The following is a 57,671-nucleotide window of genomic DNA, read 5'->3' as shown; positions in this document are numbered from 1 at the left end:
AAAAGATAAAGGGAACGATTATACAGAAATCGAAGAATTAGTCAAGAAAAAAGTAAAAGCAATTGTTTGCTTAGGAGTTGATAATCATAAGATTATTGACTTTTTTAAAGATAAAAAAACAGAGATTTATGACACTTCCAGTATGCAAAAAGCAGTAGAAGTTTCTAAATCGATTGCAGAAAAAGGAGACGTTGTTTTGTTGTCACCTTGTTGTGCAAGTTTTGATTTATTCAATGGTTATGAAGACCGTGGTAATCAATTCAAAAAAGAAGTTTTAGAAGAATTGACAATTAAGAATTAAGAAAATTAATTCATTTAAAAATAAATGGAAAACCAAACTACAGAAAACAAATTCGAATTGCTGAAAGGAGACAAGGTTCTTTGGTCGGTTATCATTTTGATATCCTTCCTTTCAGTGTTTCCGGTTTATTCTGCAAGCTCGAATCTGGAATATATCGTGAATAATGGGACTACAACCGGTCACGTTATCAAGCATATTTTCTTCGTTTTTTTAGGGTTGGGAATTATGCGTTTTGTAGGAACTATTAAATACGAATACATCGGGAAACTGAGTTCCATTTTGCTTTTGTTCACCATTGGATTATTGTTGATTACAACATTCACAGGTCAAAAAATTGAAGGCGCAAGTGCTTCGCGTTGGTTGAAAATTCCAGGAACACCGATTTCTTTTCAGCCGTCGTCATTCGCTTATTTGATGTTGATTATTTATCTGTGCAGATATTTAACTAAGAAAATCAAAAGAGAAAGACTTCCTCTGGAGAATATCATTTACATATTCGGACCAATTCTGATTGTTTTCGGATTGGTTGCAAAAGACAATGGTTCAACTGCTTTGATGATTATGATGGTTTCAATTATCATCTTGATTATTGGTCAATTGGCTTGGCAATATGTAGCGGGATTTATCTCGCTTTCAGTGGTTTTCATTGTAATGTTTTTAGTGATTGCACTCAATACAAATCTACTTGGTGGAAACCGTGTTCACACCTGGATGAGCCGTATAGAAACCTTCTCAAACTCGAAAAAAACGGCAGATGTTGAAGACGAAAGTTTGAAGGCGAAAAACTATCAGGTAATGCAAGCGAAAGCCGCTATTGTTCACGGCGGATTCAACGGAATTGGACCTGGAAAAAGTGCTTTGAAACAGACATTACCACAATCGGTTTCGGATTTTATTTTCGCAATTATTGTAGAAGAATATGGCTGGATTGGAGCGTTTGTTTTGATTAGCCTTTATATGATAATGATTATCAGGATTGTGATGATTGCTAGTAAAATGCCCGCATTTTTTGGGTCTCTGCTCGTGCTTGCAATTGGATTAATGATATTTATTCAATTATCGGTAAATATTGCCGTTGCCGTGAATCTGATTCCGGTTACAGGACAGCCTTTACCACTGATAAGTTATGGAGGAACATCGATGTTGGTAACTTATATTCAGTTAGGAATTATTTTAAATGTAAGCTCCAGAATTCAGGTTTTTGATGAAGAAGGTTTAGGCAAAAGACAAAGTATCGAAGAAATAAATGATATCGCATAGATGAGCAAAAAACTGAAAATATTAATGAGTGGCGGAGGAACTGGTGGACACATCTTTCCTGCGGTTGCGATTGCTCAGGAAATCAAAAAAAGATTTCCCGATGCAGAGTTTTTGTTCATTGGTGCAAATGGAAAAATGGAAATGGAAAAGGTTCCTCAATCCGGATTCAAAATCGAGGGATTGAATATCGCCGGATTCGACAGAGGTAGTCTTCTGAAGAATATTGGGCTTCCTTTCAAAATCATTTCCAGTTTAATGAAAGCTAAGAAAATCATCAAAAATTTCAAACCAGATTTTGCGGTTGGAACTGGTGGTTTTGCGAGCGGCCCGGCTTTATATATTGCTGCGAAAATGGGAATTCCGACTTTTATTCAGGAGCAGAATTCTTTGCCCGGAAAAACGAATGTTTTCAATGCGAAAAAAGCGAAAGCAGTTTTCACAGCTTATCCGGATATGGAAAAATTTTTTCACGGAACGAAAACTTATTTCTTAGGAAATCCAATTCGTCAGAATATCATTACGGATTTGATTGATAAAGATTTAGCTAAAGAAAAATTAGGCTTAGATAAAAATAAATTAACGATTCTTTCAGTTGGTGGTTCTCTTGGTTCCAGAACTCTGAACAACGGCTGGAAAGATAATTTTGATAAACTGAAAGAAAAAGATTATCAGTTAATCTGGCAGACTGGGAAAACGGATTTTAAAGAGATTTCTGACAACAAGCAACTGACAACCAACAACCAAATCCAGATTAGAGAATTCATTTCTGATATGGCTTTGGCTTATTCAGCGGCGGATTTGATTGTTTCCAGAGCTGGTGCGATTGCGATTTCAGAATTGGCTGTTGCGAAAAAACCGGTTTTATTGGTTCCGTTTCCATTTGCAGCGGAAGATCATCAAACCAAAAATGCTTTGACTCTGGTTGAGAAAAATGCAGCTAGAATGGTAAAAGATTCTGAAATGAAAGATAAATTCTGGAACACACTTTCAGAAATCTGTGAGAACGAAAATCTTAGAAAAGAAATGTCAAATAATTTGGAATTTTTTGCAAAACCAAAAGCAGCAGAAGGGATTGTGGATGAGATAATTAAAACTGTACAAAGTAAATTGTAGAAAGTACATTGTACATCATACTTTTTACATTAATACAATAAAGAAAATGAGCATCTTAAATAAATATCAAAACTTCTATTTCATCGGAATCGGTGGAATTGGGATGAGTGCACTGGCGAGATATTTTCACGCTAACGGCAAAAATGTTTTGGGTTATGATAAAACGCCAACAAAACTGACTGCTCAAATCGGTTTTGAAGGTATTGATATTACGTTTGAAGATGTGATTGATGAGAAAATTGTGGCGTTGGATAAAGAATCAACATTAGTTATTTATACGCCAGCAATTAAGAAACTCGGAATTCTAGATTATTTCGCAAGTGAAAGCTTCGAGATTCTGAAACGTGCGAAAGTGTTGGGATTGATTACCGAGAATACAGATTGTATCGCCGTTGCAGGAACTCACGGAAAGACAACAACTTCTACTTTAATTGCGCATTTGTGCAAAGAAGCTAATCTTCCGTCATCTGCATTTTTAGGTGGAATTTCTGAGAATTTCAAATCGAATTTTGATTACAACGGCAATCAGTTTTCTGTGGTTGAAGCGGATGAATACGACAGAAGTTTCCTAAACCTTTCTCCGGATTGGGCGGTTGTAACATCGATTGATGCAGACCATTTGGATATTTATGGAGACAGAGTTCAGATTGAAGATGGTTTCCGTCAGTTTGCAGGTTTGGTTCCGAATGACAATCAACTGTTTGTCAGAAAAGGAATTGCGATTGGAAGAGAACATCAGACTTATGCTGTTAATGAAGAAGCAGATTTTTATTCTGATAATCTGAGAATGGACCACGATAAAATCTATTTCGATTTTCATACTCCAACGCAGGAGATTGAAGATTTTGTTTGGGAAATTCCGGGGATTCATAATGTTGAAAATGCGACGGTTGCGTTGGCAATTTTAAGCAATTTGGGTGTTGATTTCGATACTTTGAAAAAAGCAATCGCCAATTTTAAAGGCATCAAGAGAAGATATACTAAACATATTTTCGATAACGGAAAAATCTATATCGACGATTATGCACATCATCCAACAGAACTGAATGCAGTTATTGGTTCAATAAAAACCTTTTATCCAACTAAGAAATTGCTGGTGGTTTTTCAACCTCATCTTTTCAGCAGAACGAGAGATTTTGCTGAGGATTTCGCTAAAAGTCTGGAAAAAGGAGATGACTTGTTATTGTTAGATATTTATCCAGCGAGAGAACTTCAGGAGAATTTTGAAGGAATTACTTCGAGCTGGTTAGCAGAAAAAATTGAAACAGAAAACAAAGAAGTCTGCACATTGCAGGAGACTTTTGAAAAAATAAAAGAAAAAGACTTTGATATTTTATTGACAGTCGGAGCGGGAAACATTGATACACTTTACGACGCGATTATGGAATGGCTTCCAACATTAGAATTAAAAATTAATAATTAAAAATTAAGAAAATACTTTGTACATCATACATTGTACTTTATACAAGATAGAATGAAAAATAAGTGGAGAATATTGAAGATACTCGTGACAGTTATCCTTTTTGGATTTCTGCTCAGTTTCTCGTTGAAGCGTTTCAACAACGCCAAGATGGAGAATGTATCTATCAATATGAACCAAAGCAAAACGCCGGTCTATTTCATTGATGAGAAGGACATCAAAGATTTGGTAAAGCAATACAATCCGACAAGAAAAATCGGAGATATGAAGATTCCGGAACTGGAGAAAAAAATTAATGAAAACCCATTTGTTGATAGTGCGAATGTTTATATGAATCTGAACGGGAATCTGAATGTTGATATCAAACAACGTGTTCCGGTTTTCAGATTAAGTAAAAATGGAAAAGATTTTTATGTGGACGAAAAAGGTGTTGAATTCCCGATTTCGAGAAACTTTTCTTATCCGTGTATGCTGGTAATGGGCGATGTTGATGCTTCGGAATATAAGGAATTGGGACAATTGGTGGAAAAGATTGATAAAGATGATTTCAGTAAAAAATATTTCATCGGAATCAAAAAAGAAAAAGGCGGTTACAATCTTTTGACAAGCGACGGAAATTACAAAGTTGAGATTGGAGATTTAGATAATATTGATTTTAAGGTTAAAGGATTTAAAACTTTTGTAGAAAAATATCTGGTTTATCAGAATCCGAATAAGTACAAAAAGATTTCGGTTAAATACAATAATCAGATTGTAACCACACTGAATCCTTATTTCAAAGAAAACGATAGTATTCTGAGAAATGCACCAAAAATTGAAATAAAGTCAGAAGTAGAAAGTCATAAGACGGAAGAGAAAAAATCGGAACCCAAGAAAGAAACTTCGAAACCGATAAAAGTAGAGAAGAAATCTGAACCGAAAAAAACTTCGGAAAAGAAAAAGGAAACATCTTCCAAATCGTCTTCTGACAAAAAGAAAAAAGCAAAAGTAGTAGTAGAATAAAAAAATCAAATCGAGCATATAATGGAAAATCAAGAGTATTCAGTAGGTCTGGACATTGGGACAACTAAGATTGTCGCCATTGTCGGAAGACGTAACGCTCACGGGAAAATCGAAATCCTGGGCGTTGGGAAGGCTAAAAGTCTTGGCGTTCACAAAGGAATTGTGAACAACATTTCCCAAACCATCAATTCCATCAAAACTGCAGTTGCAGAAGCGCAATCCAGCGCCGGTGTTCCTATCCATAAGGTAACTGTAGGAATTGCAGGAAAACATATCCGTTCTCTCCAACATTCGGATTATATAATGAGAGAGCACCCGGATAGATACATCACAGAAGATGATATCGAAAAACTAAAAGACCAGGTAAAGAAATTGGTAATGTTACCAGGCGAAGAAATCATCCACGTTTTGCCTCAGGAATACAAAGTAGATTCTGAAGGCGAAATCCAAGAACCAATCGGGATGCACGGCAAAAGATTAGAAGCTAACTTCCACGTTGTTGTGGGACAGATGGGTTCTATCAGAAACATTGCAAGATGCGTTCGTGAAGCTGGTTTGGAGATGGAAGCATTGACATTGGAACCTTTGGCATCGTCTGAAGCGGTTCTTACAAAAGAAGAAAAAGAAGCAGGCGTTGCGATTGTTGATATTGGTGGTGGAACTACGGATATCGCTATTTTTAAGGACAACATCATTCGTCATACTTGCGTGATTCCTTACGGAGGTGGAATTATCACTGATGATATTAAGGAAGGATGTTCAATCATCGAAAAACACGCAGAACAACTGAAAGTAAAGTTCGGTTCGTCTGTTCCGGAATTGGAAAAAGACAGCACATATGTAACAATCCCAGGATTGCACGGTCGTCCGGACAAAGAGATTTCGTTGAAGGTTTTGGCTCAGATTATCAATGCAAGAGTTGAAGAAATTCTTGAAATGGTAAATACAGAATTGAAAGCTTACGGCGCATTCGAACAAAAGAAAAAACTGATTGCAGGAATCGTTTTGACAGGCGGTGGTTCCAACTTGAGAAACCTTCGTCAATTAGCGAATTACACAACCGGATTCGACAGCAGAATTGGTTTCGCTAACGAATATGTGGCGAACGATAAAAACCAATATTTGAAAGGACCAGAATTTGCTACGTCAATTGGTTTATTGATGGAAAGCCTCAAAATCCGAGATAAAAGAATTCTTCCAACAGAGGAAAAAATTATTGAAGAAGTTGTGGCAAAAGCAGAGCCCGTTTCTCAGCCAACTCCAACTGCGGAAGTTGAAAGACCTCAACCGGTTCAGCATATCGAAGAAGTGTCGAAACCAAAAGAAGAAGTCAGAAGAAGCAAACCAACTTTCGGACAGTCTCTAATGGATAAAGTGAAAAAATTCTTTGAAGAAGTAGAAGAGTAAAAAACGAATGATTAATGATAAATGATGAACGGTTTTCATCGATTATCATCCATCAAATATCAATTATAAAAAATATAAAATGGACAATATAACTAATACACAGGGATTTTCATTTGACCTTCCAAAAGGGAATTCTGCCATCATCAAAGTAATTGGTGTTGGGGGCGGTGGAAACAACGCTTTGAAACATATGTACGAGAAGGGGATTTACGGCGTAGATTTCGTGATTTGTAATACAGATGCACAGACTTTGGATAACAATCCGGTTTCTAATAAAGTTCAGTTAGGAGTAACGATGACGGAAGGTCTAGGTGCAGGAGCAGACCCAGAAGTTGGAGAAAAAGCGGCGATTGAAAGTATCGACGATATCAAAGCAGCAATGGGACAAAATACCAAGATGGTTTTCATCACTGCCGGAATGGGCGGTGGAACTGGAACCGGTGCGGCGCCTGTGATTGCAAAAGTGGCAAAGGAAATGGGTATTCTGACAGTAGGAATCGTAACCGTACCTTTTAGTTTTGAAGGAAAAAGAAGATTGGACCAAGCTAATTTAGGTTTGGAAAAATTGAGAAATAATGTTGATTCTTTGATTGTCATTAATAATGATAAATTGAGACAACAATTCGGAAATCTAGGTTTCAAACAAGGATTCTCCAAAGCCGATGAAGTTTTGACTAATGCTGCAAAAGGAATGGCAGAAGTTATTACAGGTTATTTCGATGTGAATATTGACTTCCGTGATGCTAAATCTGTTTTGGCTAATTCCGGAACAGCATTGATGTCAACTGGTGTTGCGACTGGTGAGAAAAAAGCGGAAGAAGCTGTTAAAAAAGCATTGGATTCTCCTTTATTGAATGACAACAAAATCACTGGAGCGAAAAACGTTCTACTATTGATTAGAAGTGGTGTTTCCGAAGTGACGATGGACGAAATCGGTGTGATTATGGATTATATCCAGAAAGAAGCTGGAAATACGGCAGACATCATTTTCGGAGTTGGAACAGACGAAGAATTAGGAGATGCAGTTAGCGTTTTGGTGATTGCTACAGGTTTTTCTAATGAAGATAAAAAACATTCTGGAGTTACAGAAACCATCAAATATACTTTGGAAGATAGACCAAGTCCGTCATCTCACAGAGAATCACCTTTCAAAAGCAGAGCTCAACAAGAGGCAAAACCAGAAGTACAATCGGGAAAGAATTTTTTTCGATTAGAAGATGAGGACGATTTTGGAACTTCAAACTTTCCAACTAATTCAGTTGTAGAAAGTCTTGTAGAAGAAGTTAAAACCGAAACTCAAATCATCGAAAACGAGGAAATCCAAGATTTCTCAAACGATTATAATTCTAACTACGATAAACGAGAATACAACCTTTTCACTTTCGAAGAAGATGCTTATGAAGAAGTAGATTTGGAAGCGCAATCTTTTTCTTTCGAAGTGGAGGATAAGCCAAAAGCATCTTTCAAAGAAGAGAAAATAGAAAAGCCGGTTGAAGTAACTTTCACAATCAACGAGCCAGCTGTTGAAGAAGATTTTCCTGTAATCGAAAAGCAGATTATTTCTGAAGTTAAAGAAGAAATCGTTAACGAAATTATCGAAGAAAAAGTTGAAGAACCAACTCAATTTTCTTTCGCTGTGGAAACTAAGGAAGAAATTGTAGAAGAGAAAAAGGCTGAGCCTGTTCAGGAAACTGAAAGCGGATTCACTTTCTTCAATAAAACACCTGATGCTTCAAAAGCTTTGGAAAGAAGAAACAAGTTGAAAGAATTCAATTCAAGATATCAACAATTTGATAATGATAATGTTTTTGAAACAGTTCCGGCTTTCAAGAGAAAGAACATCAACATTGATGGTTCTAATGCATCTGACCAGAATATCAACACGTATTTGTCTGATAACAACGGAAGTATGCAACTGAGAGAAAACCGTTTCCTTAACAAAGATGTAGATTAGTTTAATGTAGTAATGTAGAAATTTAACAGTGTAACAATTAATACAACAATGATAAATTTTGAAAATAATCCGTTAATTCAAAAAACAGTCAACTTCTCTTTAGATATTATTAAGTTCTGCGAATTATTGGAAGAAAAAAAGAAATTTGTTATTGCAAAACAGTTATTACGTTCTGGAACAAGCATTGGTTCAAATTCTTTTGAAGCGCAAAATCCACAAAGTAAAAGTGATTTTATTCATAAAATAAAAATTGCCTCAAAGGAACTTGAAGAAACAAAATATTGGCTGTACTTGTGTAAACATTCCAAAAGCTATCCTTTTGATGAGAAGCTCGCACAGCAAATAATTGAAATCGGAAAAATAATTTACAAAATATTAAGTACAAGTCTAAATAAGAATTAATATAACAATGTAGCAGTTTATATAATTGTTACACTGTTAAATTTTTAGATTGTTAAATTGAAATATTATGAGTTTAGAACAAACAATAAGCGACGCGATAAAAACCGCAATGCGCGAGAAAGACAGAGTAGCTTTGGATTCTCTTCGTGCAGTGAAAGCGCAGATTCTGTTGTTGCAAACCGAAGCAAGAGGCGCTGAAGTTACAGCAGAACAAGAGATTGCTATTTTGCAAAGAATGATAAAGCAGAGAAAGGATTCCTATGACCAATTTACAGCTCAGGGAAGAACTGACCTTGCTGAAGTAGAAGAAGCACAATCCAAAGTGATTGAGAAATTTCTTCCGAAACAATTGTCTGCTGAGGAACTGGAATCAGAAATCAAAAAAATTATTTCTGAAACCGGAGCAGAATCTCTAAAAGATTTAGGAAAAGTAATGGGCGTTGCTTCCAAAGCATTAGCCGGAAAATCAGACGGAAAGAGTATTTCCGAAATGGTTAAGAAGTTACTCTCCTAATTATAAATGATAGTTGATAAAGGATAATTGATAATCATTTATATTTTATCAATTATAAAAACTGGATATACTTAAATTTGCATATCGATTTGATTAAACCCAAAGTCTTCGGATTTTGGGTTTTTGTTTTTGAAAATCTGGACAAATTGGCTCAATAGATTTTTGGTATAATTTTAATAGAATCATTAATGTAATAATCAAAATAATAATTGATTAAATTTGCAATTCAAGAATTAACCTAAAATATATTTTAATATGTATCCAGCAGATTTAGTATTGCCAATGAAGGCAGAACTTACAGATAAAGGTTTTGAAGACCTTACAACACCAGCACAAGTTGATGCAGCTCTTAAGCAGTCAGGAACAACATTATTGGTAATCAATTCAGTTTGCGGATGTGCGGCTGGAGCGGCAAGACCAGGTGTTGTTTACTCTTTGACAGGTGAAAAGAAACCAGATCATTTGGTAACAGCATTCGCAGGATTTGATACAGAGGCGGTTGCAGAAGCTAGAAAATTACTAGCGCCATTCCCACCAAGTTCGCCAGCTGTTGCACTTTTCAAAGACGGAGAGTTGGTGCATATGTTAGAAAGACACCACATCGAAGGTAACCCTGCAGGCGCTATTGCTGCGAATCTTCAGGCCGCTTTCGAAGAATATTGCTAAGAACAAAAAAGACCAAAATAGAAATGTTTTGGTCTTTTTTTTATTAATTCTTTAAAATCGATTTTCAGATTTTTCATTATTTTTTAAATTTGCAAAAAAGTAAAAATGTCAGATCAAGCAAGTTATTTGTTTTCTACCAGAACCAGCCACGTGTTGGCAGAAAAAATTGCTCAGAGCTATGGGCAACCATTAGGAGTTATTAATTTTCAATATTTTAGCGACGGAGAATTTGAGCCAGTTTTGGAACAATCTGTAAGAGGCGCAAGGGTTTTCCTGATTGCTTCAACATTTCCACCAGCAGACAATCTTTTGGAGCTATTATTAATGATTGATGCTGCGAAAAGAGCTTCAGCAAAAAATATCACGGTTGTAATTCCTTATTATGGATTAGCAAGACAAGACAGAAAAGACAAACCGAGAGCACCAATCGGAGCAAAATTGGTAGCCAATCTTTTAACTGCAGCCGGAGCTACAAGAATTATGACAATGGATCTTCACGCAGATCAAATCCAAGGTTTCTTCGAGATTCCTGTGGATCATCTTTATGCTTCTACAATTTTCATAGATTATATCAGATCTCTTAATTTGGAAAATTTGACCATTGCTTCTCCGGATATGGGAGGTGCAAAAAGAGCAAAGAATTATGCTGGTCATCTTGGAGCAGATGTTGTTATCGCTTACAAAGAAAGAAAAAAAGCTAATGTTGTTGAAGAAATGTTCCTAATTGGAGATGTTACAGACAAAAATGTGATATTGATTGATGATATGATTGATACCGCAGGAACACTTTGCAAAGCAGCAGATATCCTAATGGAAAAAGGAGCAAGATCTGTAAGAGCAATGGCGACACACGGTGTACTTTCTGGAAAAGCTTATGAAAATATAGAAAACTCAAAGTTATTGGAAGTTATTGTAACAGATTCTATCCCAGTAAAAGAAGGTCAATCGTCAAAAATAAAAGTTTTGTCTTGTGCTGACCTCTTCTCTGACGTGATGAAAATGGTACACGAACATAAATCTATAAGTGGGAAGTTTATTATTTAAAAAAAAATAATATCTTTGCACCCTTAAAATAATTTTATACAAAATGAAATCTATTACAATTCAAGGTACAAAAAGAGAAAGCGTGGGCAAAAAGTCTACTAAAGCTTTACGTGATGCTGAATTAGTTCCTTGTGTTGTTTACGGAGGTGAAACTCCTTTGAACTTCTCTGCAGAAGAGAAAGCTTTCAAAGGTTTGGTTTATACTCCTGAAGCACACACGGTATCTATTGAGGTTGACGGACAAACAATCCCAGCTGTTCTTCAGGACATCCAGTTCCACCCGATTACAGACAAGATCATTCACGCTGATTTTTATCAGTTGAGCGAGGACAAACCAGTTATTATGGAAGTTCCTGTAAGAATTACAGGTCGTTCTAAAGGTGTTGTTGCAGGTGGTGTTCTTAGACAAACTTACAGAAAACTAAAAGTAAAAGCTATCCCAGCTAACTTGCCAGACGAAATCGTTGTAGATATTACAGCGCTTAAGATTGGAAACAAGTTCTATGTAGAAAGTCTTAAAAATGATAAATATTCTTTCATGCACCCAGACAATGCAGTAGTAGTTGCTGTTAAGATGTCTAGAAATGCTAGCAAAAATGCTGCTGCAGGACAAGATGATGACGATGAAGAAGAAGTAACAGAAGGAGCTGCTGAGGCTACAACTGAAGCAACTTCAGCAGAATAATAATTAGATAATTATTATAAATTATATAAGCCGTAGAAAATCTCTACGGCTTTTTTATTACCATTCCCAAAATTTATTATATTTGTGAAGAATGGCAACGAAAGCACTTTTTAACTCGGTCGTCAATTGGTTTATTCTTCAGAGGATAGATCAGATAGAACATTTTAAAAAATATCCTACAGAAACTCAGGAGGGGCTTTTGTTCTCGCAGCTCTTCCATGCAGAAGAGACTGAGTATGGACAGAAGTATGGTTTCAGTACGATTGCCAATTATAAGGATTTTCAGAAAAAAGTGCCTATTGTCTGCTACGAAGACTTTGAACCTTATATAGAAAAAGCAAGACAAGGCCAGAAAGATGTTTTTTGGCCAGGAGTTATTAGACAATTTGCAAAATCTTCTGGAACTACGAATGCTAAGAGCAAATATATTCCTATTACGGATGAAAGCTTAGAAGACTGCCATTACAAAGCAGGTAAAGATATGGTTGCCATCTATGTCAACAACCATCCAGAAAGCGAGTTATTTCAACATAAGAATCTAAGACTTGGTGGAAGTGCAGAGATGTATCAGGATTTCAATACCAAGTTTGGAGATTTGTCAGCAATCTTGATTGATAATTTGCCTTTTTGGGTAGAGATTATCAATACCCCAAGCAAAAAGACCTCCCTAATGTCCGAATGGGAAAGTAAGATGAAGGCTATCATTGGTGAAGTTAAGTACGAAGATGTCGGTAGCCTCACTGGTGTTCCTAGCTGGATGATGGTTTTGCTTCAAAGAACATTACACGAAACGGGAAAAGAAAGTATTGGAGAACTTTGGCCAAATTTGGAAGTGTTTTTTCATGGTGGAATTAGCTTCAAACCGTATAAAAATCAGTACAAAGATATCATAGGAAAAAAAATTCGCTATTACGAGATTTATAATGCATCCGAAGGTTTTTTTGCAATTCAGGATCAAAAAGACAGTGATGAGATGCTGCTGATGTTGGACTACGGAATTTTCTATGAGTTCATCCCAATGGATCAATATTATGCTGGAGTTCGTGAGGCAATTCCTATTTCGGAAGTGGAATTGAACAAGAATTATGCTGTTGTCATTACTACCAATGGCGGTCTTTGGCGTTATCTGATAGGTGATACTGTTAAGTTTACTTCCATCGCTCCTTATAGAATCAAAATATCGGGTAGAACAAAACATTATATCAATGCTTTTGGAGAAGAACTGATGATTGATAATGTAGAAACGGCACTCAAAATGGTTTGCGAACAGTTGGATGTCAGTATATCAGATTATACTGGCGCTCCGGTTTTTATGACTAATAATAACAAAGGATGTCACGAGTGGATTTTCGAATTTACCAAGAAACCTAATTGTATCGATGAATTTACAGAGATCTTCGACAAAACCCTGAAATCCTTGAACTCTGATTACGAAGCAAAAAGATATAACGATATTACATTAAGAAAGCCAATCGTTCATTCTGCAAAATCAAATCTATTCTATGAGTGGATGGCAAGTCGTGGCAAGCTAGGTGGACAAAACAAAGTTCCAAGACTAAGCAACGATCGCGAATATATCGAACCATTACTAAAACTAAATAATAACTAAAAACTGACTATTAAAACAATGAAAAAACTCTTCCTTCTTTTAACATTCATATCATCATTATTATATTTTTCTCAAGGAATCGTTTTTGAAAACTCTGATTTCAAATCTATAGTAGCTAAGGCTAAAAAAGAAAATAAGATCATCTTCTTAGATTCTTACACAACTTGGTGTGGACCATGTAAACTGATGGCTAAAAACATTTTTACGCTACAATCTGTGGGAGATTATTATAATAGCAATTTTATAAATGCCAAAATAGATATGGAAAAAGGCGAAGGTATAGAGTTGGCGAAGAAATTCAAAGTGACGGCATATCCTACTTATCTTTTTATAGATGGTAATGGAGAAGTGGTGCATAGGACTTTGGGATATGTGGAAGAAAAAGATTTCCTTCAATTTGCTAAAGATGCTCAAGATCCTAAAAGAAGAATCGGAGCTTTGAAAAAACAATTTGAAGATGGTGAAAAAGAGCCTGGTTTTCTTAAAAACCTTGCAGAACTTACAATTTATACAGAACCAGATTTTACGGCTAAAGTGTTAGATCGTTATTTCTCAACCAAAAATAACCTGGACAAAGAAGATGTTCAACTTTTACTAAATGCTATAAGTAATACAGAATCTCCATTGTATCAACTTTTTGAGTCTAAAAAAGCGGACATCGTGGCTGTAGTTTCTGAGGCTACTTATAATAAAATTAATAATAATCTGAAACTTAAATCAATCTCGACGAAGGCTTATAACAAGGAAACAAAATCTTATAATGATGAATTGTTCTTGAAAGAAGCAGAAAAAGTAGTGGGAAAAGAAGAGGCAACCAAATATATTTTATCTCAAAAAGCAGGTACAGCATTTAGAAATAAAGATATTCCTACTTACGAAAAACTGATGTTAGAACTCTATAAAGATTACACAACAGCTTCTTCTATGGCTCTCAATAGTGCTGCTTGGAATTTCTTCGAAAATGTCTCTACACAGTCATCTTTACAGACCGCTTTACTTTGGGCGCAAGAGTCTGTTAAAAAAGATGAAAACTATGCAAACACCGATACGTTAGCGAATCTGTATAACAAAACAGGAAATAAAAAAGATGCTAAAGTCTGGGCGCAAAAATCAATAGAGCTTGCCAAAAAATCGGGTGAGAATTATGAAGACACAGAAAAACTACTGAATAGTATTAAATAGTATCAATAAAAAACCAAAACAGTCTGTTTTGGTTTTTTATTTTATAAGTTCTTTAGCTTGAGAAATAGCAGCATCTGTAATCTTAGAACCGGAAATCAACTGAGCAATTTCGTTCAGTTTTTCATTTTCTGATAATTTTACAATAGTGGTTTTTGTAATAGCATTTTCATCAAATTTCACCACTTTGTAATTCTGGTTTCCTTTGGCAGCAACTTGCGCCAAGTGCGTGATAACAATCAATTGAAGATCCTGAGCCATTTCCTGCATTAGTTTTCCCATTTCTTCAGCAATTCTTCCGGAAACTCCGGTGTCAATTTCATCAAGAATCAATGTAGGAAGGGCATTATTCTGTGCCATTATTTTTTTGATGGCGAGCATTACCCTAGAACGTTCTCCACCCGAAACTGCACCTTGGATAGGTTTCAAAGGGAATCCTGAATTGGCCTGAAACAAAATTTGAATATTATTTTTTCCGTGAAGATTATAAGCAGAAGAATCTGTTAATTCTATTTTCAGGATAGCTTTTTCTAGACCTAGTTTTGCGAAAATTTCTTTCGCTTGATTTTCAAGATCCGAAGAAAATTTCTTTCTGTTTTCTGATAATTTTTGACTTAGAGATTGGAGCTCTTTTTCAATCAGTTTAAGGTTTTTCTCTTTTTCTTCGATTTGACTTTCAATCGTTTCAAGAGAGTTTTGGCTAGAGGATAGCTCTTCTCTTATTTCCAAAAGCCCAGTGATGTCATTCACTTGATGTTTTAGAAAAAGTGAATTCAGCCGGTTGACTGTCATTAGCAAAGCTTGCAAAAGATTCGGGTCGATCTCCAGATTTTCAGCTTTGTTTTCGATTTCCGTATTAATGTCTTTCAGTTCCAGATAAGCGGTTTCCAACCTTTGGCTGAGGTCTTGATATTCAGAAGATAATTCGGAAAGCTTATTCAACTTGTTTTTAGCTTCAAAAATATTAGATAAAACGCCAAAATCATCCTGATTCAGTTTTGATAATATTTCAGAAAGATTTTCACTGATTTGTCCTGCATTTTCTTGAATATTGAGTTGATTCTGAATCTCTTCAAAATCAAGATCAACCAATTGCATTTCTTCCAATTCGGAAAGGAGGAAGTTTTTGTAATCAGATTCTTTATTATTTTCGGCAAGAGCAGATTTCAGCTGCTCAATTTCTCTTTTGGTATTCTGATAACTAGAGTAATAATTTTGGTAATCGGACAACAATGATTTGTTTTTTGCCAATCCGTCCAGAATTCCAAACTGAAATTCTTCTGTAAAAAGATTAGAGGTTTCAAACTGAGAATGGATGTCAATCAATCTAGAAGACAATTCCTTCAAAATATCCAGTGTTACAGGAACATCATTGATGAAAGCTCTAGATTTTCCGCTGGGTAAAATTTCTCTTCTAATGATGCTTTGCTCTTCAAAATCGAGATCATGATCATCGAAGAATTCTTTGAAATTCTTATTGATTTGGAATTCGGTTTCTACGATACTTTTGGCGTCAGATTTAGCAAAGGATTTAACATCGGCTCTTTCGCCCATTATCAAACGGAGAGCGCCAAGAATGATAGATTTTCCCGCGCCAGTTTCTCCGGTAATAACTTGTAGTCCGTTTTTTAAATCGATGTCTAATTGATCGATTAACGCAAAATTTTGAATGAAAATTCTAGAAAGCATAATAAAATTAACAATTAGCAATTAAAAATTGTTATTTCCACTTATTCCATTTGCTATCAATATCTTTTGGAGCTAATGTAGACATCAAAGTTTTGAGTTCGCTGATGTTGACAGATGCATTGTTCCCCGTATCAAAAATGTTGAATATCTCTGTACTTTTACTTTCCATGAAAACACCGAAAGCATAATTCATCTGAAAATTATTCTCATAGAACTTAAGCTGCATCAGAGATTCTGCAATCGTTTTCTTAGCTGGCCCCTGATCTGGTTTTGCCAAATTATCTAGACCCGAACGATGATAGCTGTAATAAACAGTTCGCAAGGTAGATGTGTTTTCGTTTTGTAAGCCAGAGATCAAAGAACCTCTATTTCTTTGACTTTCTATCTGGTTCCAACCTTCATAGTTTTGATTCTGAGAGTTTTGAGCAATTTTGAAAGCTTTGTCAAACCAAGGTTGTCCTCCTTTTAACTGAAAGCTGTCGCCATCATAACCTAATATGGTGTAGATATAAAAACTGATGACATCGATGAGGTTTTTGCCAGAGAACTGTCTCTCGTTGAAGATCAAATTCTCGTTTTCGTTGTATTCAAAAGAAAAACTAGTGTCGTTGATATTCATCAAAGGCGTTTCGTATTGAGAATTGAAAACCGGCCTGGTTGCTTGGACTACAAGCGAACCTTTGAAGCTGTTATTGGACGGACGATCCGAAATGACAATGGCAAAATTGCATTTGATCTTTTCAAAATTCTGAAGTTTTTTGCCGGTCCAACTGGTATTGTTGATGAAATCTCGCAGTCCTTTTTCCAATGTTCGGAAAACCTGTGTATTACTTCCTGCTATCTGTTGATTATTAATCTGCACATTCGCCAAAAGCTCTTGCGAAAAAGCTGTTTGTGAGAAAAGTAAAGCGCAAATTATATAAAGTAGTTTTTTCATTCAAATAAAAATGTTTGTAAAAATAAGGATTCTTAGTCAAAAAAATAATCCCAACTAGGACAAAATAATAACGGAAAACTATTGTTTTTGTTACAATTTTTCTTCAATAAAATTCAAGATGTCTTTTGCAACTTCTTCTTTTGATTTCAAAGAAAAAGATTGTTCCTCGGTTGGTGTGAAAAATTTGACTTTGTTTGTCGGATTTGCAAAACCTGCGCCTTCATCTCGAAGAGAATTAAGAACGATTAAATCCAGATTCTTCTTCACCAATTTTACTTTAGCATTTTCTTCTTCATTCTGAGTTTCTAAAGCAAAACCAACCAAAAATTGATTTTTTTTTTGTTCACCCATTGTTCTGAGAATGTCTTTGTTTTTAACCAATTCTATCGTTAATTCGTTCTCGTTTTTCTTGATTTTTTCTGTTGCTTTTACTTTCGGAGTATAATCTGCAACGGCGGCACTCATAATAGCAACATCTATATTTTCATAATATTTGAAAACTTCATCAAACATTTCTTGCGCTGAGGTTACTTTGTGAAGTGTAATATTTTTACTATCTATTTTTTGAGAAGAAGGTCCAGAAATTAGAATCACTTTTGCGCCTCTCTTTGCCGCTTCTTTTGCTAAATCAAATCCCATTTTACCGGAAGAATGATTTCCGATGAATCTTACTGGATCTATATTTTCATAAGTTGGGCCAGCCGTAATCAAGAATTTTTTACCGACAAATGTTTCTTTAGCTTCATCAAACTGGTTTTTAATAAAAGAAAAAATCGTTTCCGGCTCTGCTAATCTACCTTGTCCAACTAATCCGCTTGCTAGTTCTCCAAATTCTGCAGGAATGATTAGATGTCCGAAACTTTCAGCCGTTTGCAAATTTTTGGTGACTGTTGGGTGAGCGTACATATCCAAATCCATTGCTGGTGCTATAACCACGGGGCATTTTGCTGACATATAAACAGCCATTAATAGATTGTCACAAACTCCAGTCGTAATCTTTGATAAAGAGTTAGCGGTACAAGGGGCTATGAGTAGTAAGTCCGCCCAAAGTGCCAATTCTACATGGTTATTCCAGGTTTTGTTTTCGTCATAAAAATCGGTGTAAACTTTATTTTTACTTAGTGTAGAAAGTGTGAGCGCAGAGACAAACTGTTCTGCTGATTTTGTCAAAATAATTTTCACTTCGGCTCCAGATTTTATAAGATCCCGAACCAGATAATTCATTTTGTATGCAGCAATTCCACCTGTAATTCCAAGGATGATTTTTTTACCTTGTAAACTCATTTTGTTTTGATTTTTATTAACGAAAGTATTAATAATTTTAATAACAAAAAAACCGTCTTATTGAACATTAATTCAATAAGACGGTTTTATATTTTTTAATGGAAAAAAATTAGTTTTTTTCTTCCGTTTTTCTGTAATAGATCTCATCATCTAGCCATTCTCTGATAGCGATAGATGTGGGTTTGGGCATTTTTTCATAATGCTTAGAGATTTCGATTTGCTCTCTGTTTTCAAAAACTTCTTCCAAAGTAGAGTTGTGAACAGCAAACTCATCCAATTTTCCATGAAGTTCAGAACGGATCTCAGCATTGATTTGCTCTGCTCTTTTACCCATGATTACGATAGCCTCATAGATGCTACCTACTTTTTCTTCGATTTTATCTTTGTCGTAAGTTATTGTACTTACTTCTGCTTTTGTATCTTTAAGGCTCATTGGACGAATTGTTTAGGGTTGCAAATATACTAATTATCTTTTAAACTTGAAAGTAGCTTGTGGTTCTGGCGAATTCACCTTTGCACTGTCTCTTCTTGCTTGATCTGCAGAGTTTTCCATCTTAGCTTGATGTTTTTCCTGAGCTAATTCTTTTTTCTCGTTTTCCTTAGCTTCAGCATTTTTAACTTTCTCTTCGTATTCTGCTTTTCTTTTTTCTACTTCTACTTGCAAAGCTGCGAATTTAACTTTTTCAGCTTCTAGTTTTGCAGATAAATCATCCGCTGTTTTAGAATATTCAGTATTTGGAAGTTCTGTAGAAACTCTTTTTGCGTAGGCAATTGCGTTATCTAATCTTTCTTTTTTAAGATCATAAATAGAATTGATTGCCAGTTCGTATTTCGATTTCAAAATGATATCGTAGATTTTCGGTCTTAGCTTGGTTGCTGGAAAGTCTTCCAAAACATTTTCGAAAGTTACAGCTGCAGCTTTGTACTCTGCCATTTTGAAGTATTGCTTAGCATTTTCAAAAGCTTTGAACTCCAATTTGTAAGTTAGCTCATCTACAAGCTGAGTGATGTTTTTGGAACGTTCAGAATCTGGATAATCATTCAAAAAGTTTTGTAGTTCTGTGATTGCTGATTCGGTATTACTTTGATCCAGATTATATTGCAAAGATCCTTCGTAATAACAAAGAGCTGACAAATAAGCTGCTTCTTCTTTTCTAGAATCCTGAGGGAAACTGATAACAAAGTTCTTGAATTGGTTGGCTGCCAATCTATAGTTTTTATCATAGTAATTAGCATAAGCTGAATTGAAGACAACGTTAGGTGCATCGTCTGTTCCAGCTACAAGGTTTGGCAATCTGTCGTATAATGCCAAGGCATCTGACCATTTTTTCTTTGCAAATTTTTCGTTAGCAACTTTCAAGATAAAATCTTTGTCCGCACTCTTCATCGCTCTGTCCATTTCTGTCTTACAAGACAATAGAATGACAGACATCAACATCAAACTAATATATTTCTTCATGTGTAATCGTCAGAATATTCTGATATATTGAATATTATTAAGTTGCAAAAATAAAACTTTTTTCATCAATCTATTTATTTTATGAAATATTAACGTTTTTCTCCCAACATCTACCTTCTATCATCTAACATCTCAATAAAAAATGTATTTTTGCAAATTACAAGGATTTTAAATGAAAAATATCAGGAATTTCTGCATCATTGCACATATCGATCACGGTAAGAGTACATTGGCAGATCGTCTTTTAGAATATACCAACACTGTTACCCAAAGAGAATTGCAGTCGCAGACTCTGGATGACATGGATTTGGAAAAAGAACGTGGAATTACGATCAAGTCTCACGCGATTCAAATGGATTATGAATATAAAGGAGAAAAATTTGTCCTTAATCTTATCGATACACCGGGGCACGTAGATTTTTCTTACGAAGTTTCTCGTTCCATTGCGGCTTGCGAAGGAGCTCTTTTGATAGTAGATGCGGCACAAAGTATCCAGGCACAGACTATTTCCAATCTATATTTAGCTTTAGAGAATGATTTAACGATTATTCCTATTCTTAATAAAATCGATTTACCTTCTGCAAACCCAGAAGAAGTGACAGATGAGATTATGAATCTTATCGGATGCGAATATGAAGATGTTTTGAGAGTGTCTGGAAAAACGGGAGAAGGTGTTCATAATTTGTTAGAACAAATTGTGGAAAGAATTCCTGCACCAGTTGGAGATCCAGAAGCTCCACTTCAAGCTTTGATTTTTGATTCGGTTTACAATCCTTTCAGAGGAATTGAAGCTTATTTCAAAGTGGTCAACGGAAGTATTTCTAAAAACGAAAAAATTAAATTCTTTGCAACAGGCAAAGAATATGGCGCTGATGAAGTTGGGACTTTGAAACTGAAACAAGTTCCGAAGAAAACCATAGAATGTGGTGATGTAGGTTATATTATTTCTGGAATCAAAGATGCTCGTGAAGTAAAAGTTGGTGACACAATTACTTCTTTTGATAAGCCAGCGGCAGCTCCTATAGAAGGTTTTGAAGAAGTAAAGCCAATGGTTTTTGCAGGGATTTATCCTATCGAGTCTGAGGATTTTGAAGAGTTGAGATTCTCTTTAGAAAAATTAAGATTGAATGATGCTTCTCTAGTTTTCGAACCGGAAAGTTCTGCGGCGCTTGGTTTTGGTTTCCGTTGTGGATTCTTAGGAATGTTGCATATGGAAATCGTCCAGGAGCGTTTGGATAGAGAGTTCAATATGAACGTTATTACAACAGTTCCCAACGTTTCTTATCACGGATATTCCAAAAAAGAACCAGAAACGGCAATCTTGATTAATAATCCGTCTGAAATGATGGATCCTACAACAATGGATCGTGTAGAAGAACCTTTCATCAAAGCATCTATCATTACAAAATCCGATTTTGTTGGTCCAGTTATGACACTTTGTATCGAGAAGCGTGGCGAAATAGTAAACCAAAGTTATTTAACTTCTGAAAGAGTAGAGTTAGTTTTCAATATGCCTTTGGCAGAAGTTGTTTTCGATTTCTATGATAGATTGAAATCAATTTCCAAAGGTTATGCGTCTTTTGATTATCATCCGATTGGTTTCCGAGCTTCTAAGTTGGTGAAAATGGACATCTTGATCAACGGAGACATGGTAGATGCATTATCTTCATTGATTCACGATTCCAACGCTTATCACATTGGTAAAAAAATGTGTGAAAAACTTCGTGAATTGATTCCGAGACAACAGTTTGATATTGCTGTTCAAGCAGCTCTTGGGACGAAAGTTATCGCTAGAGAAACTATTAAAGCTTTAAGAAAAGATGTGACTGCAAAATGTTACGGAGGTGATATTTCCAGAAAGCGTAAACTTCTCGAAAAGCAGAAAGAAGGTAAGAAAAAGATGAAACAAATTGGTCGTGTAGAAGTTCCTCAATCAGCATTTATGGCTGTTTTGAAACTTAACGATTAGAACTAATTCAATCTTTAATAGATATAATCCACAGGAATTTTTCTGTGGATTTTTTTATTCATAACGTTTATCTCTTTGATTTTTTATAATGTTCTCATCAATAGAAATTTCAAATTCTTTAGAAGAGGCATTGTAAAATTTCATTTTTGCTTTTCGTTTTGTTCCTGATTTAAAATAAGGATAAGCGTAAATTAAAATCTCATTTGGTTTTAATTCAAAATAAGAATAAGAATCGCTTCCAATCCCACAAATCATATAATTGCTGTTTCTTGTAAAATAAAACTTTTCTAAATTATCATCATAAATATATAAAGCTGTACTTTTCGATTCGGTCGGAATTCTTAAGATTTTATCACAAATATTTTTAATAAAAACAGGAAAAGCATAATATTTCTTAATGACTTTTGTATCGTAATCTTCCTTGTAAAGTGGAATAGTATCATTTTCTTTAACAATGAATTGAAGATTTTTATTTGATAATGAGTCCAAAGAATTATCATTTTTAGAATATAAAAATGGAAATTTCTCGTTTCTAAAGAAAGGATTTTTATCTTTTTGAATGGAATCTTCCAATTTTTGCATTCTAAGAAGATAGTCTTTCTCAGACTCACTAAAATATGGAGGCGGAGGCGGAGGTTCTAAAAGATTCCGGTAATATTTAACATCAATATTAGATTTGATTTTCCCGATATAAATCAAATTTTCTCCTTCTTCATTACTGTCTTCATTGAATTCCTGAGTTTTCATTTTGGTTTCTTTCGGAAAAGTCAACACAATATCATCTGCAAAAGTTTTTTCTTTTGAGCAACTCATTAATAAAAATGAAATCAATAAAAAATAAAAAGTCTTTGCCATAATAGCTTTTCTCAAATTTATAAAAATTTATCATCCGATTCTTTACATTTGTACTATGAAAAATCTCTCCATCCTATTCATCCTAATTTCGGTTTTCGGCTATTCTCAAATCCAAACACCTTACGAAAAAGGCAACGGTAATCAAACTACGACTTTTGATGAAATGCGAAAGTTCTATCAGGAATTATCAAAACAATATCCGTCAATCAGTTACGAAACTAAAGGCGAAGATGACAACGGCGCACCAATCGATGTTGTGATTTTCAATCCAACCAAACAAAGTTTCGAAGAAGCCAGAAAAGGAAAATCGGTTTTGTTTGTCAATAACGGGATTCATCCAGGAGAACCAGACGGAATTGATGCAACAATGATGTTAATGAGAGATTTAGCAACTGGAAGAATCAAAGCGCCGAAGAACGTTATTTTCACAGCAATTGCAAGTTATAACATCAGCGGAATGATGAACCGAGGAAGTTTTTCCAGAGCTAATCAAAATGGTCCTGAAGAATATGGTTTCCGTGGAAATGCTCGAAATTATGATTTAAACCGAGATTTCATCAAAACGGATTCTAAAAATTCCAGAAGTTTTCAGCAGATTTTTCAATGGCTGAAACCTGATGTTTTTATTGATAATCACGTTAGTAATGGTGCAGATTATCAATATACCTTCACATATATTTCGACCAACAAAGAACGATTGGGAAATGTTTTGGGCAATTATTTCAATGACGAAATGCAGAGAACGCTTCTAAAAAATATGGAGAAAAAAGATGTGATTTCTGTTCCTTATGTCAATATTCACGGCGATGTTCCGGATGGCGGTTTTCCTGCTTTTGTAGATTCGCCGAGATATGCGACGGGTTACACGACTTTGTTCAATTCCATCGGAACGGTTGTGGAAACGCATATGCTGAAACCTTACAAAGACCGTGTGAAAGTCACTTACGATTATATGGTTGATAATCTGAATTACATTGATGAAAATTACAAAACCATTCAGCAAAAACGAGCCGAAAATCTGAAACAATACAAAGTCGGAAACCGATATGCTTTAGCTTGGAAACTCGATTCTACAAAATATGAAAATCTAGATTTCAAAGGTTTTGAAGCCAAATATAAACCAAGCGATATTTCCGGAAAAACCAGACTTTGGTACGACAGAAATTCCAAGTTTTCAAAGTCTGTCAAATTTTATAATACTTATGTTCCGGCAAAAGAAATCACGATTCCAAATTATTATGTCATTCCACAATCCGAATGGAAAATCATCGATTTGCTGAAACTCAACCAAGTCAAAATGATTCCAATCAAACAGGATTCGACGATTGTGGTGGAGCAATACCGAATCAAAGATTTCAAAACTCTTCCGAGTCCTTACGAAGGTCATTATCTGCATTACGACACATTTGTGACCAAAGATTCTGGTAAAGTAAAGTTTCGAGCTGGCGATTTTTTCGTTCCGTTAAATCAAGAAGGTGTGAAATTTCTGTTAGAAACTTTGGAACCAGAAGCCGTTGATTCCTATTTCAACTGGAATTTCTTTGATGCGATGTTGGGTCAGAAAGAATATTATTCGCCTTACGTTTTCGAAGATACAGGGAGCCAGCTTCTGAAAGACAATAAAGCTTTGAAAACCGCTTTCGAAATGGAAAAATCGATTAATCCGAAATTTGCCGAAGACGGCGAGGCGCAACTGGATTGGGTTTACAAGCATTCCAGATATTACGAAAAGACGCATCGTCTTTATCCGGTTTTTAGGATTAATTAAATTTAAAATAAGACTATTCTCTGGCAGATTAAGCTGATTTTGCAGATTAATATCGTTAAAAATCTGCTTAATCTGCCAAATCAGCGAGATACAAATCTATTTCTTAGGAACTTCAAGCACTTTCAACAAAGCTTTTTTCGGATTTCCATTTCTGTTCCAAAGTAATGGGTAATTGGTTCTTCCAGGAATTGGATAATCGTTTTTCCAGGACATTTCATCCTTGATTCCCCACGTTGTAACGCGGTCCAGTTTATCTCTTTTTTTGTAGAAAATTTGGAACAATTCCGCATATCGATTGGCTAGTTGTTCGTCCATATCTTTTGGCAATCCATTGGTGTAAGGGTCAAGATAAGTTTTGAATTCCTCATTCTGAAACTGCTTGTGCAAAAATGCCTGACCAATGATTTGTCCTTCCTTTGTCACAGGCAAAACATCCACATCGATTTCCGTAATCATCACTTTGATTCCACAAGCCGCGTAAGCATCGATAGCATCTTCGATATATTGATTTTTTGGATAATTCAATCCCCAATGACCTTGGATTCCGATGCCATCAATTCGGATTCCGGCAGCTTGTAACATTTTTACCATTCGTACAATACCTTTCACTTTCTCTGGTCGCCACGCGTTGAAATCGTTGTAATATAGTTCTGTATTTGGAGAATATTTAGCAGCATATTGGAAAGACAATCTCATCAGCTCATCGCCGTCGCCAATACCTTTTACCCATCCTTCGTTTCGATAGCTACCATCATCATCAATCACTTCGTTCACAACATCCCAAGCTTGAACTTTTCCGGCATATCGGCTTGCTACTAGTTTGATATGGTCGTGCAGACGCTCTTTGGTTTGCTCTTTGGTTTTTTGAGTTCCATCTTCATTTTTAAAGAACCAGTCCGGCGTTTGATTTTTCCAAACCAAAGTATGCCCTAAGATAAACATCTTATTTTTCAAACCAAATTCCACAAAAGCATCCGCCTGCGAAAAATCGAATTTCCCGGGAAGTGGATTCACAACTTCAGCTTTCATACAGTTTTCTGGCGTGATGGTGTTGAAGTGTTTCAGAACAATAGCCTGTTGTTTTTTATCTTTTCCGCTCACGATGTCGTGGTTCACAGCAGTTCCGATTTTGAACGCTTTGGAATAAGCATCTTTGAACTTCACATTCTGAGAAAAACTAACGGAATAAATTAAAACACTAAATATGATAAGGCATTGTCTCATAAACTCGAATATTGATTTATCTAAATATAGAAAAATAAAATAAACGTAAAATTGACATTTATTTCAATGCTTTGAATGGTTGATGGTGCTTAATATCAGTTTGTTGAGTTTTTTTTGGTTGATTAATTTCAAGTTTTAGTTTTCCCAAAAGTTATTATGAATAGACGATATGATTTTTAAGTTGAGATTGAGTAAAGTTGAATTTAAAGAAGTATTAATCGTTGAATTTTATGTTAAGTAATAACTTTTATTTGGGTCTTAAGATTTTTGTTTAATACTAATTACTTTTTTAATGTCTGTAAAAATTCCTCAGCATTCATCACAGGAATTAGAGCATTTTTAAAATCCTTTTCGTTTCTGGTGATGATGACATTACAATTAGAAGCCAGCGCACTGAAATATTGCATTGCATCTTCAAAATCTTTGAAATCAGAATGAATAGCTTTCTCCACCACTTCGTCATCCATCACTGACATCGAACATAAAAGCTTGAATTTCCTAATTTTCTCTAATGCAATTTTGGAATTTTCATATTTTGCCAAGACATAAAAAACATTAGAAATAGAACTTGGTGAAGTGTAAACTTGGATTTTCTTCTTATCCGCTAAAGTCATAATTTTTGCGGATGATTCATAAAAACCTTCTCTTTCTCCAAGAAAATCTATGATAATATTGGTGTCCAAAAATACCTTTTTCATCTACTGATATTTTTTATCCAAATTGTCTGCATATTCATCTCTTAGGTTTTTCCAATCCAAATTTGCAGGCACACTTTTTCCACTGGAGATGCTTTTCACAAACGGTGAAATCTCAAAATCATCATTTTGTTCACGAGTAATTGAATCAAGATAATTTTCAATAAGCCTCGATAAGCTAACCTTCTTTTTAGATGCATAAGTTTTAGCTCGTTCGATAACGTTTTCATTTAATTTTAAAGTGAGTTTGGAATCCATAAAAACAATTTTACGTACAAATATAAAAAATTAATACGTAAGAATTAAATTTTGATTTTGTATGAAACTTGCCATTCAACAAAAACTTAGTATTTTTGGTAAAATTATTATAACAAACCTTTTAGGTTTAATCATAAATCTATGAAAAAACTGAAATTCTCTTTATTCTCAATTCTTTTTTCTCTCATCTTATCGGCTCAGCAAAATCCTTATTACCAGCAGTATGCTAAATACAAAATGGATATTGATGTAGATGCTGCCAATTTCACATATCAAGGAAAACAGACTCTGGATTATAAAAACAATTCGCCAGACGAGTTGAAAGTGGCTTATTTTCATTTGTATTGGAACGCTTTCAAAGCAGGTTCTATGATGGACCAGCGTGTGCAGTCTCAAGGTGTGAATGCGGACGGAAGATTGGCAAAAAGAGTGGGGAATACAGTGGTTTCCAGATTGTCAGAGATTCCTAAAAATGAAGAAGGCGCACAAAATATCCGTTGGATAAAGCAGAACGGAAAAGATTTGAAATTCGAGATTCAGGGAACTGTGATGAAGGTTTTCTTGGCAGAAGCAATTAAACCAAATTCTTCCACCACTTTTACAATGGAATGGGATGCGAATATCCCAATGCAAATCCGAAGAGCTGGAAAAAACAACCGTGAAGGTGTCGATATGACAATGACGCAATGGTACCCGAAAATCGCTGAATATGATTATGACGGCTGGGCAGCGTTTGATTATGTTGGAAGAGAATTTCACGCTCCATTTTCTGATTACGAAGTGAATATCAAAATTGATAAAGATTATGTCATTGGAGCTGGTGGAAATCTCGAAAATCCGACAGAAGTAAAAGGTTATGATAGCAGTGCAACGATAAAACAAGATATTTCTAATAAAGTGACTTGGAAATGGACAGCGAAAAACATTTTGGATTTTGCTTGGGCAGCTGACAGAGATTATTCGGTAGAGAGTTTCCCGATTTTGGATGGGCCAAAAGTTTACTTGGTTTACCAAAAATCTGAAAAAACAAAATATTGGTCGGAAATGAAACCATACATCACCAAGTATTACCAATTGATGAATGCGACTTTTGGACGTTACAAATGGCCTAGTTATTCATTCATACAAGGTGGTGATGGCGGAATGGAATATGGAATGTGTACGATGATTTTAGGCGAAGCAAATTCAGTAGAAGGACTTTCCGGATTGATGTTCCACGAAGGTGCGCATTCTTGGTTTCAGCAGATGTTGGCAACCAACGAAAGTGTGAGACCTTGGATGGATGAAGGCTTTACGCAGTATGCAGAAGATTTTGTTTCTTACAGATTATTCCCGCCAAGAGAATCACAACCGAATCCATTTGTTGGTGCTTTGAAAGCGTATGCTAATTTCGCAAAATCGGGCAAAGAAGAACCTGCAGTTTGGTTGGGTGACCATCACGATAATGGAACGGCTTATACTTATGCAAGTTACATCAAAGGAGAGACGTTTTTGGTGGAATTAGGTTACATTGTTGGAGAAGAAAATCTGAGCAAAATTATGCTGAAATATTATGACGAGTGGGCAATGAAACATCCAACAGAAAGAGATTTCATTCATATTGCGCAATTGATTTCAGGAATGGATTTGAAATGGTTTCAGCATTATTGGATTAATACAACCAAAACTATTGATTACGGTATCAAGAATGTGAAATATGATCCACAATCTACCACAATTACTTTGGTGAATAAAGGAGGTGTTCCAATGCCGATTGACTTCAGTATTTTGACAAAAGACAAAAAAGTTATCAATTATAACATCCCATTGAATCTGACCAGAGTTTGGAAAACCAAAGATATTTATGGTAACATTCAGACTTTGCCATTTTGGGCTTGGACTCAGCAGGAATATAGCTTTACGATTCCTTATACCAAATCTCAGTTGTCAGCAATGGGAATTGATTTCAGCCAAAGATTAGCAGACGTGAATACTGAGGATAATTATTTGGAAGTGAAGTAAATTCAAGAGACAATAATAAAGTTAAAAGAAGCAAGTCGAGGAGAATCCGAAGGATTCAATATCAGTAGCCGTAGGTGAAACCTATGGAACGTGGCAAAACCTGGTTTTTGAAATTAAATCTGAAATTAAGAAAATAATGAACAGCATCGTAATTAATATAGGTAATACCAATATCCGTTTCGGATTGTTCGATGGTGACAATTGTGATATCTCTTGGGTCATCAATACAAAACCTTACAAGACGACGGATGAACTTTTTGTTCAGATTCTGATGCTTTATCAGACTTACAAAATTGAAGTTGATAAAATTGATAAAATTATCATTGGCTCTGTTGTTCCTCAATTAACAAAAGTGGTGAGCAGTGCTGTTAAGAAAATTCATCAAAAAGTACCAATCATTGTTGATAGAAATACACCTTCTGCAGTAACTCCCAAATCTAAACAAGTAGGAACGGATATCTACGCCAATCTTGTTGCGGCGCATCATCTTTACCCAAGTCAGAAGAAAATTATTTTGGATTTCGGAACGGCTCTTACCGCAAGTTGTTTAGCTGAAAATGGAGAATCACTTGGTGTAATTATTGCGCCTGGAATTATCACGTCTCTTAACAGTTTGATAAAAGGAACTGCTCAACTACCAGAAATCGAATTGGTGAAACCAAAATCAGTTTTGGGACTGGATACGATTACTTGTATGCAAAGCGGAATGGTTTATGGTTATCTGGGGATGGTAGAAGGTTTTATTGATAGAATTAATGATGAGGTTAATGACGATTGTTTTGTAATTGCAACAGGCGGTGTGAGTCACGTTTATAAACCTTTGACTGATAAAATCAACATTGGTGACAGATTACATACTTTGAAAGGATTGTATTTTCTCGGTAAGGACTTGTAAACTATCTTTTATTTTTGAAAAAAGTTTTAACAATTTCGGAACATTCGTTCTCCAAAATTCCGGTTACGACTTCAGTTTTCGGATGAAGAGATAAGTTTTTATTAATGAAACCTCTCTGTGCATCTCTAGCGCCAATTACAACTTTAGAAATTTGTGACCAAGCTAAAGCTCCGGAACACATCACGCAAGGTTCTAATGTCACATACAAAGTACAATTTTGAAGATATTTCCCACCCAAAAAATTAGCAGCTGAGGTTATAGCTTGCATTTCTGCGTGAGCGGTCACATCATTTAGGGTTTCGGTAAGATTGTGAGATTTTGCAATGACTCTGTCATTTGAAACAATGATGCATCCAACAGGAACTTCGTCTTTTTCTAATGCTTTTTCGGCCTCTTGCAAAGCCATTTTCATAAAATATTCGTCTGTGAACATTTAGATTGGAGATTTATCAGACTTGGTCATATCAGCAATGCTTGTGTCCAAAAGCGGCAGCATATTATCACGAACACAGATTAATAATTTTCTAATGCTGCAAGTAGCTTCATCAGTGCAATCGGCGCATTTTTCATAAAAATTGAGAGAAGCGCAAGGTAACATTGCAACTGGACCGTCCACAATTCTGATGACGTCAAGAACTTTGATATCGGCAGGATCTTTCATAAAAGTGTAACCACCTTCAGCGCCTCTTTCGCTTTTAAGGATTTTGTTTTGCTTGAGTTCTCTTAGGATTTGTTCCAAGAATTTAAGAGGAATACGTTCGCTCTCCGAAATTTTTTTTGCAGAAAATAAAGAAGCGTTGTCTTTGCGGTTAAGAAACAGCAAAGTTTTGATAGCGTATTTGACTCTTTTTGAAAGCATTGTTTAATCTTGCGAGTGTAAAAATAATCAAAATTTTATATTTTGAAAATTATTATTAATATTCAAACAAAAACCGCTCCTAAAAAAGAAACGGTTTTGTGTTAATATTTTAATTTAATTATGGGAAGGTAACTCCGGAATAAGAATTTGGACTTACCATTGGTAGATTCGATTTGTATTTGGTATTAATTGCTTTTAAGAATTCATTAGCAATAATAGCATAACCTCTTCCTGTTGGGTGTACACCATCTAGAGAAAAAGTTCCTCCTGTTACAAAAGTTGCGGTATATTTTACACCATCGTATTGAAGGCCTGAGGTCGAATTGAGTTCAACCATCTTTGCACTAGCATCAACAAAAGCTAATCCATAAGCATCTGCTAAGCTTTTGATAGACGCATTATAAGTGTCTGTGGCTGTTTTTACTTTTGCTGCTTCTGTTTTTGTTAAAGCCAATTGATCAGCTAAAGGAATTGTAACTCCTGTGATTGTCTGTGATGTAGGGCTTGGTGGTAATCCCGTTGCAGGATCTTTTCCTATCAAAGACGATGCTGGTAACAAGATGAGGTCTTCTGCAGTTGCATGTCTTGCCTGTCCATACATTGCATATTGAGGAGGTAGGAAGGCGGATATGTCTATTAAACTTTTGTCAACAATCAGTACTGGATTTTTTGCAGAAGCTGTAAGTGTTACAAATCTTGCAGGGAGACCAGCATTTGCAAGTGCACCATTTAGGACGCTGAAATTTCCATTAAGTGTAGCGGCTGAAGTTGCATTCAGCGGAACTGGATTGTAAGGGACTGTTGTAAAGTAAGGTATGGATGTTACGTATGGGATATTTGCTATAACACCTTTTGTAGATCCCACGCTTTTTAGTCCATCCAAAACTGCTTTTATAGAGGCTGCTAATACGTTAGGATCAGAGATATCATTTGATTTATACGTAGCAGGATTTGTGTTTCCATTTTGATCAGTTGCTTGACTGTATGTTGTAACTCCTCCTACGGTTTGCGAGTTTGTTCCTCCGTTGGTGGAATAAGATAGTATGTCATTTGCTCCGATCCAAAGAGAGAAGAAAGTTGGTTTTTGAGCCATTGCATCTGCTAAAACAGTAGTGGTAGCAGAAGTTGCAAATCTTACAAAATAAGGGTTAGCAGCGCCAACTTGTAAGTTAACAAGGCTTCCATATCCTGGTGTTACAAGGTGGAAAGATTTTGCACCAGGAACTCCCATGTTGTTGAAGTATTTTCCTGCTCCTCCAATAGCATCTAAAGCAGCGGCAGCAGTAGATTGTACAGGAGAAAGAGTCTTGCCTGTAACGGCGCCTGTGTAGTCTTTAACGTCTACCAACTGAAGGTTGTATCTTCCACCAAAACCAGGAAGTCCGATAAATCCTCCAATATCATTTGGCATCATTGGCTGGGAAAATTCCCCACCGTCTGCAAGTTTCATTTGAGCAGCAAGCATACTTGGGTAAGATTGACTCTGTCCACTGGAGTATAATGCACCATCTCTATATCCAGAAGTTAAGGAGTTTCCTAGAGAGACATATTTTGAAAAATCTGCTTCGCCAGTAGTTACAACCACATCTTCTGTGCTGTTATCAAAATCTGTTTCACAACTCGCTGTCAATAGAAGTGTTGCGGCCAAGGTTGATATATATAATTTTTTCATAATAGATTCAATTTTTAAAATGCGTTGTAAGATAATCCTAAACCAAAGTAAAATACATCAGCTTTTGCCTGTCCAGCAAAATTGTAATATGCATTGTTGAAAGTTCTGCTTTTTGGCATTGCATAAGCTCCGGAAATGTCAACTCCCAATTTATTGAATTTCAAACCAATACCTCCTGTGATTACATAATTATCAAAAGAAGGTGTTTCAGGGATGAAGTCTTTATCGGCATAAGGCGTCTCATCATAATACCAACCTAATCTACCAACAATTAAATCATTGAAAGCGTATTGAGTACCAACACGTACACTAGAGGTATTTTTAAAGTTTTTAGGCGTAGTTGAAACTTTAGGATTTGATGGATTAGTTGCAGCGGCTGCTGGTGCATTTTCAAATGTTAAAGTTAACTTGCTGTATCTTTCCCAACCGTGATAGTTGTAATCTGCAGAAACTAACCATTTTGGTGTAATCTTATAGGTTAAACCTAGAGTGTACTCGTCCACCAAAGGTAGCGTAGCTTTGAAGTTGTCAACGCCACCGGTGCTAACTAAGTTTAGATTTGGGTATAGCGAAGTAGGTACCATAAATGTTGCTTTTCCTTTCTTAGCTTTCATGTCTACAGGAGAACGGTATGCAACACTCACATCCCATTTATCATCTGGCTGAAAATAGAAACCAAATCCGAAACCATGACCGGTCGCGTTATCATCCAAAAGATTGAGTTGACCATTATATGCTGTTAAAGCTTTTGTCCAGTCTACTTTTCCTTTTGCATAGATATAACTGGCTCCAAAAGAAGCCCATGGAGCTAATTTTAAAGAAACCATTGGTTGGAACATATAACTTTTAAGTTCCATTTTTTGTACCATTTCTTTACCTTCCCAATCATTAGGCCATTCAATAGTACTTCCAAATGGTGTTGAGAAGCTGAAGCCGACAGAAAGATTGTCCAAAACTTTGTATGCTATAGCTGCATAAACAGGCGTTCCTAAAGGATTATCTGTTTCTGTCTGTTGTAGGGTGCTAGTGTTTTGATACGTAATCTGATTAGATATTCCAAAACCGCCGGCTGCAACACTCAGTTTCGAAGGAATGAAAGAAATTCCTGCTGGGTTGAAGAATGCAACACTTGCATCTTCTGCGTGAGCACTTGTATGAGCCATCGCCAGCTGTTTAACACCTTGTAGAGATACTCGGAAACCTCCTGCATATGTCATAACTCCGGCCGCTAATGCCATTGATATTAAAATTCGTTTCATATAATTATTATTAATGTTCCAAATTTATAATTATTTTAATAACAATTATAAAAATTATTAAAAAAAGTTAAACAATGCTATTTGTAGAATAGTTGTTTGATTTGATTTACTATTTAATGTATTGATAATGTTTGTTTTGTGATTTTTATTTAAATGTTTTTTTTATTAGTTTAATTTTAAACAATGCAATGCAAACCATATTAAAATGTTACCTATCTAATTGTTTTAATGTTAATAAATATGCGTTTCTGTTAATTATTTATCAATATTAATTATGTATTAACTAATAATTAACAAAAAAAATTTTTTAAAAGATATAATCGTCAAGCTCTAATAAAATTTATATTAACTTTGCAATCAGACATAAAAAATAAAATATGAGTTGTGGATGTAAAACATCCGGCGATTCTTCCCACTCTTGCGGTACGAAGAGTGCCAGTGGGTGCAGTAGTGTAGATACTTGTGGCAATAGTTATAAATTAAGTGTTTTTGACTGGCTTTCAGATGTTAATCCATCATCGTCGAAAAGTTCAGAATATGTGGAAGTTCGTTTTAAAAATGAACGTAAATTATATTATAGAAACGTCAACAACCTGCCTTTACATATAGGAAGTATCATTGCTGTAGAATCTAGTCCGGGTCACGATATAGGTGTAGTAAGTCTTTCTGGAGAATTGGTGAAAATCCAAATGAAAAAGAAAAACGTACACGAGGATGGGATACAAAAAGTTTATCGTCTTGCCAATCAAAAAGATGTAGAAACTTGGCAGGATCTAAGAAAAAAAGAAAACGATATCAAGGTACAAGCTCGTAAAATTGCTTACGGTCTTAATCTTGAGATGAAAATTACAGACGTTGAATATCAAGGAGATGGCTCAAAAGTTACTTTTTATTATACAGCAGACAATCGTATCGATTTTCGCCAGCTGATAAAAGAATACGCTTCTACTTTCCGCACAAAGATTGATATGAAACAAATTGGTTTCCGTCAAGAATCTGCAAAAGTAGGAGGAATTGGTTCTTGTGGAAGAGAATTATGCTGTTCAACTTGGTTAACGGATTTTCGCTCTGTGAATACCAATGCTGCGAGATATCAACAATTGAGTATCAATCCTCAAAAATTAGCAGGACAATGCGGAAAATTGAAATGTTGTCTGAACTATGAATTGGATAGTTATCTTGATGTTTTAAGAGATTTTCCTTCATCTAGCACCGTTCTGAATACAGAAAAAGGAAGAGCATTTTGCATAAAAATCGATGTTTTCAAAAAGAAAATGTGGTTTGCGTACGTAGAGAATTCTATGGCTTGGTATGATCTTGATATCTACGAAGTTCAGAAGATGATTGTAATGAACAAAAGGGGAGAAAAATCTCCGGCTTTGGAAGATCTGAAAGTGATTGAAAATAAGATGGTGACATCTGATTTGATTCAAGAAAATAGTGTGGATCGTTTCGAGAAAAAGAACAGAAAACCAAGACCAAACAATAATAATAGAGAGAGAAATAATCCGAGACAATCAGATAACAGATCGTCCAAGAAGCAGGCTGATAATAAAACTCCAAGACAAGCGGATAACAGGAATAGTTCTAATGAGCAAAAATCTTTAGAAAGCAAAGCTGGTGAACCAAAAGTTCAGACAAAAGGAAATCAAGGACAAGGTCATAAAAATCCGCGAAACGCTGATCGTAAAAATCGTCAGAACAATCAAAAGCCTACGGAAAATAAAACTGAAACTCCGAAAGCTCAAACTACAGATAATAATCAAACAACGGAAAATAAAACTCAGAAAAAACCGTTCAAGAAACCGAAAAAGAAATTTCCGCCGAAAAATGAAGGTAATGCATAGATCAATAGTTGTTTTTGTCCTATTTTTATCTTTGAGTTCCTGCCAAAATAGTAATGAAAAAATTTTGGTAAATGATGTTGGGAATCAATGGAAAAAGAATGTTCCTCAATCATTTGATTTTGAGGTCAACGATGCTCAAAATCAGAAAAATTTGATGTTTGTTGTTCGGAATAATAACGATTATCCATACAGTAATCTAAGATTGATTGCAAGCATCGAACATGATAAAAAAAAGATCTCAACAGATACTCTTAATTTTGTTCTAGCAAAGCCAAATGGAGAATGGATTGGAACAGGTTTTGGTGATACGAAAGAGATTATTTTTCAATATAAACTCAACTATAAATTTCCACAAAATGGTAATTATTCTGTCAAAGTTGTTCAGGCAATGAGAAGAAATGTATTGCCAGGAATAGAAGATATAGGAATTAAAATTCAAAACTTAAAGCCATAATTTATTAATGGAAAATAAGAAAACTGAACATAAAAAATTTCCTCTGCCAGACAAGAAAAAAGCGAAATCCGGAATCAGAAAATGGATCAAAATCATTTGGATAGGATTCTTTGCAGTTGTACTAGGTATTTCAGGTTTGTTTTTTGCTGTTTCCCAAGGTTTTGTAGGAGATATGCCGGATGTGAAGGAGTTGGAGAATCCTGACATTTATGTTGCATCCGAGATTTATTCTTCGGATAATGTTCTACTAGGGAAATTTGAAAAAGAAAAAACCAAACCGGTAACTTACAAGCAACTTCCGCCATATTTGGTTTATGCATTACAAGCGAAAGAAGACGAGCGCTTTAAAGAACATTCTGGAATTGATATGCAGTCGGTTGCTAGAGCAATTTATTTTGGTGGAAGAAGAGGTGGAGGTTCTACGATTACACAACAGTTAGCGAAATTATTATTCACAGGAAATGCTTCCCAAAATAGATTTGAAAGAGCTTTCCAGAAACTGAAAGAATGGTGCGTTGCAGTAAGCCTTGAAAAGCGTTACACGAAGGAAGAAATTGTTGCTTTATACTTCAATAAGATGGATTTCCTTTTCAATGCAAAAGGAATCGAAATGGCTTCCAGAGTTTATTTTAATAAATCTGTGAGTCAGTTGACATTACCAGAGGCAGCAACTTTTGTAGCAATGTTGGAAGCGCCAAGAAGAAATAATCCTTACAGAAATCCAGAAAAAGCAAAAACCAGAAGAGATGTTGTTCTTAAACAAATGTTGGAAACTGGTTACATTGATAATTCTACTTATGATAAAGCGATTGCAACGCCAATAGTTGTAGATTTCCACGAAATCAAAACCGTTGAGGAAGGTTTTTCTTCTTATTATAAATATTACCTCAGAAAAGAAATTCAGCAGTATTTAGATTCTTACGAAAAAGAAACAGGAAAAGAACTCAATCTTTATAAAAACGGACTCAAAATCTATGTGACTTTAGACTCTAGAATGCAGAAATATGCTGAAGAGGCGATTAAGGAGCATTTGACTGATCTTCAAAGAAACTTTGATAATGAGATGAGGCGTAACCCCAATCGTCCTTATTATAATCTTTCCAAAACTCAAATCAATGACTTGATGATGTCTGCAGTTAAGAGAACAGGTCGTTACAAGCAGTTGAAAGCGGAAGGGATGTCAGAAGACTCTATTATGATCGAGTTCCACCAGCCTACGAAAATGACTAGATTTACTTGGCAAGGTGAAGAGGAGGTTGAGATGTCTCCTTGGGATTCTATCCGTTATCATAAGCAGATTGCGCAAGCTGGTCTGATGTCTATGGAGCCTGCAACTGGAGATATCAAGGCTTGGGTTGGAGGGATCAATTGGCAACATTTCCAGTATGACCATGTGAAACAAGGAAAAAGACAGGTTGGTTCAACTTTCAAACCATTTGTATATGCAACGGCTATTATGCATCTAGGTATGACGCCTTGTTCTGCTGTTTCTAATGCGCCTTATCAAAAAGGAAGCTGGTATGTAAAAGGAGGAGGAGGTAGTGTTACACTGAAAGAAGGGATTGCAAAATCCTTGAACCCAGTTGCAATTCGACTAGCAGAAATGGCGGGAACGGAAAACGTTATTCAATTAGCAAGAGATTTAGGCGTTACAAGTCCAATTGATAAACATTTGCCAATGGCTTTGGGTACTTCCGATATTACCATTTATGAGATGTTGGGAGCTTTCAGTACGTTTGCCAATTTCGGAAATTATACAAAACCGGAAATGATTTGGAGGATTGAGGATGCGAACGGACGTGTCATAAAAGAAGTGAAACCTGTTGTAAAAGAAGTAATGAACGAGATGTACGCTTACACAATGATTGATTTGATGAAAGGTGTTGCAGAATTCGGGACAGCTTCTGGAGAATTAAGAAGAAGAGGAATTCCTGCAAGTGTAGAAATCGCTGGTAAAACCGGGACAACTCAGAAAAACTCAGATGGTTGGTTTGTAGGAATTGTTCCAAAACTAGCGACTGATGTTTGGGTTGGTTGGGAAGATAGAGCAACGCACTTCTGGAGCACAGGTGAAGGACAAGGAGCAAAAATGGGACTTCCGATTTGGGCAATTTATATGAAAAAAGTTTTTGCAGACAAAGCTTTGAATATTCTTCCAGAAGATAAATTCATTAAGCCGGCAAACTGGACAGGAAGTTGTTCTGATCTCAATAATCTCAGAAATGGATATGGTGATGATGGTGGATTACAATCTATTGAGGAACTCAAAAATCCGACTCAGGTTATTCCAGACAAACCAGTGAAAAAAGAAGATAATTCTAATGAAGCTATTAATTCCTCGGATGATATAGACTTTAACAAATAAAATTAAATCCCGTCCGCATCAAGCGAGACGGGTTTTTTGATAATGAATTTAAAAAATATTACTCATCAATTCACAAAACGATTTCCTGGAGATTTTTCGGGAAATCTGATGCAGAGACAAACTCCTGATGTTTTGTTTTCAACAGTGGAACCTGCAGATTTTGATAAAACAGAATTAATTGATTTTAATGAAGAGTTATCAATCGAAATAGGTTTAGGTAAATTAGACAACAATAAAGATTTCCTTGTCGCTCAAAATCTTCCTGAAAATGTCGAAACTTACGCAACCGCTTATGCAGGTCATCAATTTGGAAATTGGGCGGGGCAATTAGGAGACGGACGAGCAATCTATGCAGGAGAAATTATCAATGGAAATTATCAAACCGAAATCCAATGGAAAGGAGCTGGCGCAACACCTTATTCTAGACACGCAGATGGAAGAGCCGTTTTACGCTCCTCGATTCGGGAATATGTGATGAGCGAGGCAATGTTTCATCTCGGTGTTCCAACAACAAGAGCGTTGAGCATTTCAAAAACTGGTGAAGATGTTATTAGAGATATTCAATATTCCGGAAATCCACAGAAAGAACAAGGTGCAGTTGTAGTAAGAACAGCTGAATCTTTTCTTCGTTTCGGACATTTCGAATTGTTGTCTGCTAGAAATCAAACTGATCTGCTGAAACAATTAGCAGATTATACAATTGAAAATTTTTATCCAGAAGTCAATTCCAAAAATAATCCTAACAAATACATTGATTGGTTTCAAACTATTTGTGACAGAACTTTGAAAATGATAATCGATTGGTATCGTGTAGGTTTTGTTCACGGCGTGATGAATACCGATAATATGTCAATTCTTGGACTCACAATTGATTATGGACCGTTTTCTATGATGGATGGCTATGATTTGGAATTCACGCCAAACACAACGGATTTGCCGGGAAAACGTTATGCTTTTGGAAAACAAGGACAAATTTCTCATTGGAATTTGGCAGCTTTAGCCAACGCTATTTTTCCTTTGATTAATGACTCAGAAACTTTAGAAAAAATCTTGGATGATTACGGAAAACGATTTTGGATAGAGCACGACAAAATGTTAGCAGGTAAATTTGGTTTCGATGAAGTTTTGCCAGAAGATGAACGGTTTTTTACCGAATGGCAACAGTTGATGCAGGATTTTAATCTTGATTATACTTTATTTTTCCAAAGTCTTGAGAAACCAGTTTCAGAAATTAATATTAATGATTTTTCCAATTCTTTTTACCGAGTTCTGAATGAAAGTGAATTGAAAAGACTATCAAATTTCATCGAAAAATACCAAGCAAGACAACTTAAAAATAAAATCTCAGAAACTGAGTCTTTAGAATTAATGTCCAAAACAAATCCGAAATTCATTCTAAGAAATTATCTCTTGTTCGAGGCGATTCAAGATGCTGAAAATGGAGATTATGAATTGTTTTTCAAACTGAAAGAAGCTTTACAAAATCCTTATGAAAATCGCTTTCCAGAGTTCAATCAAAAACGGCCTTTAAAATATGATAATCAGACTGGTTGTAGTCAATTGTCTTGTAGTTCTTAATTTTTTTTCTTAAAAATCAAAACTAATAATTTTCTATCTTTGTTATAATCAATCTATAAAAACAATGAATTTAGCATCTGAAAAAAGTGAAATCATCAAATGGATTCATTCTTTGGAAAATCCTGCTGTCATTGAAGAAATTAATAAAATCAGAAATAGAAAATCTTTTGATTTTGAGAAAGAATGGCGTGAAGGAATCACTGTTTCCGAAGCAAGAAAGAAAACTTCTGAGTTTATAAAGTCTTTGAATTGGAAAAAGTAAATGTCATAATTCGTAAAAATGTTACGGATTATTTAGAAGACCTTGTGTTCATTTTATATAAAAATGAATATTTTGGTTTTGAAAGTGATGCACAAGATTATGTCCAGAAAATTTACGATTTCATAGAATATAATCTTCCAATTTTCCCATTCAGAAAAACACCCGAAAATTTAATTGAGTTGGGCTCGAAATATATTTTTTACAAAGCCAATCAAACGACAACTTGGTATGTTTTCTTTGAAAATATAGAGAACCGTTACCTTGTCACTTTTATTACTAACAGTCATTCCGAGATTGTTCAACATCTTTAAAGTTTCATCATTCTAAACAAAAATCATTTTCTATTTTTGCAAAAAATATCTCAAGTTTGAAACTATTGAACAAAATTTTATCCTTTCTGAAATCAGTTTTTCCGTCAACCAAAATAGAATTATTGATTTTCTTATTCTTCGTCATTCTTTATGGTGCAAATGCTTCTTTTATCGCAGAAAATTTCAGAATTATCTATGATGACAGAATCCCTTGGGATGGTTATTTCAGTTTTGATAATAGAGCGATTATTCAAACCGGTGGAGGTTTTGAAAGACATCCTTTGTCCAATTATTTCTTTGACCAAATCCGAGATTTCGCTTTATGGATTTCGGGAAATAGATACGATTCGGTTTTCAGATTGGTTTTAGCTTTGTTTTCGACAGTTGTGATTTCGTTGGCGAATGTTCAAATATTCAAATATCTGAATAATATTATCCAACTTCCACTGAAAATCAGTCTTTTGATTCTGGCTTTCTACGGATTGTTTGTGACTAATATTCTCTTGTCTTTCACGCCTGAAACTTATACTTACACATTGTTGTTTCTTTCGATTTTTAATTATTATTCGGCAAAGAAAATCAAAGAAGAAAAATCTGTTTCTTTTGCAGCAACCATTTTTGGTTCTGTTTTCATTGGTGGATTGACGATTACGAATATTGTCAAAGTTTACATTCCGTTTTTGTTTGAGAAAAAAATCTTTTGGAATTGGAAGAAAATCGGGATGGCTGTTGCGAAAATCGGGACTTCGGTTATTGTATTTGTTTTTCTGTTTTTGCTGAGATTAGATTTTAATTTCCAGAATTTCCTTAACAAAACCGAAGAGCAATATGATAAATTTTCTAAGCCGAAAGCAACGCCACTTTGGGATATGATTTATTCTTGGTTTTTTGGTGGGAATATTCTGTTTTCAAATTACGAAATCAGAGATTATCATAACAAAGACAAAACGTTCTATTACAAAGCACTTTTTATGGATGTTTACACATCATTTGTTCCTTATCTTTTTATTGGGATTGTTTTATTAATGATGATTTGGAGCGTTTTCAAAAATTGCAAAAACAAATTGGTTTGGATTCTTGTAATCACATTTTTGTTTGATGTATTAGTCCATTGCGTTCTGAAGTTTGGACTTCATACATCTTACATTTACGGCGGACATTTTGTGTTTGTTTATCCCTTATTGTTGGGTTGGTTGTTCTTCAGTTATCGAGAAAAGAGAACTTCAATCAGTTTACTTTACGGGTTACTTTTGATAATGACCGTCTACCTCGGATTGAATAATTATTATCGATTAACAGAGTTCTATCAATTTTTAGAAACTTATTACAAATAAAAAAGACCTTCGGAGTTCCGGAGGTCTTTTCTATTTTTTAGATTTTATTTATTTGGCTTCTACACAAAAAACCGCATAAGGAATAACACGTGCAGAAGGATAAACTTTTTTTATGTTTTTCAAATCTTCAGACGCACTTTGTTTTGAGAAATAACTTCCGGCTAATATTTTATAGTTAGGTCTTAATGACGCATCGGTCTCAACCTTCAAGTTTCTAAAATCATTTCTGAATTCTGTTGCTATCTTTCTAGCTTCATCATTACTTTTTACAATCACAACTTGAATTTTGAAACCCATAATTTTGGGATTCTTTCTGCAGATTTCGGCATTTGTAAGCTCTCTGTTTGCAACCAAAACTTTAGTTGGAGTTTTTACAGGAGCACCAGAATTTCTGTTACAGTTGTCTTCAATTTTTTCCAGAGCATCATTCACACGCTCATCTAGTGCAAAAGAAAGCTCAGTTCCGGATAAAGTATCTTTTTTTACAACATATTGAGCATCAATTTGGTAAAAACAAAATAATGTTGAGATTATAAAAAGCTTAAGCAGGTTGTTCATTTAAAATATTTTTAGCAAATTTAAAATAAATTGATTGAAACGCAAACTCCGTTATTTAGAATGCTTACAAATTAATTACAAATGAAAAAAAAGGATGCGATAAGGTCTTCTTAATTTTTGTTAAAGTGTTATTTTTGCCGGATTGAATGTAAACTGAATAAAATTTACTAACCCAAGATTATATAAATGATTAGTTGGAGAAAGCATTACAAAAAGGGTCTGATAGCAATTGGTCTATTGTTATCAACCGGCGCTTCCGTTTATGCACAAGGCGATCCGAAGAAAGGTCAGGAGCTGTTCAAGGCTAACTGTACTGCGTGTCACGCACTGGATAAAAAAGTTGTAGGACCAGCACTTGGCGGTGTTGTTGAAAAAGTTAAAAAAGACGGTCAGGATGTTGATTGGCTTCACAAATGGATCAGCAACAACGAAAAGCTTAGAGCTTCAGGTGACGCATACGCAAACAAAATCTATGAAGAAAATGGAAAGGTTGCGATGCAGGTTTTCGAAGGAAAACTTTCTGATCAGGATATCGATGATATCTTGGAGTATACAACGAATCCTCCAAAAGAAGAGCCTGCAGCTGATGCAACAGCAACAGAAGGTGCTGATGTAAATAGTACTGCTGCAATCGAAGCTCAAAAAGCACAACAATTGAATTCTAAAATCGTAATTGCAGCATTGATTGCAATTGCTGGTTTGTTATTCTGGTTGTTGGTTAAGATTCGTCAATTAGTTAAATTACAACAAACTCCAGAATTATCAGATCTTAACTCTACAAGAGTGGTTTCTTATTCTGCATTGTATGAAAAATACAGTTATGTAGGAAAAGGACTTGTAGGTTTGCTAGCATTATTCGCTGTTTATGGTGTTTGGAACTGGTTGATGTGGGTTGGTGTTTACAAAGGATACGCTCCGGAGCAGCCAATCTATTTCTCTCACAAGATTCACGCTGGTGAAAACAAAATTGACTGTCAGCTTTGTCACTCAGGTGCTAAGTATGGTAAAGTTTCTGAGATCCCTTCTCTTAACGTTTGTATGAACTGTCACCGTTCTATTTCTGAATACAAAGGGAAATATATCGAGCCAGGAAAAGATAGAGAATTCTACACAGGAGAAATCAAAAAGATTTATCAGCACGTAGGATGGGATGAAGATAAGCAAGCTTATACGGGTAAAACTGAACCAGTTGAGTGGACAAGAATTCACAATATGCCAGATTTCGTATATTTCAATCACTCTCAACACGTTGTTGCTGGTGAGCAAGCAATCATCAATAGTTTCAATGCTAAGCAAAAAGATGCTGCTAACAAAATTGATGTTGTTTGTAAAGCTTGTCACGGTAAAATTGATACAATGAACGTAGTTCAAATGGCTAACAACTTCACAATGGGATGGTGTATCGAATGTCACAGAACTACAGAAGTAGATATGAACAACGGTTATAATAAAGAATACTTCAAAAATCTACACGATAAGTTGAAAAAACAGTATGGTGAAGGTAGTAAGATTACTGTAGATGCAATTGGAGGTCTTGAGTGTGGTAAATGTCATTATTAATAACAAAAATTAGAAGTATAAATGGCTTCAAATAAAATACAATTCAGAAGTATTCACGAACTAAAAGACCCGACTTTGACTGGAAAGTTAGCGGCAAAAGAGTTCCAGAATGAAATTCCGGTTGAAGAATTCTTAGATGATTCTAATAGTTCAGGGACTTCTCGTAGAGATTTCCTTAAGATATTAGGGTTTTCTACTGCAGCTGTTACATTAGCAGCTTGTGAAGCACCGGTTCTTAAAACGATTCCTTATGTTGTAAAACCTCACGATATCATTCCTGGTATTCCGAATTTTTACGCATCTTCATATTTTGACGGTTTCGATTTCTCAAGTGTTTTGGTAAAAACAAGGGAAGGTCGTCCTATCAGAATTGACCCTAATCCAGCTGCTGGTTCATTAGGTACAACTAATGCCAGAGCTCAGGCTAGTGTTCTTTCTCTTTATGATAATGATAAAGTGAAAAAACCAGCTTTGAATGGTGAGGAGCAAGAGGATTTCAATAAAGTTGATGATTTTATCCTTAAAGGATTAACAGAATCTCAGGCTAGCGGTAAAAAGATTGTAGTATTATCTCACTCTTTCCCAAGTCCAACTTTCAAAAAGTTATTTGCTGATTTCAAAACAAAATATCCTTCCGCTGAATTAATCACTTACGATGCATATCCTCACGCTGCGGCTTTGGATGCTGCACAAGAAGTTTTCGGACAAAGAGCATTGCCAGTTTATGATTTGAGTTCAAGTCAATTGGTGGTTTCTTTCAACGCAGATTTCCTAGGAGATTACAACGGAGGAAGTTTAGAAGTTTCTTACGCTGCTGCTAGAAAACCTGGAGAAAATATGCTAAGACATATTCAGGTTGAATCTAACATGAGCTTAACGGGAGCTAACTCAGATTCAAGATATAAATTGAAACCAAGTGCAGTTTTCAAAACTTTGGTAGAAGTTTATAATGGTCTTAACGGTGGAACTTCTGATAAAACAGCTTCTGCAATTGTTAAAGAACTTCAAGCTAAAGGCGACAAAGCTGTTGTTTTTGCTGACGGTTCAAAAGCAGCTTATGTTTTAGCACATTTAATCAATCAAAAATTAGGTTCTAAAGCTTTTACACGTAAAGCTAATTTCCTTAAAGAATACGATAACGCAAGATTCAACGAGTTTGTTTCTTGGTTAAATGGAGGACAAGTTGGTGTTTTGATTACTAACAATGTGAATCCAGTTTACTCTCACGCTAAAGGACAGACTTTATTTGAAGCATTCAAAAAAGTTCCTTATTCTGTGGCGATTGTAGACAAAAAGAATGATATGTACAAAGCTTCTAAAGCAGTGATTCCTTATACTCACTGGTTAGAATCTTGGGGTGATATCACTCCAGAAACAGGTGCATACTCTTTGATGCAGCCTACAATTCAGAAGATTTATACTTCTAGACAAGTTGAAGAATCTTTATTAGTTTGGATTAATGGAAAAAATAGTCCTGCTAATAATTATTATAATTATCTTAAAGCAAACGCTCTAGTTCTTAACGGCGGTCTTTCTTTCAACAAAAACCTTTATAACGGTTTCACGAACGGAGGTCTTTCAATGGGATTAAGTTATGCTGGAGGAAACGCAGCTCAAGCAGTTGCAGAATTATCAGCATTCAAAAATGTTGAATTCGAATTACAACTTTATACTAAATCAGGTATCGGTGACGGAACACAGTCTAACAACCCTTGGTTGATGGAGCTTCCTGACCCAATCTCTAGATTGTCTTGGGATAACTACTTAACCATTTCTCCAAAAGATGCTAAAACTCTTGATATTGAGAATAGCCTTAATGCAAGAATGCAGTTGGATGGTGACAAAGTTAATCTTACTGTAAATGGTGTAACATTGAAAGATGTTCCAGTATTTATTCAGCCAGGTCAAGCAGAAGGTTCATTAGGATTGGCGCTTGGTTATGGTAAAAAAGATTCTGGTAAAGTTGCTGAAACAGGAATCAATGCATATCCATTATTCGACGGTTACAATACAGTTATTTCTAATGTTAAAATTGAAAAAACTGGAGAAACTCACGAATTTGCAGGAATGCAGCTTCAAAATACATTAATGGGTCGTTACGAAATTGCTAAAGAAGTTTCTTTGGAAGATTTTATTAATAAACCTGTTGATGAGTGGAATGCACCTTTAAAAATGCACACGATTGGAGGTGAACTTCCAATTGGAAAGGTTGATCTTTGGGATTCTTATGATGATACAGACGGTCCTCACTTTAACTTATCAGTTGACCTTAACTCTTGTACCGGTTGTGGCGCTTGTGTTATAGCTTGTCAGGCAGAAAACAACGTTCCTGTTGTTGGAAAAGAAGAGATTAGAATGTCTAGAGATATGTACTGGTTAAGGATTGACCGTTACTACTCTTCTGAAGAAAAAGTTGAAGTTTACGAAGGTCTTAAAGAAGGAATGGCAGTGCCAGAACTTTACGGAAGTAGCCTTCTAGGTATTGAAGGAGCTTTGGAAAATGCGGCTGATAATCCGGACGTAATCTTCCAGCCAGTAATGTGTCAGCACTGTAACCACGCACCTTGTGAAACAGTTTGTCCGGTTGCTGCAACATCTCACGGTAAGCAAGGTCAAAACCAAATGGCTTACAACAGATGTATCGGTACCAGATATTGTGCAAACAACTGTCCTTACAAAGTAAGAAGATTCAACTGGTTCAACTATGCGTTGAATGATAAGTTCGATTTCAATATGAACAATGATTTGGGAAGAATGGTTCTTAACCCAGATGTTGTAACAAGAACAAGAGGGGTAATGGAGAAATGTTCTCTTTGTATCCAAGAAACTCAGCTTACAATCCTGAATGCTAAGAAGGAGGGAAGAAGAGTGACGGATGCAGAATTCCAAGGTGCTGTTGCTTGTGCATCTGCTTGTTCTACAGGCGCTATGAAATTCGGTGATATGAATGACGTAGAATCTGAAGTTAGAAGCTTGTTCAACGGAAATAGAAAATATACTTTGCTTGAAGAGATTGGTACAAAACCAAACGTATTCTATCACGCAAAAATCAGAAACAGAAAAGAAGAGAAAAACGTTTAAATAATAAATAGGTAAAAAATGTCAGGACATTACGAAGCTCCGATAAGGGAACCTTTAATTATTGGTCATAAGACTTATCACGATATCACAGAGGATATCGCAAGACCTATCGAAGAACGTGCAGGTAAATTATGGTGGGCATCTTTGTATGCGGCTTTAATCTTGTTCGTTTATGGATTTGGTTGTATCGCTTACACAGTCGGAACCGGTATCGGTGCGTGGGGACTTAACAGAACTATCAACTGGGGTTGGGATATTACCAATTTCGTATGGTGGGTAGGTATTGGTCACGCAGGAACACTAATCTCAGCGGTACTATTATTATTTAGACAAAGATGGAGAATGTCCGTTAACCGTTCTGCAGAAGCGATGACGATTTTCGCAGTTTGTCAGGCAGCTATCTTCCCGGTAATACATATGGGTAGAGTTTGGGTTGGATATTGGGTTTTCCCATTGCCAAACCAGTTTGGTACACTTTGGACCAACTTTAACTCGCCGTTACTTTGGGACGTATTTGCAATCTCAACTTATTTCTCTGTATCAGTTGTATTCTGGTTTATGGGATTGATTCCTGACTTTGCAATGATTAGAGATAGAGCTAAGACTCCATTTAATAAAAAGATTTATACACTTCTTGCATTCGGATGGGGTGGAAAAGCAAAACACTGGCAAAGATTCGAAGAACTATCTTTGGTTCTTGCAGGTTTGGCAACGCCACTTGTATTCTCGGTACACACAACGGTATCATTTGACTTTGCTACGTCGGTAATTAAAGGATGGCACTCAACTATCTATCCTCCTTACTTCGTTGCTGGTGCGATTTTCTCAGGATTCGCGATGGTACAAACACTATTGTTGGTAGCAAGAAAAGTTTGTCACTTAGAAGACTATATCACAATGTACCACATCGAGATTATGAACATAGTAATCGTTGTAACAGGTGGTATGGTAACTGTAGCTTACGCAACTGAATATTTCATCGGATGGTATTCTGGGTCAAGATTCGAAGATTTTACTTATCTTTCTCCTGGAGCAGCGGTTGGACCTTATTGGTGGGCATTCTGGGCATTGATTATCTGTAACTTGGTTGTACCTGCAGCGTTCTGGTTCAAAAAAGTTAGAACTAATATCTTCTGGACATTCATCATTGCATTGATTATCAATATCGGTATGTGGTTTGAGCGTTTTGATATTATCGTAATCAATTTGTCTAGAGATTATTTACCATCATCTTGGACAATGTTTAAACCAACCATTATTGATGTTGGTGTATATCTTGGAACAATAGGATTTTTCTCTGTATTATTCCTTTTGTATGCGAGAACATTCCCTGTAATTGCACAGGCAGAATTGAAGAGTATTTTGAAAATTTCCGGTGAAACTTATAAAGCAAAAGAAGGAGATGAGCACCACTAAGATTATATATGGACTTTACGGCGACGACGATGATTTGATGCACGGCGTTAAAGCCTTTACAGATAAAGGAATTAGTATAAATGAAGTTTATACACCGTTCCCTGTTCACGGACTAGACAAAGCTCTTGGTTTAAAGAAAACCAGAATTTCTGACGCTGCATTTATCTATGCTTGTTATGGAGTTACAATCGGGATTACTTTGACTGCTTATATTATGAACCACGACTGGCCCCAGAATATTGGTGGTAAACCTTCTTTTACCTGGATTAATAACTTCCCAGCTTTTATTGATCCCATGTTCGAGCTTATGGTATTCTGTTCTGCTCACTTAATGTCATTAACATTTCTTGTGAGAAACAAAATGTATCCAGGTGCTAAACCTCAGAATCCGGATCCTAGAACTACAGATGACAAATTTATGATGGAGTTTGTTTCTGATGATGTTGAAACTATTAAACAACTGTTAATTGATACAGGTGTTGAAGAAATAACCGTAAAAGATGCCTAAGATGAAGAATAGTATATTAAAAATTACAGCAATCTTTGGTTTAACTACTGTTTTACTAAATTCTTGCGGTCCAAAAGATAACCCACCTTTGGTCTATTTTCCTGATATGTATTTTCCTGTGGCTTATGATCCATTGATGAAAGCTAAGGATGCATATTCTGACCACGAAAATGAAATCCCTGCTTTTGTAGCTCGTAACGGAGCAACTGGACTTTCTCCTGTAGAAGGAACTGTTCCCCAAAACAAAGACGGAATCGTAAGTGAGGAAACTTTACCTAAAAATGTTGACGAATATAACGCAGGTTATGATGCTTCAAGATTGGTTACTGCTTCTCCTTTGAATCCTAAAAATCTTGAAAAAGATTTAGCTAGAGGAAAAGTATTATTCGACCATACTTGTTCTGCTTGTCACGGTACAGGAGGAGATGGACAAGGACCAATTGTAAAAAGCGGTGCTTATTCTGGAGTTCCTAATTATGCAGATAGAGATATCACAATCGGTTCTATCCACTATGTTTTGACTAATGGTAGAAACGCAATGGGTTCTTATGCAGGACAATTGAATGTTGGAGATAGATGGAGAGTAGCGTTGTATGTTTATAATACATTCAAAGCGCCAACTGCTACCGCTGCTCCGGCTGAGGCTGCACCAGCAGCAACTGAAGATAAAACCAATGCTAAATAAAAAAATAGAAAATGTATAGTTTTTCACCTAAATTAAGATTATATTCAATTATACTCATTGTTGTAGGAGTTGCTTTATTCGGTATTGGTTATGCACTTAACCACGGATTGGATGATACTGCAATCTCTCATTGGATGGAATCAGTTCATTCAAAAGGACACGAAGCACCTTCTCATTCCAGCGAATTGGTTGGTCCTCAAGACCACGATTCACACTTGGAGCACGCTAAACTTCAGATTCATAATCAACCATTGGCAGCAATTCATACATTTGCAGTTTTTGCTTTTGGAATTAGCTGTTGTGCATTATTCTTTTACAGTATTCAGCACGCGGCTCACGCAGGTTGGTCAATCATTGTAACAAGAGTAATGGAAGCGATTGCTTCTTTTATCCCATACGGAGGAGCACTTTTAGTAATTATTATGTTACTGAATATTACACATCAAGGTCACCTTTTCCATTGGATGGACGAGAGTCTTACTACTCCTGGAGACCCTAACTTTGATGTTATTTTATTCGAAAAGAAAAAATTCCTTAATATTCCTTTCTACGCAGTTAGAACTTTCATTTACGTAATCGGAGCATCGTTCTTTGTTTGGAAATTGAAAAGTGTTTCTAAGAAAGTTGATGAGAACAAAGGTGATAGAAAAATCTACGCTAGTTTGTATAGCTGGAATGTTGGTTACATCGCGTTCTTCGGATTTGCTTCTGCAGCTTGGGCTTGGGATTGGTTAATGTCAATTGACCCTCACTGGTATTCTACACTTTATATTTGGTATTCAATGGTTAGTTGTTTATCAACATCTATTGCTGTAATGATTATCATCAGTGTTTATCTAAAAAAGAAAGGAGTTTATCCTCAGTTTAATAACAACCACCTTCACGATCTTGGTAAATTCTTATTTGCTACTAGTTTGTTGTGGTCCTACCTTTGGTTCTGTCAGTTTATGCTTTATTGGTATGCTAACGTACCAGAAGAGGTTAACTATTTCTTTGGAAGATTTGAATATTATGGACCTACCTTCTTGCCAATGCTTGTGGTAAACTTTTTAGCTCCTTTATTGGTTTTAGTAAGCAGTAGCATCAAGAGAAATTATAAAGTAGTAACCTTTATGGCTGTTTTGGTAATTTTTGGACACGCCGTAGATTACTTCAATATGGTAATGCCAGGAACAGTTGGTCCTTATTGGAACAATGCTTCAAACGCATTCTTGGTATTAGGTTCATTTGTTTTTGTAGTTGGATTATTTGTTTTCACTGTAATGACAGCTTTATCAAAATTAAAGTTGATGCCTACAGGAAACCCATTCTTCCACGAATCAGAGATTTACGAATATCCTTTCTAATTAATTTTAGAATAGAAAATATAAAACCCAGCAGAAATGTTGGGTTTTTTTATTAATTTTAAAGAAACAAAAGACAAATGATTCAAAATCTTCCAATCGAAAATATCCTTTTCCTTGATATCGAAACTGTTCCTCAAATTGACAATTGGAATAATGTAGATTCTACAACACAATATCTTTGGGATAAGAAAACCAAGTCTCAGAGAAAAGATGAAATCGAAGCTTCAGAATTCTATGAACAACGAGCAGGAATAATGGCAGAGTTCGGGATGATTATCTGTATCTCTATTGGAATGATTGATAACAATACCGGAAGACTTAAAATCAAAACTTATGCTGGTGAGGAAAAAGATTTGTTACTTTCCTTTTGCGAACTGTTCAATAGTCCCCGTCTAAATAATGTTATCCTATGTGCTCACAACGGAAAAGAATTTGATTTTCCTTACATCGCCAGAAGGCTTTTAATTAATGGAATTCAACCACCAGTTCCGTTTCAGATGTTTGGGAAAAAACCTTGGGAAATTCCTCATATCGATACAATGGAACTCTGGAAATTCGGAGATTGGAAAAGTTATGTTTCTTTGGAATTGCTGGCTTACATCTTCGGAATTCCCTCTCCAAAAGACGATATCGATGGAAGTATGGTTGCCGATATATACTATAAAGACGGTGATATAGATAGAATCATTCATTATTGTGAAAAAGATGTCTTAACTTTGGCAAATGTTTTCAGGCGGATGCGTCAGGAAGATTTATTAAAAAGATTAGATTAAAATGAAATATACAGACGACCAAATTGCAGATATTGGCGAAGAAATAATCAAGGAGCTTAAAACCGTTTTTGACCCAGAAATACCGGTTGATATATATGAATTAGGATTGGTTTACGATGTTCAGATTTCGGATGAAGGCGAAGTTCTAGTAATAATGACGCTTACATCTCCGAATTGCCCAGTTGCGGAAACTCTCCCAGTAGAAGTGGAAGATAAAGTTAGAGGCGTAGAAGGTGTAAAATCGGCGAAAATCGAACTCACTTTTGAACCGACTTGGACCAAAGAAATGATGAGCGAAGAAGCCAAGTTTGAACTTGGTATGTTATAGAAATAAATCCTGTAATTAGCAGGATTTTCTATTTTAATTTTGATATTCGAAAAGGAATATTTTTTTAATTTCTGTGTGTAAACTAAGATAAACCGGACTTGTTTTAGCTGTATTCTCGATAAACTCTTTCTCTTCTGGAGAATAAGAATGAGGAAATTTGAATACGCAGAAAATCTCACCAATTCTTCTTGGTTCAAAGTACATTGTTTTTTTCAATTCACAAGTTGCTCCTGTGATGTCGATGTTTCTATCTTTACCTAAAACAACAAGGGAAGCAAATACACTCTCAGCCAATGTAGTTGCGAAAATGTCTGTAGGAGAAAAATGATATCTCACAGCAAAATCGTTGGAGGGAACATATGTTGAGAAAACTTCACCCGAGGCCTCGTGTATAGATTCAATTTTAGATTCGCCTAAGTAAGTTGTTTTTGAAGTCATAACCTGATTATCTTAATTGTTTTTTCTATAATAAAGTTACATTAATTTTTTGAAATTTAGAATCCTGAATATGAATAATTATTAAAATATGATATAATTTAGGTCTAATCAGATAATTCAGAAATGAAAAATATCCTTCGCCATATTATAAGCACTTTCAAAATGTAGAAGATTCTGGTGAACATCCAGCTTCTCTGACTGCATAAAGGTAAAAACTTTCTCAGTCGGCATATTTCCCACCAAGTCATCCTTCGCCATCGGGCAACCGCCAATTCCTTTTATAGCGCTATCAAATCTTCTGCAGCCTTCGTCATATGCTGCTTTTAGTTTTACATAAGATTCTTCATATCTGTTATGAAAATGCGCTCCGAAATTAATGTCAGGGTATTTCGCAGGAATTTTATTGAACAAAAGTGATATTTTCTCAACATCACCAACACCGATTGTATCAGAAAGTAGAATATTTTTGATTCCGATTTCTTCAAAGCGTTTCGCCCAAAAATCTACGTCTTCCCATTTCCAACTTTCACCATAAGGATTTCCGAAAGCCATAGAAAAATAGAGATTCAGTTGTCTGCCTTCAGATTTTGTCAATTCCAATATATTCACAACTTCTGTAAAAGCTTCTTCACGACTTTTGTTGGTGTTTCTATGTTGAAAAGTTTCAGAAATGGAAAAAGGAAACCCTAGAATATCGATTTGCTCGTGGCTCAAAGCTTTTTCTGCACCTTTTAGATTGGCAACAATCACAGAAAGTTTGGAATTGGAAATTGATTTGTCAATCTCGTCCACCACAATTCCGGAGTCGGCCATCTGAGGCATTGTTTTAGGATTCACAAAACTTCCGCAATCCAAAACATCAAAGCCAACCTCCATCAGTCGGTTGATATAATCTATTTTCTGTTGCGTGGGAATCATTTCTCCCCAGCCTTGCATCGCGTCACGTGGACATTCTGTTAAGAACATTGGTCTTTTAATTTTAAATATTTGGGCAGCTTAATCCGCCTTCCGTTCCCGCTTTTTTCTTTTTTTGATAAAAAAGAAAAAGAGCTCCACTCAAGTCGGGCTGCAATTACAGCGTGTAAGAACTTTTTAGTAATCAATCATCGTTTATCTGTTATAATCAAGACTTAACTCTGACCACATATTATTTGTCGTTCACTGCATAAATATATAACTTTGCGGAGATATAGCAAATTATATGGAAAACATCCAATTAGACGGTATTTGGAGAGGAAAACTCCTTAATAGATTCATTACTTACATCAAGATATTTTCAACCAGCGACGCAGAAAGTGAGACGACTCCTTCTACAGAAAGGCAGTGGAATATCGCTAATTATCTGTACAAAGAATTGCAGGATTTAGGATTGGAAGATGTGAGCATAGATGAAAAAGGTTACGTTTTTGGATTTATTCCTTCTAATAAAGAGGAGAAAGTTCCACAAGTTGGGTTCATTGCACATTATGATTCGTCACCGGATTTCAATGGAGAAAATGTAAATCCTCAGATTTGGGAAAAATATGACGGCGAAGATTTGTTATTGAACAAAAAAACCGGATTCACTTTGTCTTCAACCAAGTTTGAAGCTTTAAAGAAATATATCGGGCAAACCATCATCACAACAGACGGAACAACTTTATTGAGTGCTGATGATAAAGCCGGTGTTGCAGAGATTGTAACGGCAGCAGAATTTCTGTTAGCCAATCCACAAATCAAACACGGACGTATTTCTATCGGATTCAATCCAGATGAAGAAATTGGAAGAGGCGCACATCATTTTGATGTTGAGAAATTTGGAGCAGAATGGGCTTACACAATGGACGGCGGAGAAATCGGAGAGTTGGAATATGAAAACTTCAATGCGGCTGGAGCTGTGATAAAAATCCACGGATTGTCCGTCCACCCAGGTTATTCTTTTGGTAAAATGCTGAATGCTGGATTAGTAGCTTCAGAATTTATTAATTCACTTCCGGCAAATGAAACGCCTGCTACTACAAAAGGTTTCGAAGGCTTTTTCCATTTGACAGATTTTGAAGGTGATGTTTCTGAAGCTAAACTTCAATACATCATTCGTGACCACGATGACCAGAAATTCGAAGATAGAAAAAAACTGATTGCTGAAAAGGTTGAGGAAATCAATAAAAAGTATGGCGAGAAGACTGCTGAGATAGAAATCAAGCAGCAATATCTCAATATGAAAAAACAATTCGAAGGTAAAATGCACATCGTGGATATTGCGGAACAGGCAATGAAAGATTCCGGAATTGAACCGAAAATCAAAGCGATTAGAGGAGGAACAGATGGAGCACAGTTATCTTATATGGGATTACCTTGCCCTAATATCTTTGCAGGCGGACACAATTTCCACGGACCGTACGAATTTGTACCTTTGGAAAGTATGATTGCAGCTGTAAAAGTAATTGCTAATATTGCTCAATCGGTAAAATAATTTAATTTTAATTCAAATATTCTTTTGAATGACAATCAAAGAAAAACAACAAGAACTTATAGAAGAATTCGCCTTTCTAGACGATTGGGAGCAGAAATACGAATATATCATAGACCTTGGAAAAGAGCTGAAAGGACTTCCTGAAGATAAAAAAACGGACGAAAACTTAATCAGAGGTTGTCAATCCAAAGTTTGGATTGATGCAGAATTTACTGACGGAAAATTGTTTTTCAATGCAGATTCTGATGGGATTTTACCAAAAGGAATAGTTTCACTTTTGGTAAGAATTTATAGTGGTCATATGACTCAGGAGATTCTTGATTCTGATTTTGATTTTATTTCGGAAATAGGATTGCAGGAGTTCTTGTCGCCATCAAGAGCAAACGGTTTAATGGCAATGACCAAGCAAATCAAATTTTACGCAGTTGCATTTCAACTAAAGAAATAGGTGAAAAGAATTCTGGCATATCGTTTTTCTGCATTCGGAGATGTAGCAATGACAGTTCCCGTTTGTGTTGAGTTTCTAGAACAGAATCCCGATACGGAAATTGTTTTTGTGAGTAGAGAAAACTTTAAAGACCTTTTTGACAAACATCCAAGACTCAAATTCCACGGAATCAGTTTTGATGACTATAAGGGGATTTTCGGCATCAGAAAATTGACAAGGCAATTAATTAAAGAATTTAAACCAGACTTTGTTGCCGACCTTCACGATGTCATCAGAACAAAAATGCTTAATGCTATTTTCTTAAGACACGGATTTAAAGTTTACCAAATTGATAAAGGTAAAGATGAAAAGGAAAAACTGACTAATGTCTGGAATCTGGATAAAGTTCAATTGAAAAGAACAACAGAACGTTATGCGGATGTTTTCAGAGATATGGGTTTTTCTCTTAACTTATCTAATCAATTAAGACCAGGAAATATAACGAAGAAAGATATCGGCTTTGCGCCTTTTGCTCAGCACAAAGGGAAAATGATGCCCGAAGAAAAGTCTTTTGAGTTGGCTAGAATCTTAGCAAAAACGCATAAAGTCTATTTTTTTGGAGGTGGAAATGAAGAAAATGAAATCCTTACAAAATGGGAAAAACAAATTCCCAATACACATAGTTTGTCCGGAAAATTATCTTTGAAAGAAGAACTGAAAAAAATCTCTGAACTGGAAGTGATGATTTCTATGGACTCAGCGAATATGCATTTGGCAAGTCTGATGGGAACCAGATGTATTTCGGTTTGGGGTTCAACGCATCATTTTGCGGGGTTTTTGGGTTATGGACAAAGCGAAGATGATATTGTCCACGTTAAGGATTTATCTTGTAGACCTTGTTCTGTTTTTGGAGATAAAGAGTGTTTCCGTGGCGATTATGCTTGTCTGGAGGAATTGAACATTCAGAAAATTATTGATAGAATATGAAGCTAAGTATTTGTATTCCTATTTATAATTTTGATGTCAATGATTTGGTAAAAGACCTTCAGAATCAGATTGTTTCAAATGAATTGGATGCTGAAATTATCTTAATTGATGACCATTCTAAAACTGAATTCATTAATATAAATAAGAATTTAGAGAAAACTGTAAGCCAATTTGTTTTCCTTGATAAAAACATTGGACGTTCTAAAATTCGAAACTTGTTTCTACATTATTCTCAGTCAGAATACTTGCTTTTTCTGGACTGCGATGGGAAAATAATCAGTCCTGATTTTCTTAAAAATTATATAGATTTTATTATTACTAAAAATCCAGACGTCGTTTTTGGTGGTAGAAAAGTGAGTGATGTAAAACCTTCGTCGGAATTTGGTCTTAGATGGAAATTTGCTGTAGAAAGAGAGAATTTACCATTAAAACAACGCTTGAAATCTCCGTATTTGGATTTTCAAACCAATAACTTTATTGTCAAAAAGAATATTCTGAAGGAAAATCCTTTTAATGAGACTATTACGCAATACGGTTATGAAGATTTGATTTTCGCAAAAGATTTATTCAAGAATAAGATATTTATAGACCATATCGACAATCCTATTTTTAATAATGATGTGGAGACTAATGAAGTTTTTCTTTCGAAAGCTGACCAATCTGCAAAAAGCCTTTCTCAGCTAATAAAAAGTGATAAAGATGTCGAAAGAGTCTCTAAAATCAAACTAGCCCAAGCTTACTCACAATTGAAAAAAACAGGCGGTATTTTTCTTTATAGGTTGATTTACACATTGTCGAAGTCGTACGTACAAAAAAAGCTTTTAGAAGGAAATATCTCTCTAAAAGCTCTTGATTTTTATAAATTAGGTCAGCTTATTTATTATATGAATAAGAAGTAAAAGGCTTTTCATAATTAAGTTCTAGCCTGATGTCTGAAATATCCAACCATTTTGCTACTTGAAGAGCAAAGTATCCAATCAACATTCCGAAGGTATTCAAGAAAACATCGTCTATATCAGCAGTTCCTCTGGCTGTCCAATATTGTAAAAGTTCTATAGTAGAAATCCCACAAACAAATAAAAAAAACAGTAGAGGTAGGTTGTTCAGTTTTCTAACTAATAGACCAAGTCCACCAAATGGGATGAAGACCAAAATATTTCCTACGATATTTATCATAAACTTTTCTGAGAAGAAGTTATTGTATCTTAAAAAGTAAGTGATGCTTTGAAGCGGATTAAGTTGTAGGAATCCAAATTCAGGATGGCGTCCACATCCATAAAACATCATATATAATAGAAAAATAGTGTAAAAGGGAATTAACACTGCATAATATCTTTTCATAGGTTTCCTTTTGCGGGGATTAGTAATTAAAAGAGTCTATGCCAAATAATAGGGCGAAACAATTTTATCTGGTACACAGTATCAAAAATCTTTCCAAAGTCAGAAATTTAAACAAATGATTGACTTTATAAGTCAAATTTAACATTATGTTAAACTTAGGGAGATGTAGTTATACACTATGGAAACAAAAAAAATCTCTCAGAAAACTGAGAGATTTTGTGGGCCCTGAGGGATTCGAAC

General features: G+C 35.5%; 54 protein-coding genes and 1 tRNA gene (2 of these 55 only partly in view). 37 read left to right on the top strand and 18 right to left on the bottom strand.

All coding sequences use genetic code 11. The features are described 5' to 3' along the window. The 14 genes from murD to RTY06_RS02195 all read left to right on the top strand — a co-directional run. Positions 1-301 carry the final stretch of a UDP-N-acetylmuramoyl-L-alanine--D-glutamate ligase gene (murD, locus tag RTY06_RS02260; protein ID WP_312822496.1) on the top strand. Its footprint begins 1,043 nt before the window's first position, so only the last 301 of its 1,344 coding nucleotides appear in the window; the start codon falls outside the window, past its left edge; the stop codon is at positions 299-301. Between the two features lie 24 nt (positions 302-325). Next, on the top strand, positions 326-1,561 hold the full coding sequence (locus tag RTY06_RS02255) for an FtsW/RodA/SpoVE family cell cycle protein (RefSeq protein ID WP_312419915.1): 1,236 nt from the start codon (positions 326-328) through the stop codon (positions 1,559-1,561). Beyond that, on the top strand, positions 1,562-2,674 hold the full coding sequence (murG, locus tag RTY06_RS02250; protein ID WP_312822494.1) for an undecaprenyldiphospho-muramoylpentapeptide beta-N-acetylglucosaminyltransferase: 1,113 nt from the start codon (positions 1,562-1,564) through the stop codon (positions 2,672-2,674). 46 nt (positions 2,675-2,720) lie between these two features. Further along, on the top strand, positions 2,721-4,097 hold the full coding sequence (gene murC, locus RTY06_RS02245; protein ID WP_312822492.1) for a UDP-N-acetylmuramate--L-alanine ligase: 1,377 nt from the start codon (positions 2,721-2,723) through the stop codon (positions 4,095-4,097). A gap of 51 nt (positions 4,098-4,148) precedes the next feature. Continuing rightward, positions 4,149-5,096, top strand: coding sequence for a cell division protein FtsQ (locus tag RTY06_RS02240; protein ID WP_312822490.1), 948 nt, complete (start codon positions 4,149-4,151; stop codon positions 5,094-5,096). Between the two features lie 21 nt (positions 5,097-5,117). Beyond that, a complete protein-coding gene (gene ftsA / locus RTY06_RS02235; protein WP_312822488.1) occupies positions 5,118-6,503 on the top strand; it encodes a cell division protein FtsA in 1,386 nt (461 codons plus the stop codon). A 79-nt stretch (positions 6,504-6,582) separates the two neighbouring features. Then, positions 6,583-8,457, top strand: coding sequence for a cell division protein FtsZ (ftsZ, locus tag RTY06_RS02230; RefSeq protein WP_312822486.1), 1,875 nt, complete (start codon positions 6,583-6,585; stop codon positions 8,455-8,457). Positions 8,458-8,505: 48 nt separating this feature from the next. Beyond that, complete coding sequence (locus RTY06_RS02225) at positions 8,506-8,859, top strand: four helix bundle protein (protein ID WP_312822484.1); 354 nt, start codon at positions 8,506-8,508, stop codon at positions 8,857-8,859. A 67-nt stretch (positions 8,860-8,926) separates the two neighbouring features. Continuing rightward, positions 8,927-9,373 carry a GatB/YqeY domain-containing protein gene (locus RTY06_RS02220; protein WP_312822483.1) on the top strand — a complete coding sequence of 149 codons (447 nt, stop codon included), beginning with the start codon at positions 8,927-8,929 and terminating at the stop codon, positions 9,371-9,373. A 255-nt stretch (positions 9,374-9,628) separates the two neighbouring features. Further along, the gene (locus RTY06_RS02215; RefSeq protein WP_116034570.1) at positions 9,629-10,039 is read left to right on the top strand and encodes a BrxA/BrxB family bacilliredoxin; all 411 of its coding nucleotides are present in this window, start codon (positions 9,629-9,631) and stop codon (positions 10,037-10,039) included. Positions 10,040-10,144: 105 nt separating this feature from the next. After that, on the top strand, positions 10,145-11,083 hold the full coding sequence (locus RTY06_RS02210) for a ribose-phosphate pyrophosphokinase (RefSeq protein WP_312822481.1): 939 nt from the start codon (positions 10,145-10,147) through the stop codon (positions 11,081-11,083). Positions 11,084-11,126: 43 nt separating this feature from the next. Then, positions 11,127-11,768, top strand: a complete 642-nt coding sequence (locus tag RTY06_RS02205) for a 50S ribosomal protein L25/general stress protein Ctc (RefSeq protein WP_312822480.1) — start codon at positions 11,127-11,129, stop codon at positions 11,766-11,768. 91 nt (positions 11,769-11,859) lie between these two features. Beyond that, positions 11,860-13,377: a GH3 auxin-responsive promoter family protein gene (locus tag RTY06_RS02200; protein ID WP_312822479.1), complete on the top strand. Its 1,518-nt coding sequence runs from the start codon at positions 11,860-11,862 to the stop codon at positions 13,375-13,377. Positions 13,378-13,395: 18 nt separating this feature from the next. Continuing rightward, on the top strand, positions 13,396-14,559 hold the full coding sequence (locus tag RTY06_RS02195) for a thioredoxin family protein (protein ID WP_312822478.1): 1,164 nt from the start codon (positions 13,396-13,398) through the stop codon (positions 14,557-14,559). A gap of 36 nt (positions 14,560-14,595) precedes the next feature. Here RTY06_RS02195 and RTY06_RS02190 read toward each other — a convergent pair whose 3' ends face one another. From RTY06_RS02190 to RTY06_RS02170, 5 genes are all read right to left on the bottom strand, one after another. Next, positions 14,596-16,245 (bottom strand): DNA repair protein RecN, encoded by a 1,650-nt coding sequence (locus RTY06_RS02190; protein WP_312822477.1) that lies wholly within the window; start codon positions 16,243-16,245, stop codon positions 14,596-14,598. 31 nt (positions 16,246-16,276) lie between these two features. Further along, on the bottom strand, positions 16,277-17,182 hold the full coding sequence (locus RTY06_RS02185; RefSeq protein ID WP_116034559.1) for a DUF4835 family protein: 906 nt from the start codon (positions 17,180-17,182) through the stop codon (positions 16,277-16,279). 90 nt (positions 17,183-17,272) lie between these two features. Next, positions 17,273-18,466, bottom strand: a complete 1,194-nt coding sequence (gene coaBC, locus RTY06_RS02180) for a bifunctional phosphopantothenoylcysteine decarboxylase/phosphopantothenate--cysteine ligase CoaBC (protein ID WP_312822476.1) — start codon at positions 18,464-18,466, stop codon at positions 17,273-17,275. Between the two features lie 109 nt (positions 18,467-18,575). After that, entirely contained in the window at positions 18,576-18,899 is a 324-nt protein-coding gene (locus tag RTY06_RS02175) for a DNA-directed RNA polymerase subunit omega (RefSeq protein ID WP_116034555.1), read from the bottom strand. Between the two features lie 33 nt (positions 18,900-18,932). Continuing rightward, entirely contained in the window at positions 18,933-19,925 is a 993-nt protein-coding gene (locus RTY06_RS02170; RefSeq protein WP_312822475.1) for an outer membrane protein assembly factor BamD, read from the bottom strand. 172 nt (positions 19,926-20,097) lie between these two features. Here RTY06_RS02170 and lepA point away from each other — a divergent pair, with 172 nt between their 5' ends. After that, positions 20,098-21,894 carry a translation elongation factor 4 gene (gene lepA, locus RTY06_RS02165; protein ID WP_312822473.1) on the top strand — a complete coding sequence of 599 codons (1,797 nt, stop codon included), beginning with the start codon at positions 20,098-20,100 and terminating at the stop codon, positions 21,892-21,894. A gap of 54 nt (positions 21,895-21,948) precedes the next feature. On the opposite strand, the gene RTY06_RS02160 is transcribed toward lepA, so the two are convergent. Continuing rightward, positions 21,949-22,707: a hypothetical protein gene (locus RTY06_RS02160; protein WP_312822472.1), complete on the bottom strand. Its 759-nt coding sequence runs from the start codon at positions 22,705-22,707 to the stop codon at positions 21,949-21,951. 97 nt (positions 22,708-22,804) lie between these two features. Between RTY06_RS02160 and RTY06_RS02155 the strand changes: the two genes are divergently transcribed. Next, entirely contained in the window at positions 22,805-24,517 is a 1,713-nt protein-coding gene (locus RTY06_RS02155) for a M14 family zinc carboxypeptidase (protein WP_312822471.1), read from the top strand. Between the two features lie 96 nt (positions 24,518-24,613). On the opposite strand, the gene RTY06_RS02150 is transcribed toward RTY06_RS02155, so the two are convergent. The 3 genes from RTY06_RS02150 to RTY06_RS02140 form a co-directional block, all read right to left on the bottom strand. Next, the gene (locus RTY06_RS02150; protein ID WP_312822469.1) at positions 24,614-25,741 is read right to left on the bottom strand and encodes an endo-1,4-beta-xylanase; all 1,128 of its coding nucleotides are present in this window, start codon (positions 25,739-25,741) and stop codon (positions 24,614-24,616) included. 281 nt (positions 25,742-26,022) lie between these two features. Beyond that, complete coding sequence (locus tag RTY06_RS02145) at positions 26,023-26,439, bottom strand: putative toxin-antitoxin system toxin component, PIN family (protein ID WP_312822467.1); 417 nt, start codon at positions 26,437-26,439, stop codon at positions 26,023-26,025. Continuing rightward, complete coding sequence (locus RTY06_RS02140; protein ID WP_312822465.1) at positions 26,440-26,694, bottom strand: DUF6364 family protein; 255 nt, start codon at positions 26,692-26,694, stop codon at positions 26,440-26,442. A 141-nt stretch (positions 26,695-26,835) separates the two neighbouring features. Here RTY06_RS02140 and RTY06_RS02135 point away from each other — a divergent pair, with 141 nt between their 5' ends. Both RTY06_RS02135 and RTY06_RS02130 read left to right on the top strand, forming a co-directional pair. Continuing rightward, complete coding sequence (locus tag RTY06_RS02135; RefSeq protein ID WP_312822463.1) at positions 26,836-28,695, top strand: M1 family metallopeptidase; 1,860 nt, start codon at positions 26,836-26,838, stop codon at positions 28,693-28,695. Positions 28,696-28,831: 136 nt separating this feature from the next. Then, on the top strand, positions 28,832-29,590 hold the full coding sequence (locus RTY06_RS02130; RefSeq protein WP_312822461.1) for a type III pantothenate kinase: 759 nt from the start codon (positions 28,832-28,834) through the stop codon (positions 29,588-29,590). A gap of 1 nt (position 29,591) precedes the next feature. Here the strand turns inward: RTY06_RS02130 and RTY06_RS02125 are convergent, their stop codons facing one another. The 4 genes from RTY06_RS02125 to RTY06_RS02110 form a co-directional block, all read right to left on the bottom strand. Next, complete coding sequence (locus tag RTY06_RS02125) at positions 29,592-30,023, bottom strand: nucleoside deaminase (RefSeq protein ID WP_312822459.1); 432 nt, start codon at positions 30,021-30,023, stop codon at positions 29,592-29,594. Then, complete coding sequence (locus RTY06_RS02120) at positions 30,024-30,449, bottom strand: Rrf2 family transcriptional regulator (protein ID WP_312822457.1); 426 nt, start codon at positions 30,447-30,449, stop codon at positions 30,024-30,026. 118 nt (positions 30,450-30,567) lie between these two features. After that, positions 30,568-32,121, bottom strand: a complete 1,554-nt coding sequence (locus tag RTY06_RS02115; RefSeq protein WP_312822456.1) for a G-D-S-L family lipolytic protein — start codon at positions 32,119-32,121, stop codon at positions 30,568-30,570. A 14-nt stretch (positions 32,122-32,135) separates the two neighbouring features. Continuing rightward, the gene (locus tag RTY06_RS02110; RefSeq protein WP_312822455.1) at positions 32,136-33,380 is read right to left on the bottom strand and encodes an outer membrane protein transport protein; all 1,245 of its coding nucleotides are present in this window, start codon (positions 33,378-33,380) and stop codon (positions 32,136-32,138) included. Between the two features lie 377 nt (positions 33,381-33,757). On the opposite strand from RTY06_RS02110, the gene RTY06_RS02105 reads away from it, so the two are divergent. From RTY06_RS02105 to RTY06_RS02075, 7 genes are all read left to right on the top strand, one after another. Next, on the top strand, positions 33,758-35,227 hold the full coding sequence (locus tag RTY06_RS02105) for a regulatory iron-sulfur-containing complex subunit RicT (protein ID WP_312822454.1): 1,470 nt from the start codon (positions 33,758-33,760) through the stop codon (positions 35,225-35,227). Then, positions 35,220-35,681, top strand: coding sequence for a gliding motility lipoprotein GldH (locus RTY06_RS02100; RefSeq protein ID WP_312822453.1), 462 nt, complete (start codon positions 35,220-35,222; stop codon positions 35,679-35,681). Before RTY06_RS02105 ends, RTY06_RS02100 begins: the two co-directional genes overlap by 8 nt. Positions 35,682-35,688: 7 nt before the next feature. Next, a complete protein-coding gene (locus RTY06_RS02095) occupies positions 35,689-38,046 on the top strand; it encodes a transglycosylase domain-containing protein (RefSeq protein WP_312822452.1) in 2,358 nt (785 codons plus the stop codon). A 42-nt stretch (positions 38,047-38,088) separates the two neighbouring features. Beyond that, a complete protein-coding gene (locus RTY06_RS02090) occupies positions 38,089-39,624 on the top strand; it encodes a protein adenylyltransferase SelO family protein (RefSeq protein ID WP_312822451.1) in 1,536 nt (511 codons plus the stop codon). A gap of 64 nt (positions 39,625-39,688) precedes the next feature. After that, positions 39,689-39,886 (top strand): hypothetical protein, encoded by a 198-nt coding sequence (locus RTY06_RS02085; protein WP_312822449.1) that lies wholly within the window; start codon positions 39,689-39,691, stop codon positions 39,884-39,886. Further along, complete coding sequence (locus tag RTY06_RS02080) at positions 39,874-40,197, top strand: hypothetical protein (protein ID WP_312822448.1); 324 nt, start codon at positions 39,874-39,876, stop codon at positions 40,195-40,197. Before RTY06_RS02085 ends, RTY06_RS02080 begins: the two co-directional genes overlap by 13 nt. A 65-nt stretch (positions 40,198-40,262) precedes the next feature. After that, entirely contained in the window at positions 40,263-41,531 is a 1,269-nt protein-coding gene (locus tag RTY06_RS02075; protein ID WP_312822446.1) for a DUF6080 domain-containing protein, read from the top strand. A 48-nt stretch (positions 41,532-41,579) separates the two neighbouring features. On the opposite strand, the gene RTY06_RS02070 is transcribed toward RTY06_RS02075, so the two are convergent. Beyond that, complete coding sequence (locus tag RTY06_RS02070; RefSeq protein ID WP_312822444.1) at positions 41,580-42,089, bottom strand: SPOR domain-containing protein; 510 nt, start codon at positions 42,087-42,089, stop codon at positions 41,580-41,582. Between the two features lie 186 nt (positions 42,090-42,275). Here RTY06_RS02070 and RTY06_RS02065 point away from each other — a divergent pair, with 186 nt between their 5' ends. The 8 genes from RTY06_RS02065 (at position 42,276) to RTY06_RS02030 (ending at position 51,786) form a co-directional block, all read left to right on the top strand. Beyond that, positions 42,276-43,649, top strand: coding sequence for a c-type cytochrome (locus RTY06_RS02065; RefSeq protein WP_312822442.1), 1,374 nt, complete (start codon positions 42,276-42,278; stop codon positions 43,647-43,649). A gap of 21 nt (positions 43,650-43,670) precedes the next feature. After that, a complete protein-coding gene (locus RTY06_RS02060) occupies positions 43,671-46,730 on the top strand; it encodes a TAT-variant-translocated molybdopterin oxidoreductase (RefSeq protein ID WP_312822441.1) in 3,060 nt (1,019 codons plus the stop codon). Between the two features lie 18 nt (positions 46,731-46,748). Beyond that, positions 46,749-48,146 (top strand): NrfD/PsrC family molybdoenzyme membrane anchor subunit, encoded by a 1,398-nt coding sequence (nrfD, locus tag RTY06_RS02055; protein WP_312822440.1) that lies wholly within the window; start codon positions 46,749-46,751, stop codon positions 48,144-48,146. Further along, a complete protein-coding gene (locus RTY06_RS02050) occupies positions 48,133-48,654 on the top strand; it encodes a DUF3341 domain-containing protein (RefSeq protein ID WP_312822439.1) in 522 nt (173 codons plus the stop codon). The genes nrfD and RTY06_RS02050 overlap by 14 nt, the downstream gene beginning before the upstream one ends. Beyond that, positions 48,647-49,339: a cytochrome c gene (locus RTY06_RS02045; protein WP_312822438.1), complete on the top strand. Its 693-nt coding sequence runs from the start codon at positions 48,647-48,649 to the stop codon at positions 49,337-49,339. The genes RTY06_RS02050 and RTY06_RS02045 overlap by 8 nt, the downstream gene beginning before the upstream one ends. A gap of 11 nt (positions 49,340-49,350) precedes the next feature. Then, positions 49,351-50,685 (top strand): quinol:cytochrome C oxidoreductase, encoded by a 1,335-nt coding sequence (locus tag RTY06_RS02040; RefSeq protein ID WP_312822437.1) that lies wholly within the window; start codon positions 49,351-49,353, stop codon positions 50,683-50,685. 77 nt (positions 50,686-50,762) lie between these two features. Continuing rightward, positions 50,763-51,458 carry a 3'-5' exonuclease gene (locus tag RTY06_RS02035; RefSeq protein ID WP_312822436.1) on the top strand — a complete coding sequence of 232 codons (696 nt, stop codon included), beginning with the start codon at positions 50,763-50,765 and terminating at the stop codon, positions 51,456-51,458. A gap of 1 nt (position 51,459) precedes the next feature. Beyond that, positions 51,460-51,786, top strand: coding sequence for an SUF system Fe-S cluster assembly protein (locus RTY06_RS02030; protein WP_027383088.1), 327 nt, complete (start codon positions 51,460-51,462; stop codon positions 51,784-51,786). A gap of 33 nt (positions 51,787-51,819) precedes the next feature. Here the strand turns inward: RTY06_RS02030 and RTY06_RS02025 are convergent, their stop codons facing one another. Further along, the gene (locus RTY06_RS02025; RefSeq protein ID WP_312822435.1) at positions 51,820-52,224 is read right to left on the bottom strand and encodes an OsmC family peroxiredoxin; all 405 of its coding nucleotides are present in this window, start codon (positions 52,222-52,224) and stop codon (positions 51,820-51,822) included. A gap of 117 nt (positions 52,225-52,341) precedes the next feature. Then, the gene (locus RTY06_RS02020) at positions 52,342-53,190 is read right to left on the bottom strand and encodes a hydroxymethylglutaryl-CoA lyase (RefSeq protein ID WP_312822434.1); all 849 of its coding nucleotides are present in this window, start codon (positions 53,188-53,190) and stop codon (positions 52,342-52,344) included. A 235-nt stretch (positions 53,191-53,425) separates the two neighbouring features. On the opposite strand from RTY06_RS02020, the gene pepT reads away from it, so the two are divergent. From pepT to RTY06_RS02000, 4 genes are read left to right on the top strand one after another with little or no spacing between them, the layout of a single operon-like run. After that, complete coding sequence (pepT, locus tag RTY06_RS02015) at positions 53,426-54,676, top strand: peptidase T (protein ID WP_312822433.1); 1,251 nt, start codon at positions 53,426-53,428, stop codon at positions 54,674-54,676. A gap of 28 nt (positions 54,677-54,704) precedes the next feature. Beyond that, the gene (locus RTY06_RS02010; protein ID WP_312822432.1) at positions 54,705-55,124 is read left to right on the top strand and encodes a SufE family protein; all 420 of its coding nucleotides are present in this window, start codon (positions 54,705-54,707) and stop codon (positions 55,122-55,124) included. Continuing rightward, the gene (locus RTY06_RS02005) at positions 55,125-56,090 is read left to right on the top strand and encodes a glycosyltransferase family 9 protein (RefSeq protein WP_312822431.1); all 966 of its coding nucleotides are present in this window, start codon (positions 55,125-55,127) and stop codon (positions 56,088-56,090) included. Further along, on the top strand, positions 56,087-56,989 hold the full coding sequence (locus RTY06_RS02000; RefSeq protein WP_312822430.1) for a glycosyltransferase family 2 protein: 903 nt from the start codon (positions 56,087-56,089) through the stop codon (positions 56,987-56,989). Before RTY06_RS02005 ends, RTY06_RS02000 begins: the two co-directional genes overlap by 4 nt. Here RTY06_RS02000 and RTY06_RS01995 read toward each other — a convergent pair. Both RTY06_RS01995 and RTY06_RS01990 read right to left on the bottom strand, forming a co-directional pair. Continuing rightward, entirely contained in the window at positions 56,964-57,431 is a 468-nt protein-coding gene (locus tag RTY06_RS01995) for a VanZ family protein (protein WP_312822429.1), read from the bottom strand. The genes RTY06_RS02000 and RTY06_RS01995 overlap by 26 nt on opposite strands. Positions 57,432-57,650: 219 nt before the next feature. Beyond that, positions 57,651-57,671, bottom strand: a tRNA-Val gene (locus RTY06_RS01990) (it continues 154 nt past the right edge of the window).

This window comes from Epilithonimonas sp. (genome assembly GCF_032055105.1).
Taxonomy (GTDB): Bacteria; Bacteroidota; Bacteroidia; order Flavobacteriales; family Weeksellaceae; genus Epilithonimonas.
The sequence above is the reverse complement of the archived record's forward strand: the minus strand, read 5'-3'. Positions and strand labels throughout refer to the sequence as shown.

Coding starts and splice junctions, on each gene's coding strand:
- RTY06_RS02040 (WP_312822437.1), top strand. CDS start 49,351: ATGTATAGTTTTTCACCTAAATTAAGATTATATTCAATTATACTCATT.
- RTY06_RS02095 (WP_312822452.1), top strand. CDS start 35,689: ATGGAAAATAAGAAAACTGAACATAAAAAATTTCCTCTGCCAGACAAG.
- lepA (WP_312822473.1), top strand. CDS start 20,098: ATGAAAAATATCAGGAATTTCTGCATCATTGCACATATCGATCACGGT.
- RTY06_RS02160 (WP_312822472.1), bottom strand. CDS start 22,707: ATGAGTTGCTCAAAAGAAAAAACTTTTGCAGATGATATTGTGTTGACT.
- RTY06_RS02205 (WP_312822480.1), top strand. CDS start 11,127: ATGAAATCTATTACAATTCAAGGTACAAAAAGAGAAAGCGTGGGCAAA.
- RTY06_RS02000 (WP_312822430.1), top strand. CDS start 56,087: ATGAAGCTAAGTATTTGTATTCCTATTTATAATTTTGATGTCAATGAT.
- ftsA (WP_312822488.1), top strand. CDS start 5,118: ATGGAAAATCAAGAGTATTCAGTAGGTCTGGACATTGGGACAACTAAG.
- RTY06_RS02065 (WP_312822442.1), top strand. CDS start 42,276: ATGATTAGTTGGAGAAAGCATTACAAAAAGGGTCTGATAGCAATTGGT.
- RTY06_RS02240 (WP_312822490.1), top strand. CDS start 4,149: ATGAAAAATAAGTGGAGAATATTGAAGATACTCGTGACAGTTATCCTT.
- RTY06_RS02155 (WP_312822471.1), top strand. CDS start 22,805: ATGAAAAATCTCTCCATCCTATTCATCCTAATTTCGGTTTTCGGCTAT.
- RTY06_RS02210 (WP_312822481.1), top strand. CDS start 10,145: ATGTCAGATCAAGCAAGTTATTTGTTTTCTACCAGAACCAGCCACGTG.
- RTY06_RS02020 (WP_312822434.1), bottom strand. CDS start 53,190: ATGTTCTTAACAGAATGTCCACGTGACGCGATGCAAGGCTGGGGAGAA.
- RTY06_RS02255 (WP_312419915.1), top strand. CDS start 326: ATGGAAAACCAAACTACAGAAAACAAATTCGAATTGCTGAAAGGAGAC.
- nrfD (WP_312822440.1), top strand. CDS start 46,749: ATGTCAGGACATTACGAAGCTCCGATAAGGGAACCTTTAATTATTGGT.
- RTY06_RS02140 (WP_312822465.1), bottom strand. CDS start 26,694: ATGGATTCCAAACTCACTTTAAAATTAAATGAAAACGTTATCGAACGA.
- RTY06_RS02150 (WP_312822469.1), bottom strand. CDS start 25,741: ATGAGACAATGCCTTATCATATTTAGTGTTTTAATTTATTCCGTTAGT.
- RTY06_RS02045 (WP_312822438.1), top strand. CDS start 48,647: ATGCCTAAGATGAAGAATAGTATATTAAAAATTACAGCAATCTTTGGT.
- RTY06_RS02135 (WP_312822463.1), top strand. CDS start 26,836: ATGAAAAAACTGAAATTCTCTTTATTCTCAATTCTTTTTTCTCTCATC.
- RTY06_RS02145 (WP_312822467.1), bottom strand. CDS start 26,439: ATGAAAAAGGTATTTTTGGACACCAATATTATCATAGATTTTCTTGGA.
- RTY06_RS02070 (WP_312822444.1), bottom strand. CDS start 42,089: ATGAACAACCTGCTTAAGCTTTTTATAATCTCAACATTATTTTGTTTT.
- RTY06_RS02120 (WP_312822457.1), bottom strand. CDS start 30,449: ATGCTTTCAAAAAGAGTCAAATACGCTATCAAAACTTTGCTGTTTCTT.
- pepT (WP_312822433.1), top strand. CDS start 53,426: ATGGAAAACATCCAATTAGACGGTATTTGGAGAGGAAAACTCCTTAAT.
- RTY06_RS02215 (WP_116034570.1), top strand. CDS start 9,629: ATGTATCCAGCAGATTTAGTATTGCCAATGAAGGCAGAACTTACAGAT.
- murG (WP_312822494.1), top strand. CDS start 1,562: ATGAGCAAAAAACTGAAAATATTAATGAGTGGCGGAGGAACTGGTGGA.
- RTY06_RS02025 (WP_312822435.1), bottom strand. CDS start 52,224: ATGACTTCAAAAACAACTTACTTAGGCGAATCTAAAATTGAATCTATA.
- RTY06_RS02030 (WP_027383088.1), top strand. CDS start 51,460: ATGAAATATACAGACGACCAAATTGCAGATATTGGCGAAGAAATAATC.
- RTY06_RS02060 (WP_312822441.1), top strand. CDS start 43,671: ATGGCTTCAAATAAAATACAATTCAGAAGTATTCACGAACTAAAAGAC.
- RTY06_RS02100 (WP_312822453.1), top strand. CDS start 35,220: ATGCATAGATCAATAGTTGTTTTTGTCCTATTTTTATCTTTGAGTTCC.
- RTY06_RS02090 (WP_312822451.1), top strand. CDS start 38,089: ATGAATTTAAAAAATATTACTCATCAATTCACAAAACGATTTCCTGGA.
- RTY06_RS02085 (WP_312822449.1), top strand. CDS start 39,689: ATGAATTTAGCATCTGAAAAAAGTGAAATCATCAAATGGATTCATTCT.
- murC (WP_312822492.1), top strand. CDS start 2,721: ATGAGCATCTTAAATAAATATCAAAACTTCTATTTCATCGGAATCGGT.
- RTY06_RS02220 (WP_312822483.1), top strand. CDS start 8,927: ATGAGTTTAGAACAAACAATAAGCGACGCGATAAAAACCGCAATGCGC.
- RTY06_RS02130 (WP_312822461.1), top strand. CDS start 28,832: ATGAACAGCATCGTAATTAATATAGGTAATACCAATATCCGTTTCGGA.
- RTY06_RS01995 (WP_312822429.1), bottom strand. CDS start 57,431: ATGAAAAGATATTATGCAGTGTTAATTCCCTTTTACACTATTTTTCTA.
- RTY06_RS02225 (WP_312822484.1), top strand. CDS start 8,506: ATGATAAATTTTGAAAATAATCCGTTAATTCAAAAAACAGTCAACTTC.
- RTY06_RS02175 (WP_116034555.1), bottom strand. CDS start 18,899: ATGAGCCTTAAAGATACAAAAGCAGAAGTAAGTACAATAACTTACGAC.
- RTY06_RS02110 (WP_312822455.1), bottom strand. CDS start 33,380: ATGAAACGAATTTTAATATCAATGGCATTAGCGGCCGGAGTTATGACA.
- RTY06_RS02050 (WP_312822439.1), top strand. CDS start 48,133: ATGAGCACCACTAAGATTATATATGGACTTTACGGCGACGACGATGAT.
- RTY06_RS02115 (WP_312822456.1), bottom strand. CDS start 32,121: ATGAAAAAATTATATATATCAACCTTGGCCGCAACACTTCTATTGACA.
- coaBC (WP_312822476.1), bottom strand. CDS start 18,466: ATGAGTTTACAAGGTAAAAAAATCATCCTTGGAATTACAGGTGGAATT.
- RTY06_RS02125 (WP_312822459.1), bottom strand. CDS start 30,023: ATGTTCACAGACGAATATTTTATGAAAATGGCTTTGCAAGAGGCCGAA.
- RTY06_RS02035 (WP_312822436.1), top strand. CDS start 50,763: ATGATTCAAAATCTTCCAATCGAAAATATCCTTTTCCTTGATATCGAA.
- RTY06_RS02200 (WP_312822479.1), top strand. CDS start 11,860: ATGGCAACGAAAGCACTTTTTAACTCGGTCGTCAATTGGTTTATTCTT.
- RTY06_RS02010 (WP_312822432.1), top strand. CDS start 54,705: ATGACAATCAAAGAAAAACAACAAGAACTTATAGAAGAATTCGCCTTT.
- RTY06_RS02170 (WP_312822475.1), bottom strand. CDS start 19,925: ATGAAGAAATATATTAGTTTGATGTTGATGTCTGTCATTCTATTGTCT.
- RTY06_RS02185 (WP_116034559.1), bottom strand. CDS start 17,182: ATGAAAAAACTACTTTATATAATTTGCGCTTTACTTTTCTCACAAACA.
- RTY06_RS02190 (WP_312822477.1), bottom strand. CDS start 16,245: ATGCTTTCTAGAATTTTCATTCAAAATTTTGCGTTAATCGATCAATTA.
- RTY06_RS02105 (WP_312822454.1), top strand. CDS start 33,758: ATGAGTTGTGGATGTAAAACATCCGGCGATTCTTCCCACTCTTGCGGT.
- ftsZ (WP_312822486.1), top strand. CDS start 6,583: ATGGACAATATAACTAATACACAGGGATTTTCATTTGACCTTCCAAAA.
- RTY06_RS02195 (WP_312822478.1), top strand. CDS start 13,396: ATGAAAAAACTCTTCCTTCTTTTAACATTCATATCATCATTATTATAT.